This window comes from Kitasatospora sp. NPDC058184 (assembly GCF_042883725.1).
In the GTDB taxonomy this organism is placed as follows: Bacteria; Actinomycetota; Actinomycetes; order Streptomycetales; family Streptomycetaceae; genus Kitasatospora.
In genome coordinates this window covers 1-55870 of the sequence record NZ_JBHVVE010000036.1, presented here as the reverse complement: position 1 = coordinate 55870, position 55870 = coordinate 1, and the positions used below count along the sequence as shown (strand labels likewise).

Below are 55870 nucleotides of genomic sequence, written 5' to 3'. Positions count from 1 at the left end.
GGGCCCCGGGCCTCCCCCAGGCCCGGGGCACCGCCGTCTCCCGCGCTACTTCTTCGGCGTCCACTGCGGGCTGGTGGCGACCGCCCGCAGCTCCGCCTCGGTCAGCAGCGGATCGCCCTTCGACACCAGCGTGACCAGGACCTCCACGCCGTCCGGCCGCATCGCGTCCACGACCTGCACCCCCTTCGGGACCTTGGCCGCCGCGCCGCGTGCCAGGAGCCTCGTCCCGTCCGGCAGGGTCTCCGCGCCCTGGTACGCCTCCGGCCCCGGCCGGTCGTCGGGGGCCTTCGCCCAGTTCTCGACCGTCAGCGTCAGGGTCCCGGTCCGCCCGCCCCCGGCCAGCTCGAAGTCCGCCCGCAGGTCCCGGCTCCTGCGGTCGGTCACGGTCACCCCGGCGGGCAGCAGCCCGGTCAGGACGGACTCGCGGTCCTGCAGCGACAGGCCCGGGTCGATCGCCTCGGTGTCGACGCCGTCGAACCTGAGGGCCGCGACGACCCGGTTCCAGGACGGGTCCGTGACGACGGCCTTCAGCTGGTCCGGCGTGAGCGGCGGGTTGGGCCGGCTGTCCGGCGCGTCCTTCTCCTGGGGGGAGTTCCACTCGCTGAGGCCGATCAGCCCGCCGTCCGGACGGGCCACCGAGGCGCGCCACTCCTTGGTGGTGGCCCGGTGGTCCGGGTACTCGTAGCCCTGGGTGAGCATGAGCTTCGACCCGTCCGGCAGCACGGTGACGGCGCAGGAGTCCAGCGAGGCGAGCTTGAGGTCCGTCGGGCAGGTCTGCGGCTGGACGTCCTTGGGGCGGTGCTTCTGGATGCTGAGGCCCATCAGCGACCGGCCCTGGCCGTCGTCGAACACCAGGTTGGCGTCCGCGTACATCCCCTTGTTCTCGTCGGTTCCGTGCCCCTTCGCGTCGGACACCTGGCCCTTGGGCAGCAGGGCCTGGAAGGTGGCGACCACCTCGTCCCCGGTGATCACCACCGGGGCGGAGGACTTCACCGAGGTCGGGGTGGCCGAGGCGGTGGCGCCGTCGCCGCCGGCGGTGGCCGCCGGGGCGGAGGCCGCGCTCACCGTGCCCGCGTCCTTCGTGCCCGGGAAGCCCAGGTACACCGCGCCGGTGCCCACCAGGGCCAGCGCGGCCGCCCCGCCCACCACGGCGGCGGTCGAGCGGCGGCGCCAGCGGCCGCGGCCGCGCCGGTAGCCGCCCGCGACCAGGTCGGCCCGGCCGGGGCGGAAGCCTTCGCCCGTACGGGTGAGGGCATAGAGAAGATCGTCCTCGAACTTGTCCGGTTCGGACATGGGTGTTCACCGTCTCCTTGCGTCGCGGGTGGTGGTGAGAGGTACCGGGCGGTCGGCGGCCGGCCTCAGCGGGCGGCGAGCTCGGCCAGCGAGTCGCCGAGCAGGGCGCGCAGCCGGGCCAGGGCCCGGGTGGTGCGGGTACGGACGGCCCCGGAGGAGACCCGCATGGCCTCGGCGGTCTCCTCGACGCTGCGGTCCTCCCAGTAGCGCAGCACCAGGACCGCGCGGTCCTTGGGCGGCATCCGGCCGAGCGCGTCGAGGAGGGTCAGCCGCAGCGTGCGGTCGGCGTCCTGCCCCTCCGGCTCCGGCAGGGCGTCGCTGGGGCGCTCGCCGCTGGAGCGGCGGCGCTGCTGGGCGAGGAAGGTGCGCACCATCACGGTGTGGGTGTAGGCCGCCGGGTTGTCGATCCGGCCGCGGCCGGTGAAGGCGCTGCGCCGCCACAGCACGTACATCCGGCTGAGGGCCTCCTGCACGAGGTCCTCGGCGTAGTGGGTGTCGCCGCTGGTGAGCAGGCACGCCGAGCGGTACAGGTGGCCGGTCCGGCCGGAGACGAGTTCCAGGAACTCCGCGTCCTTGGCCTCCCGGCCCGCCCCGATCCACCCCATGCGCCCTGCCCCCCGCGGTCCGCCGTCCCTGACACTTCATCGATGCGGCGGGCGGGCTGCGGTGTTACAGGGGTTCCGGCGGTTCTTCGACGCGCCGGCCCGGTCGGACCCCGAGCGGGCGGGGGTCGGACGTGAGTCGGGCGTCAGTCGGCGGACTTGCGCCGGTGGTCGCGCAGCACCGTGCCGCCGCCGATCAGCAGGGCGACCAGCAGCGCGCCGACGCCGAGGACGTACGTCGCGGTACGGCCGTCCCGGTCGGCCTGGGTCTCGCCGAGACCCACCGGGCGCGGCACGATCGGCGCGGCGGCGAGCTGCACCGGGGCGTCCGGGGTGGGCGCGAAGGGCGCGTCGTCGGGAGCCTTGGTGACGGCCCTGACCGGGTCCACCACGCCCCAGCCGGTGAAGTTGTCCGGCTCGCGCTGGGTGCGCTGCGCGGTCTGCTCGATCCAGGCCCGCACCTGGGCCGCCTTCCAGTTCGGGTGGGCGCTCCACAGCAGCGCGGCGAGCCCGGAGACGTACGGGGCGGCGAAGCTGGTGCCGTTGTCCACGCACTGGCCGCTCCCGGGCACGGTGGACAGCATGTCGACACCGGGCGCGGCGACCTTCACGAAGCCGCCGTACTGGGAGAACGGCGCGCGCTCGTTGTTGCGGTCGGAGGCGCCGACGGCCAGCACGGTCGGGAAGGCGCCCGGGTAGGTGTCGCCCTCCTTGCCGTCGTTCCCGGTGGAGGCGACCACCACGATGTTCTTCGCCTCGGCGTAGTCGACGGCGGCCTTCAGCTCCTGGTACCCGCCGAAGCGGGCGTCGCCCGCGCCGCGCACGTCCTGGGAGATGTTGATGACCTTGACGCCGGGCTGGTCGGCCGCCTTCCTGATCGCCGTGACCAGGGTGGAGACGTCGCCGTTGCCGTCGCTGTCGTTCTGCCGGATCGAGAAGATCCTGGCGTCGGGGGCCAGTCCGACGAAACCGGTGGTCTTCCTGGGGCCGGCCGCGATGATCCCGGCCACCTTGGTGCCGTGGCCGACCGGGTCCTCGATGGACTTGCCCGGGATCGCCTCCTTGGTCTCCCGGTTGACCAGCAGGTTGGGGCCCTCGTCGACCTTTCCGCTCAGCTGCGGGTTGTTGACGTCCACCCCGGTGTCGATGACCGCGACCGTCACGCCCGCGCCGGTGGTCTTCCCGCCCTGCCACAACTCGTCCAGCAGCAGGCGCTGCAGCGACCACGGCACGGTCGGCACGTCGGGCGCCGGCTTGGGGCAGTCGCCGGCCGCGGCCAGTCCGGGCCCGCCCTCGGCGTACGCCGGGGCGGCGAGCGGGCCGCCCAGCACCGCGAGCGCGGCGAGCGCCGCGGCCGCCTTCCGGTACCCGTGTCGGGACACCCTGCCACCCCTCATGTCGTCCACCCGTGTCGCGCGTCGGGGGCGGGTGCCCGGAATCCGGGTACCCGCCCCCTGCTGTTCCCTACGGAACCCGAACGTCAGCCCCAGAGCTTGGCGTTGGCGTCCTCGGTCGTCCGGTAGCTCTGCGCGGCCTGGTCCAGCGAGGTCGCGATCTGCGTGCAGGTCTTCTGCAGGTCGGCGGCGCGGGCGTCCCACTGGGCCTGGTGGGCCTGGTAGCCCTCCTGGGCCGCACCCTGCCAGCTGGAGGCGATGCGGGTGACGTTGCCCTTGAGGTCGTTCAGCAGGTGGTCGATGCGGCTCGCCGAGGCCTTGACCTCCTCGGACGCGTGGTGAACGGTCTCGAAGTTGACGAGAATGTGGTCGGACACGTTGTCTCCCTAGACGAGGGTGCGGAGCGCCACGCGGTCAGTGGCGGGCGCTCCGCGGAGCGGTGGATCGGGACAGAACGGCGGTCGGCGCGGGTGCGACGATCAACGCGGAAGCGGTGATCAGCCCTGGGCCGAGGAGAACATCGCCTTCTGCTCCTCTTCGGTGCTCGCGTAGTGCTTGGTGGTCAGCTCGATCGCGTGCTTGATCGCGGTCAGCGACTCCTTCAGCTTCGCGATGTCCTCGTTGACCCGGTTCTGCAGGGTCGTGTAGGCGCTCGCGGCCTGGCCCTGCCAGCCGCCGGTGATGCCGGAGACCGTGCTGATCAGCTTGGTCCGCTCGGCCTCGATCTTGCCGATGGCCTCTTCGATCTGCTTGGCGAACGCCAGCATCTCCTGCGCCGTCATCGTGAACTGACCCTGAGCCATGCTCCACCGTCCCCCATGAGACAACATTTTGCGTGCACGGAGGGCCCGCGAGGGGCCCCACCGTGCCATCACCCGTGTGATGTCCAGCAGCACTGTAGTCGGCACACGCAGCTCGCCCAACACCGAGCACAGAGTAGTTACCAGACCATGACACTGCGGCCAATTCGGTTGCCGCGCTTGGCCGGTCAGGCGTTCTGCGGCTGGGCGGCGCTCTTCGCGGTCAGCGGCGGACCGGCCGGAACCAGGTTCGACCACTCCTTCGGCACCGGCAGCGGCTGGACCCCCTGGTAGCCCAACCGGGCCTGGTTGCCGCCCGGTTCCTCCTGCTGGCCGGGCTCCTGGGACGGCGCCCCGGGGGCCGGCGTGGCCGTCGGCTGCGGCGTCGGCTGCTTCGGCGGGGCGCTCTGGCCCGGCTGCGGCGAGGCCGTGGGACGCTGGCCGCCGTCACCGTTGGACGGGACGGAGTAGCGCAACCCGGTCTCGGTGATCAGGAAGTCGGTCCCGGAGCCGGCCGCCGCGTGGTCCAGCGAGCGGTAGAACAGCCCGTGACCGGGGGTCACGTACGCGGCCCCGGCGCCGTTGTTGTACGGCGCGGGGTACGTCGTCCCGGCCCAGACGCTGCGCTTGGCGGTGGCCCCGTCCGCGGCGACGCCGTCGTAGGTGCTGCACACGACCATCCGGGCGTCCTGGCGGTCCTGCCAGTTGTTCACCGGCGCACCGGTCTTCAGCGGCCAGTCCGGCGCGGTGCCCTTCAGCGCGACGTCGCCGCCCCACTGGGCGTTGTCGGCCGGGATCATCTCGTCGCTGCGCGGCTTCTTGTCCTGGTCGTACTTGTAGAGCATCTGGTACGCCGGGTTCTGCCGGATCAGCTCCGCCTGGAACGGGGTGACCAGGAACAGCTGCTCCTTGCCGACCACGTAGTGGCGGTCCTGGTAGTGCACCAGCCGGCCGACCCGGCGGTCGGCCTGGTTGCCCAGCTCCACCTTGGAGTTGGCGCCCTGGCTGTCGGCCACGCCCTCGACCTGCGGGAAGGTGATCGGGGTGGCGGTCACCAGGGTGTCCAGCCAGTCCCGCTTGACCCGCTGCGGCACCGCGTTGGGCCCGAACACCGCGGTGATCAGCGCCTTGCGCTCCTTGTCGTCCGACTGCGGGGTGCCGATCTCGTGCTTGCGGCCCTGCGCGTCGACCAGGAACACCGCCGCACCCGAGGCGGCCGGCTGACCCGCCGCCGGCGCGGCCGAGATCTGCTGCTCGTCGGCCTGCTGCACCAGCATCAGCTGGTCCGGGCCGAGCATCCGGTCCTTGGCCGCCAGCGCCGTCGCGTCCGCCCCGGCCGCCACGAACACCGCCTGGTTGACGGTCTCCTGCTTGTCGTCCGAACCCGGGCGGTCGCACACCGCCCACTTCATCGGCTTGTTCGCGTTGTCCGTGGTCGGCAGCTTGTCCGGCGCGTACGGGATGCCGATCGTCGGCCCGTGGTTGGGGTAGCGGTCGAGCACCCCGTCGTCCACCACCACGACCTTGGCGCCCGCGGGCAGCACCAGCCGCGCCGAGGACATGTTGAGGACCTGGTGCAGCCGCTTGGTCTTGTTGTCCTGGTCGGTGAGCACCACGTACCGGGTCGTCGACTGCTTGCCCTGGATGATGTTCTTGCCGTCGTCCCACTTCACCGGCGCACTCGGCTTGAAGACCCCCCAGAGCCCGAAGCCGGCCACCACCACCGCCCCGGCCAGCACACTCGGCAGCACCGCCTTCACCGGACGCGGCGCGTCCTCGTCGCTGCCGCCGCCGGCGGGCAGCAGGAAGGCGCCCACCGTGCGCTTGCGGGCGAAGGTGTACGCGTTCAGCTCGTCCCGGCGCGATGCCATACCTCGTCGTCCCCCTAGTCAGACGTTGTCGGGCGTTGTCAGACCGACCTGCCCCGTGGTCACCCGCCGGGCACGAACCGGCGCGAACCCTCTACGATGCGGCAGCAGACGGTGAGTACGGTACGGGTACGGTCCGCGACACAGCCAGCCGGGCCGCGAGAACGGATCAGAGAGGGCCACCGGGGGATGCCAAGCCAGACCGCTCCAGGACGCCGCCGCAGTGCGGGCGGCGGGAGGGCGCGCCGGGCCGGCCGGGCGCAGCACAGCACGCCGACGGCCGAGACCGGGACGGGGACAGGACCGGGGACGGGGCCCGACCGGCCGCAGCCGACCGGCACCGGGGGCGGCGGCGCCGTCCAGGTCCGGATCAACCCCCGACCGGGGCTGCTCGGCGGGCGGTTGAAGCTCCAGCAGCTCGTCCTGGTCGAGGTCGCGGCGGCCCTGGTCGCCGTCGGCTGGACGATCAGCCGGACGGTCGCGGCCGGCTTCGGCGCCGTCGCGCTGGTGCTGCTCGTACTCGCCCTCCTCCCGGTGCGCGGCCGCACCGTCCCGGACCTGCTGCGGGTCCGCGCCGCCCTCAAGTCCCGCCGCAGGCAGGCCCGGACGCTGCTGCCGCCGGCCGGCACCGACCCGGCGCTGGCGCCCGCGCTGGAGCTCGAACCGGGGCTGCGCACCTGCACCCACGCCACCGAGGCCGAGTTCGGCGGCCGCCCGGTCCGCCGGGAGACCGGCATGGTCGGCGACGGGACCTTCCTCACCTCGGTCCTGCTCGTCCAGGCCAAGGACCAGCCGCTGCGCCCGGTGCGCACCGCGCTGCCGCTGCCGCTGGACGTGGTCTGCTCGGCGCTCACGGTGGACGACATCACCCTGGAGTCGGTGCAGCTGGTCCAGCACACCCAGCCCGCCCCCGCCCAGCACCTGCCCGAGCAGTCGCTGGCCGCCCGCGCCTACCGCGAGCTGCCGGACGGCACCTCCACCCCCGGACTGCGGCTGACCTGGGTCGCGCTCAAGCTCGACCCGGAGCGCGCGGCGACCGCCGTCCGGGCCCGCGGCGGCGGCGAGGAGGGCGCCCGCAAGGCGCTGCAGCGGGTCACCGACCAGCTGGCCGGTCGGCTCAACAGCGCGGGCTTCAACGCGACCGTGCTGGACGAGCGCGAGCTGATCGCCGCGCTGGCCATCGCCACCTGCGCCAACCCGATCGCGGTGGCCGGCCGCCAGGGCACCGGCAGCGGCGGCGGCACCACCCGCCGCACCCAGGAGGGCAACCGGTTCTGGCGGATCGACGACCGCTGGCACACCACGTACTGGATCTCCCGCTGGCCGCAGCTCAGCCGCCCCGGCGGCGCCCCCGGCCGGATCGCCGCGCCGGACCTGGTCAACCTGATCACCGGCTCGCCGGCCCTCGCCAGCACCTTCAGCCTGACCGCCGGGCACGGCACCGGCGGCTCGGTGACGGTCAGCGGGCACCTGCGGGTGACCGGGCGCAACGAGAGCGAGGTCGGCCAGGTCGGCCGCCAGGTGGAGACCCGGGCCCAGAGCACCGGGCTCGGCCTCGTCCGGCTCGACCTGGAGCAGGCCCCCGGCATGCTCGCCACCCTGCCGCTCGGAGGGGCTTCCTGATGGCGTACCAGACCTACCCCACCGTCGGCCCGCAGCCCGGCGCCGAGCAGCGCCGGACCAGGCCGCGGCTCCTGCCCGGCTTCGGACTGCGCGGCCCGCGCCGGGAGAAGCACGTCCTGGAGGCGGCCGACCTCGCGGCGCTGGCCTTCCCGGTCGGCGACGACGGCGTGGTCATCGGCGTCGACCCGCAGGGACTGCCCGCCGTGCTCGGCCTGTTCCGCCCGACCTCGTACGACCTGGTGCTCGTCGGCGGCATGTGGACCGCGCAGGTCATCGCGCTGCGGGCGGCCGCGATCGGCGCCCGGGTCGCGGTGGAGACCGCCCGCGGGCAGCTGTGGGGCCCGCTGGCCCAGGCGGCCGGCGGCGGCCAGCCCTGCGTGACGGTCCACCAGGTCGGCCGGCTCGGCCCGCAGGGCGCCTCGGTGGCCTCGCCGGTCCTGGTGGTGCGCGACCTCGGCGCCCGCCCGCCGCGCAGCCGGCTCTCCGCCGCGCCCTGGCAGACCACCCTGACCCTGCTGCCCTACCTGGGCCCCAACGCCTCCCGGGTGCTGAACGCGGCCGACCTGGTCGGCGTGCAGCGGATCTCGCCGCAGGAGGCGGAACTGACCGGCCGGGTGCTCTCGCTGCCCCCGGAGGACGTGGCCGCCCTGCCCACCCTCGGCGACGACCTCACCCTGTGGGCGACCCGGATGCGGCGCCAGTACGTACGGGCCGTGGCCGGACAGGCCGAACAACAGGTGCTCGGCGGGCCGCGCCGGATGGACTGAGCAGCGGCTCGCCGCACCGGGCGGGCCGTCGGGGAACCGAAGCCGCCTTCAACGGGGGTTGCCGTACGGCCTAGTCTTTGATGCGGCAACGGCACCGCTGAACAAGCGGCGGCGAACACGAGGGAGCCAGAAAAGTGAGCAGCGATCGGGACGGCGTCTACGTCGGCGACAACGCGGCGGAGGACGACGACGACTGGTCGGACGCGCCTGACTACACTCCCCCGTCCTGGTACGTGCAGACGGAGCCCGCTTCGGCTCCGGCCGCTGGGGCTCCGGCCGCTGGGGCTCCGGCCGCTTCGGCTCCGGCCGCTGGGGCTCCGGCCGCTGGGGCTCCGGCCGCTTCGGCTCCGGCCGCTTCGGCTCCGGCTGCCGGGGCTCCGGCCTCGGCCGACGCCCCGGTGCCCGCCGCCGCCGCTCCGGCGCAGGCCCAGCAGGCCCCGGCGCAGCAGGCCGCTCCGGAGCAGCGGCAGGCCCAGGCTCCGGTGCCCGGCCAGGCCGCCGCCCCGGCGGCGGAGGCCGCGCCGGCCGCCGTCCCGGCCCCGACGCCCGCTGCCACGCCCACGCCCGCCGCGCCGGTCCCGCCGGTGCAGGCCGAGGCGCAGCACGTCCCGTTCCCGGCGGCCGCCCCGGCTCCGCCGGTCGCCGAGCAGCCGCAGGCCGGTGCCCCGGCCTGGCCGACGCCGGAGGCCGCGGCGCAGCAGCCCGCGCCGCAGCCGTACCCGGCGCCCGCCCCTGCTCCCGCGCCCGTCGCGCCCGCGCAGCCGCAGAACTTCGCGCAGCCGCCCGTCCAGCAGGTCCCGCCGCAGCACCCCCAGGACCCGTCGGCTTCCTGGGACCCGCAGGCCGCGTGGGCGGCCCAGCAGGCCCAGCAGGCCCAACAGCCGCAGCAGCCGCAGCACGCCGCCGCCCCGCAGCCCCCCGGCCCGGTGGACCCGCGCCAGGGCGGCTGGCCGCAGCCCGCCGCGTACCAGCAGCCGGTCCCGCCGCAGCCCGGCCCGCAGGCCCAGCCCGGCCCGCCGCTGCCGGGGCAGCCGCTGCCCGGCCAGCCGTGGCAGCAGCAGCCGCAGGCCCCGCAGCCCAGCGCGTTCCAGCAGGCCGCCGCCCCGCAGCAGACCGCGCACGGCGCGCCGCTGGGCTACACCGCCGCCGTCGAGCTGTCCTCGGACCGGCTGCTGCGCAGCCAGCCCAAGCAGCAGCGCCAGCAGCCGCGCTTCCAGTTCGGCGGCAAGGCCGCGGCGGCCGAGAAGGCCCGCAAGCTGGAGATCATCCGCACCCCGGTGCTGAGCTGCTACCGGATCGCCGTGATCAGCCTCAAGGGCGGCGTCGGCAAGACCACGACCACCACCGCGCTCGGCGCGACCCTGGCCAGCGAGCGCCAGGACAAGGTGATCGCGATCGACGCCAACCCGGACGCCGGCACCCTGGGCCGCCGGGTGAAGCGCCAGACCGGCGCGACCATCCGCGACCTGGTGACGGCCATCCCGCACCTGCGCAGCTACATGGACATCCGTCAGTTCACCTCGCAGGACCTGAACTCGGGCCTGGAGATCCTGGCGAACGACGTCGACCCGGCGGTCTCGACCACCTTCAACGACTCGGACTACCGCCAGGTGATCGACGTGCTGGGCCGCCAGTACCCGATCATCCTGACCGACTCCGGCACCGGCCTGCTGTACAGCGCGATGCGCGGAGTGCTGGACCTGGCCGACCAGCTGATCATCGTCTCCACCCCCAGCGTGGACGGCGCCTCCAGCGCCTCGACCACCCTGGACTGGCTCTCCGCGCACGGCTACGCGGACCTGGTCCAGCGCAGCATCACGGTGGTCTCCGGGGTGCGCGAGACCAGCAAGATGATCAAGGTCGAGGACATCGTCGCGCACTTCCAGACCCGCTGCCGCGGCGTGATCGTGGTGCCGTTCGACGAGAGCCTGGCGGCCGGCGCCGAGGTCAACCTCGACATGATGCGGCCCAAGGTCCGGGAGGCCTACTTCGAGCTGGCCACCCTGGTCGGCGAGGACATCATCCGGGCCCACCAGGCCGCCGCCGCCCAGCAGGCCGGCTGGCAGCAGCAGGCCCAGGCCGGCTACCCGCAGCCGGGCGGCCCCCAGCCGTACGCCGACCCGCAGCAGCAGGCCCAGCCGTACCCGCAGCAGGCCGGCCAGCCCGCCCCCGGGGCGCCGTGGGCCCCGCAGCCCGGCCAGGCCCCGCCGCCCCCGCCCGGGTACGGCTACCCGCAGCAGCCCGCCCCCGGGGCGCCCTGGCCGCAGCAGCCGGGGCCGGGCTACGGCTACCCGCCGCCCCCGCCCCAGCAGTGACAGCGACGGAAGGGGCCCACCGACCTGGTGTCGGTGGGCCCCTTCCGTCGTTCTGCGACGCCTCGGACGCTGTCGCTCGGATGCCGTCGCTCAGATGCCGTCGGTCAGCTCGCGGGCCCGCTTGACGTCGTCGGCCATCCGGTCCAGCAGCGCGTCGATGGAGTCGAACTTCTCCATCCCGCGCAGGTAGGCCAGGAAGTCCACGGCCACGTGCAGCCCGTACAGGTCCAGGCCGACCCGGTCGATGGCGTAGGCCTCCACGGTGCGGGTGGTGCCGTCGAAGGTCGGGTTGGTGCCGACCGAGATCGCCGCCGGCATCCGCTCGCCGTCGGCGGTCAGCCAGCCCGCGTACACGCCGTCCGCCGGGATCGCGCTGTGCGGCACGGTGTCGACGTTGGCGGTCGGGTAGCCCAGGTCGCGGCCGCGCTGCGCGCCGCGCACCACCACGCCCTCCACCCGGTGCGGACGGCCCAGCACCTCGTTGGCGCCGGCCATGTCCCCGGTCTCCACCAGCCGGCGGGTCAGGCTGGAGGAGAACGGCTCGCCGTCCCCGGCCGTGCCGCACACCTGGAGGTCGACCACCTCAACCTCGAAGTCGTCCGCCCGGCCCAGTTCGCCGAGCAGCTCGACGTTCCCGGCCGCCCGGTGCCCGAAGCGGAAGTTGGGGCCCTCGATGACGACCCGCGCGTGCAGCGCGTCCACCAGTACCTGCCGGACGAAGGTCTCCGGGGACTCCTGGGAGAACTCGGTGGTGAACGGCAGCACCAGCACCGCGTCCACGCCCAGCTCCGCGATCAGCTCGGCACGGCGCGGGTGCGGCGCGAGCAGCGGCGGGTGGCTGCCCGGGCGGATGACCTCGCGCGGGTGCGGGTCGAAGGTCACCACGACCGCCGGGACGCCCAGTTCGCGGGCCCGCTCGACCGCCCGCCCGATGATCAGCTGATGTCCTCGGTGCACCCCGTCGAACGAGCCGATGGTGACGACGCTGCGTCCCCAGTCCCCGGGGATCTCCTCCAGGCCACGCCAGCGCTGCACCTGACCGCTCCTTGTTCCGTACGGCGCGTACCCTCTGTACGCTCAAACGCTCAAAACCCGAACCCCTATAGCGTGCCATGCGCCTGCCCCGGCTCAGGCACCGGAATACGGGTTGAGCCCGCCGAGGGCCCCGCGGCCCGCCCGGAGACGGCCCGCTCGGCCTCCGCGGCGGCGTACTGCGGGTCCCGTCCGGCCGCCGCCAGGGCCCGCATCCGGGCCAGCCGGGGGCCGTCCGGGGCGGTCGGCGCGGCCCCGGACGGCCACCGGGCGAGCAGCCGGGCGAAGGCCGCCGACCGCCCGGCGCAGCGCACCAGCAGCTCGTCCGCGCCCGGCAGCCCGGTGCCGGCCCGGGCCAGCACCGCCCGGGCCCGGGCCGGGTTCTCGGCCGCGCAGTGCTCGGCGAGCCGCTCCACGGCGACGGTCAGCACCGCCGGGTCGGTCTCGGCGGTGAGCAGGGTGTCCAGCAGCTCGCAGCGCAGCGCGTCCGCCGCCGGGTCGGCCACCGGGACGGACAGCACCTCGGCGAACGGCCGCCGGACGGCCGCGCTGCGGGCCGCCAGCGCGGCGCCGATCAGCACCCGCAGCTCCAGCCGGTCGGCCGGGCCGGCGGCGGCTCGCGCCAGCCGGCGGCCGAGGTAGTCGACGGCGACCGGGCCGGCCAGCCGCGGGTTCCCGCGCAGCAGCCCGGCGGCCAGCTCGGCGCCCCGCCGCACGGCCGCCGGGGCGGTGGCGTCGGCGAGCACCCGCAGCGTCTCGGCGGGCGCCGCACCGGGGGCGGCCGAGCAGTCGGCGAAGGCCGCCAGGACGGGTTCCGGGTCGCTCTCCAGGGCCGGGGCGAGCGCCCGCGGGGTGAGGAAGGCGTCGCCGCCGGCCCGCAGCAGGGCGAGCGCGGCCGGCAGGTGCTCGGCCCGGGTCGCCGGATCGCCGACCAGCAGCGCCAGCGCGGCCCCGTGCAGACCGGGCTCGTCCTCGCGGGCGAGCAGGGTCAGCGCGGTGTACCGCAGCAGCTCGACGCCGGCCCCGGAGGCGTACGGGGCGGTCCGCAGCGCGTGCACGGCCGCCGCGACGTGCCGTTCGGGCCGCCGGTCGTGGCTCCAGCGGTCCACCGCGCGGCAGAGCGCGGACGGCTCCTCGGCGGCGAGCACGGTGAGCAGCGCGTCCGCCCGCGGGTGCGCGGCGGCGGCCAGCGCGTCGGCCAACTCGTCCAGGGCGAGCCGCCGGTGGGCGTACAGCAGGTCGTGGGCGAGGTCGGCGACGGTGCGCCCCGGGCGGCCCGGCAGGCCGCGCGGGTCCTCGAACCAGGCACAGAGCAGCGGGAACACCCCGACCGGGTCGGCGCGCAGCCGCTGGGCCACCACGGCGAGGAAGCGCTGCCCGGGGCCGTCGGCGGCCACCAGGCCGCGCAGCAGGGCGAGTTCGGCCTCGACGGGCAGGCCGAGGCCGGTCCAGAAGGCCGGCCCGAAGCGGCCGAGCCCGGCCGCCGGGAGCGCCACCGCGCCCGTCCCGCCCGCCCGTTCGGCGATCCGGGCCGCCATCTGGTCGAGCAGTGCCCGGTGTTCGGCCGGGTCCGGGCCTGCGGCCAGGCCCTCGGCGAGCAACCGGGCCGCCCACCAGGCGGGTTCGCTGCCCGGCGGGCGCAGGTCCAGGGCGCGCCAGATCCGGTGCAGCCACGGGTCCAGGGCGCCGGCGCCCCAGGTCTCGGCCACCCGGCGCAGTGCGGCGGCGACCGGGCCGATCCGGTGCCGGGGGACGGCGTCCGCCCCGGCGGCCGTCTCCGCCGTCTCCGCCGCCGGGTGGCCGCCGGGCTCCGCCGGCTCGTCGGCGGGCCACGGCGGGGTGTCCTCGGCCTCGCCGAGCAGCAGCCGCAGCGCCGCGTCCAGGTCCAGGTGCCGGCCCTGCAGCCAGTCCGCGAACTCCCCGTGCGCGAAGCGGAACCCGGGCCCGGCCGGGACGAACAGGCCCTCGGCGAGCACCGCCGTGGCCCAGCCGCCCTCGACCGGGAACAGCTCCTCGAAGGCGGCCCGGTCCAGCCCGCCGCCCGACCGGCCGCCGAGCATCCGCCGGGCCGCCTCGTGCACCCGCCCGGCCACCGCCGCCGCGAGCCGGCGCACCCGCCGGTGCCGCGGCCCGGCCGGCCGCACCGCGCCCCGGCGGTGGGCGCCCGGGCGGCGCGGCCGGCCGTCCTCGGCCAGCCGCTGGGCCACCCGCAGGCAGCGCAGGTCCAGGAAGGCGTCGAACAGCTCGCCGCGGCGCACCGGCCCGTCGCGCAGCCCCTGGGCCCACAGCTCCCCGGCCAGCCGGACGGCCAGCGGGTGCCCGCCGTCCCCGGCGGCGGCCGGGTGGCCCGGCGGCAGCCCGTACCGGCGGCGCACCCGCTCGGCCGCCTCGGGGGGCAGCGGGCCGAGCCGCTGCCCGGCCAGGCTCGGCCCGTCCGGGCCGCGGCCGTCCATCCGTACGGTGGGGGCGCTGCCCAGGTCGCCGTCCGGGTGCGGTTCGGCGGTACGGCGGGGGCCGGGCGTGCCGATCCCCCAGGTCTCGGCCGCGAGCCGCTCCCAGAGCTCCTCGCCGCAGGCGGTGACCAGCCGGGCGCCGCAGCCGGTCAGCCATTGGCCGGCGCCGCGCAGCCAGCGCGCGTCCACCGCCAGCGGGGCCTCCTCGGGGCCGTCCAGGACCACCAGCAGGGGCCGGCCCGCCGCCGCGCACAGCGCCGCCACCGGCTCCGGCGCGGGCGCCGGGGTGCCGAGTCCGGCCGCGGCGGCGGCCAGCGCCCGCTCCAGCGGCTCGGCGAGCGAGCGGTCCCCGGCCCGCAGGTCGGCGCCGCGCAGCCAGAGGGTGGGCAGCGGGTGGGCGCCGCCGTGCCGGCGGGCGGCCAGCGCGGCCAGTTCGGTGGTGCGTCCGCTGCCGGGGGCGCCGACCAGCGCGGTGACGGTCGCGGCCGGCTCGTCCCCGGCGAGGCCGTCCGGCCGGTCCACCCGGTCGGCGGCCAGGTCGGCCACCCGGGCCGGCCCGGCACCGGCGGCCGTCACCTGGGCGGCGGTCAGCCGCAGCACCCCGGCCAGGTTGAGCGCCGGGCCGTAGCCGGGCACCGCCGCCGCGTTGCTCGCCAGCAGCCCGGCCAGCACCCCGGCGGCCGCCGTCCCGTCCCCGGGGCCCGCTCCCACCGCCACGGCCGGCAGCGCCCCGCCGTGCCGGGGGTCGCGCAGGGCGGGCGCGGCCAGCGCGACCACCGCCCCGCTGCGGGCGTCCAGCACCGGCGAGCCGGCCGGCACCGCGACCCCGCCGACCACCGGCACGTCCAGCAGCAGCACCCCGCCCAGCCGGTGCCCGCCGTACGCCGCGCCGGTGACCCCGAGCAGCCCGCAGCGCAGCGCGACCACCCGGCCGTCCTCCCCCGCCAGCGCGGGCAGCAGCACCTCGTGCCCGGCCGCGACGGCGGCCAGCGGCAGCGGCGGCACCGGCAGCCCGCCGACCGCCTCGGTGCGCAGCAGGGCGAGCCCGTGCCCGGGCAGCGGCAGCACGGTGTCCGGGCCGAGCACCCTGGTCTGCCCGCCGGGGGTGTGCAGGACGACCCGGTCCAGTCCGGCCACGCTCTCGTGTGCCGTCAGCACGCCCCCCTGCGGGTCGGCGACGAACCCTAAGCCGTGCAGCCGCCCGTTGAGGTCGCGGATCCGCAGCAGGTACCGCCCCGGATCGCCCTCCAGAAACCCCGGCATCCCATGCCCCCTCGACCGTCGCTCGCCCGCCGCCCGGAGCCTGCCCGCGCGGGAGGCGGTCCGACCGCGCCCGCGCCGCTCACCACGGGCGTTCACTCCGCGCGCTCCCTCGTGCGGGTGAAAGGGGGTCCGGGAACGGGGAAGCCCCCGTCGGGACGATTCCCGACGGGGGCTCCGAACAGCGGGGGCGTCAGCCGACGAAGACCGCGACCGGCTTCGCCTGCCCGCCCTTCTCCTCGACCAGCGCGAGGAAGCGCCCGTCCGGCCCGAACACCGCGATCGGCCCGTCCACGCCCATCCCGGGCGCCTTCAGCCGGGCGCCGTGCGACAGCTTCTCCGCCGAGGCCTCGTCCAGGTCCCAGCGCGGGAAGGCGGCCGCCGCGGCCTCGCCGATCGGCAGCACCTCGAGACCCTTGGCGGACTCGCCGGTGACGTCGGCCTCCAGCTGCTCCAGGGTGCGCGCCGACTCCACCCCGTACGGCCCGACCCTGGTGCGCCGCAGCGCGGTCAGGTGCCCGCCGACGCCCAGCCCGGCGCCCAGGTCCCGGGCCAGCGCCCGGATGTAGGTGCCGGAGGAGCACTCGACGGTGACGTCCAGGTCGATCACCGGCGTGCCGTCCTCGGCGACCGCCGCGCGCTGCCCGTGCACGGTGAAGGAGTGGATCGTGGTCGGCCGGGCCGCGAGCTCGAACTCCTCGCCCTCGCGCACCCGCGCGTACGAGCGCTTGCCGTCGATCTTGATCGCGCTGACCTTGGACGGCACCTGCATGATCTCGCCGGTGAGCGCCGCGATCCCGGCGTCGATCGCCTCCCGGGTGACGGCGTCGGCCGGGGCCGAGGCGGTGACCTCGCCCTCGCGGTCGTCGGTGACGGTGGTCTGGCCGAGCCGGATGGTCGCCTCGTAGGTCTTGGCGGTGAGCATCAGGTGGCCGAGCAGCCGGGTGGCCCGCTCGACGCCGATCACCAGGACGCCGGTGGCCATCGGGTCCAGGGTGCCGGCGTGCCCGACCTTCCGGGTCCCGGCCAGCCACCGCAGCTTGGCGACGACCCCGTGCGACGTGATGCCCTCAGGCTTGTCGACGATCACCAGGCCGTCCGGGCCGGTGCCTTTGCGCTTCATCGGGTTCTTTCTCTCAACAACAACAGCAGAGATGATCAACGTACCGGTCGCAGGGCGCCCCGGAACCGCTCGACCACCGCGGCCACGTCCTGCCGGACGCTGAATCCGGCCGCGAAGACGTGCCCCCCGCCGCCCAGTTCGGCACAGGCCGCGGCGACGTCCACCGCGCCCTTGGAACGCGAGGAGCCGCGCAGCGTGCCGTCCGGGTCCTGCTTGAGCACCAGCGCCACCTCGGCCTCGGCCGGGCGGCGCAGGATGTCGATCAGCCCCTCGATCTCCTCGACCGTGACGCTGAACAGCGCGAGGTCCTGGTACGGCACCCAGGTCCACACCAGGCCCAGCCCGTCCGCCGCCTCCGGCTCGTAGACGGCCCGGTCGAGCGCGCCCGCGAGCACCTTGAGGTAGCCGAAGGAGGAGGTGTCCCACAGCTGCCGGGCGATCAGGTCGTGCCGGATGCCGGTGGCCAGCAGCCGGGCGGCCAGCTCGTGGGTGGCGGGCGTGGTGGCCCGGTACTTGAACGAACCGGTGTCGGTGGCGACACCGGTGTAGAGGCAGGTGGCCAGCTCCTGGTCCAGCTCCACGCCGAGCCGGCGCAGCAGTTCGTCGACCAGCACGGCGGTGGCCGGCGCGGTCGGGTCGATCAGCTGGTGGGTGCCGAAGCCCGGGTTGGAGGCGTGGTGGTCGAGCACCACCAGGACGGGCGCGGCGAAGGCCTTGGCGTGCAGCAGGCCGAGCCTGCTCTCCGCGGCCACGTCGAAGCAGAGCACCAGTTCCGGCACGTCCGGCACCTCGACGGCCGGCACGATCAGCTCCTGGCCGGGCAGGAAGGCCAGCGACTCGGGCACGACCTGCGGGTCGTCGCCGAAGGAGACCCGCACCTGCTTGCCGAGCGCCCGCAGCGCCAGCGCCGCCGCCAGCGAGGAGCCCAGCGCGTCGCCGTCCGGGCAGATGTGGCAGATCAGGTCGATCGAACGGGCCCGCCCGATCTCCGCCACCACCTGCTGCCAGAGCAGCTCGAACCCGCTCTCCTCGGCGCGCGGGCCCGGAAGCGCCACGGGGGCGTCCTCCACCGTGCTGGTGGAGGACGCCCCCGTGGTCGATCCGGCTCGCGAGGCGGCCTGCGCCGGCTCACCCGCCATGACTACTCGTCCTCGTCGTCACGCTCGGCCGCCGGAACCCGGTACGGGTCCGCCTCGCCGGCGTAGCTCGCCCCCGCGGCCCGGGTGCGCACGGCGGCGTCCGAGTTGCGGGCCCGGTCGAGCAGGTCGTCGATGTTCCGGGCGTTGTCCGGCAGCGCGTCCGCGACGAAGGTCAGCGTCGGGGTGAAGCGCACCCCGATCTTGCCGACCTCGGAGCGGATCACGCCCTTGGCGCTCTCCAGCGCGGCCGCGGTGGCCTCGCGCTCGGTCTCGTCACCGAAGACGGTGTAGAAGACGGTGGCCTCGCGCAGGTCCCCGGTCACCCGGGTGTCGGTGATGGTCACGAACCCCAGTCGGGGGTCCTTGATCCGCCGCTCCAGGGTCTGGGCGACGACCACCTGGATGCGGTCGGCGAGCTTGCGCGCCCTAGCGGTGTCGGTCACGTTGCCTCCTCGTGCAATGGGCCCGGTACCCGGGAGAACTGCGCACCCGTCGGGGCCCACGCCCCAAAGTACCGGCCCGCGCCCGGCCTTGCGGGCGCTCTCGGTCCTGATCCGTGTGAGAACGGCGACTTCCGTCGGCCGGCTCCACGGTCCTCATTCGTCGTCGTCGTTGTGGTACCGCCTCCTCGCGGAGAGGAGCTGTACCTCGGGGCGGCCGGCGACCAACCGCTCACAGCTGTCCAGGACCTCGGTGACGTACCCGGCTTCGCCGGAGACCACCGCGAGGCCGATCTCGGCCCGGCGGTGCAGGTCCTGGTTCCCGGTCTCGGCAGCGCACACGCTGTACTTGCGCTGCAGTTCGGCCACGATGGGCCGCACGATCGAACGCTTCTCCTTGAGCGAGTGGACGTCGCCCAGCAGCAGGTCGAAGGTGAGTGTTCCCACGAACATGTATGACAGGTCTCGCCGACCTGGAAGGCCTCGGGGAGCAGCCCGGAAACGGGCTGGCGCCACTGTGTGACTACCCCGGACCCTACACAGCGAGACCGGGGCCGGTCGACGGAAATACCACCCGTCGACCGGCCCCGGCTGACACCGACTAGGCGCGCGGCTTCTCGCGCATCTCGTAGGTCTCGATGATGTCCTCGACCTTGATGTCGTTGAACGACCCCAGGGTGACACCGGCCTCGAAGCCCTCGCGGACCTCGGTCGCGTCGTCCTTGAAGCGGCGCAGACCCTCGATGGTGAGGCTCTCCGCCACGACCTTGCCGTCGCGGATGAGGCGGGCCTTGGCGTTGCGGCGGATGATGCCGTCGCGGACCAGGACACCGGCGATGTTGCCGAACTTGGAGGAGCGGAAGACCTCGCGGATCTCCGCGGCGCCGAGGCGCACCTCCTCGTACTCCGGCTTGAGCATGCCCTTGAGGGCGTTCTCGATCTCCTCGATCGCCTGGTAGATGACCGAGTAGTACCGGACGTCCACGCCTTCCTTGTCGGCCGCGGCGCGCGCACGGCCTTCGGCCCGCACGTTGAAGCCGATGATGATGGCGTCCGAGCCCATCGCCAGGTCCACGTCGGACTCGGTGATGGCACCCACACCGCGGTGCAGGACCCGGAGCTCGACCTCCTCGCCCACGTCCAGCTTGACGAGGGCGTCCTCGAGGGCCTCGACCGAACCGGAGACGTCACCCTTGATGATGAGGTTGAGCTGCTCGATGGAGCCGGCGGCGATGGCCTTGTCCAGGTCCTCCAGGGACACCCGGACCCGACGCTGCGCGAAGGCGGCGTTGCGGTCGCGGGCCGAGCGCTTCTCGGCGATCTGACGGGCGGTGCGGTCCTCGTCGACGACGATGAAGCTGTCGCCGGCGCGGGGCACCGAGGTCAGACCGAGCAGCAGCACCGGACGGGACGGGCCCGCCTCGGCGAGGTTGTTGCCGTTCTCGTCCAGCATGGCGCGGACGCGGCCGTAGGCGTCGCCCACGACGATCGAGTCACCGACGCGGAGGGTACCGCGCTGGACCAGGACGGTCGCCATGGCGCCGCGGCCCTTGTCCAGGTGGGCTTCGATCGCAATACCCTGCGCGTCCTGCTCGGGGTTGGCCCGCAGGTCCAGCGAGGCGTCCGCGGTCAGGACCACGGCCTCCAGCAGCTGGTCGATGTTCAGGCCCTGGCGCGCGGAGATGTCGACGAACATGGTGTCGCCGCCGTACTCCTCGGCCACCAGACCGAACTCGGTCAGCTGACCGCGGACCTTGGTCGGGTCGGCGCCCTCGACGTCGATCTTGTTGACGGCGACCACGATCGGCACACCCGCGGCCTTGGCGTGGTTCAGCGCCTCGACCGTCTGCGGCATGACACCGTCGTTGGCCGCGACCACCAGGATCGCGATGTCGGTGGACTTGGCACCACGGGCACGCATGGCGGAGAACGCCTCGTGACCCGGGGTGTCGAGGAAGGTGATCGGGCGCTCTTCGCCGTTCACCATCGTCGCCACCTGGTAGGCACCGATGTGCTGGGTGATGCCACCGGCCTCGCCGGCCACCACGTTGGACTTGCGGATCGCGTCCAGCAGGCGGGTCTTACCGTGGTCGACGTGACCCATGACGGTGACGACCGGCGGGCGCGGGGCCAGCTGGTCCTCGTCGCCCTCGTTGGCACCGAAGTCGATGTCGAACGACTCCAGCAGCTCGCGGTCCTCGTCGTCCCGGCTGACGATCTCCAGCTGGAAGCCCATCTCGTCCGCCAGCAGCTGCAGCGTGGCGTCGGAGACCGACTGGGTCGCGGTGACCATCTCACCGAGGTTGAACATGACGGAGACGAGCGCGGCCGGGTTGGCGTTGATCTTCTCCGCGAAGTCCATCAGCGAGGCGCCGCTCGACAGGCGAACGGTCTGGCCGTTGCCGCGAGGCAGCATCACACCGCCGACGGACGGGGCCTGCATGGCCTCGTACTCCTGGCGCTTCGCCCGCTTCGACTTGCGACCGCGAGCCGGGCGACCGCCCGGGCCACGACCGAAGGCACCCTGCGTGCCACCACGGGCACCCGGGCCACCGGGACGACCGCCGAAGCCGCCGGGACGGGGGCCGAAGCCGCCGCCACCACCGGGGGCGCCGCCACCCGGACGCGGACCGCCGAAGCCGCCGCCACCGGCCGGACGCGAGCCCGGACCGGCCGGACGACCCTGGAAGCCGGGACGGGCACCGCCGGCGCCGCCCGGACCACCCGGACGGCCACCGGGGCCACCGGGACCACGGCCACCGGGGCCCGGACGCGGGCCGGCCGGACGCTGCGGCATCATGCCCGGGTTCGGGCGCGGCATGCCGGACGGGGACGGCGCGCCGGGGCGCGGACCGGCCGGACGCGGCATGCCGTCGGGACGCGGAGCGCCACCCGGACGGGGGGCACCGGCACCCGGGGCACCCGGACGCGGAGCGCCACCGGGACGCGGCGCACCGGCACCCGGAGCGCCGGCGGGACGCGGACGGTCGCCACCGGGACGCGGCGCACCGGCACCCGGGGCACCGGCGGGACGCGGACGGTCGCCGCCCGGACGCGGACGGTCGCCACCCTGGGCACCACCCGGACGCGGAGCACCGCCCTGACCACCCTGACGGCGGTCGCCGGGGCGGCCCATGCCGGTGGCGCTACCCGAGGTGAACGGGTTGTTGCCCGGACGCGGACCGGCCGGACGCGGGCCCGGACGGGCACCGCCGGAGGCCTGGCCACCACTCGGGCGCGGGGCCTGGGCGGCGGGACGCGGGGCCTCGGCCGGAGCCGGCGAGGAGAACTCGGCCGCGGGCGCGGCCGGAGCCGCCGGAGCGGCGGGACGCGCGGCCGGGCGCGGGCCCGGAGTCGGCGCGCCCGGCTTCGGGGCACCCGCTCCGGCCGCGGGGGCCGCAGGGGCGGCGGCCGGCGCGGAAGGCGCGGCGGCAGCCGGGGTCGGACGGGGACCAGGGGTCGCGCTGGGGCGCGGACCCGGGGTCGGAGCGCCCGGCTTCGGGGCACCCGAGCCGGCCGCGGGGGAGGGCGCCGCGGGCTTCCGCGGGCCCGGCTTGGCAGCGGAACCACCACCGGTGGGGGCCACACCAAGCGCGTCAGTCAACTTGCGTACGACCGGCGCCTCGATCGTCGAGGACGCCGAACGGACGAACTCGCCGAGCTCGGTGAGCTTGGCCATGACGGCCTTGCTCTCCAAGCCAAGCTCCTTGGCGAGTTCATAAACCCGGACCTTAGCCACTTCACTCCTGTCTATGAGTCCGGGGGTCTCGTCCGCCGGACTGTCGCTACTTCATGGGCGTACCCATCGCGTACTCATCGCGTACTCATCGAGAGCTCATCGCAATCTCGACCTACTTCCACATCGCGAGGTACCTGACTGGTGGCACGGCGCGCGGCTGCCCGAGCGCTGTGCTTGTTGCGGTGGTTCTCCGCCGCGCGAGCGGCGAGTGTCGCGGGAGGCCGCCCGGCTAGGGGGCTCCGCCCACCAGCTCCCCGATGAACCCGCGGAGCCGCTCGGTGTCGAGCGCGCCCTGGAGCCGGAAGGCCCGGGGGAACGCCCGACGGCGGACCGCGAGGTCGAGGCAGGCCGGATCGGGGTGCAGGTGAGCTCCCCGGCCCGGGAGTGCGCCGCGGGGATCAGGGACGCACTCGCCCTCGACCGCCGTGACACGCAACAGCTGGTGCTTGGCCGCTCGCTTGCGGCAGCCCACGCAGGTGCGTTCCGGGCGTGCTCGGACATGCGTCCGGCCAGACGAAGGCAAGTCTACCCCTCCGAAGCGACATGGCGCCGCCCCGCCGATCCCGGAGGACCGGCAGGGGCGCACACGACAACGATGATTACCGGGCCTGCGATTCCTCGGCGGGGACCTCGGTGTCCGGCCGGATGTCGATCCGCCACCCGGTCAGGCGCGCGGCCAGGCGGGCGTTCTGCCCCTCCTTGCCGATCGCCAGCGACAGCTGGTAGTCCGGCACGATCACCCGGGCGGAACGCTGGGCGGCGTCCACGATCTCCACGCTGGTCACCCGTGCGGGCGACAGGGCGGCGGCCACCATCTCCCGGGGGTCCTCGGACCAGTCGACGATGTCGATCTTCTCGCCGTGCAGCTCGCCCATCACGGCGCGCACCCGGGAGCCCATCGGGCCGATGCAGGCGCCCTTGGCGTTCAGGCCCTGGCGGCGCGACCAGACCGCGATCTTGGTCCGGTGGCCGGCCTCACGGGCGATCGCCGCGATCTCCACGCTGCCGTCCGCGATCTCCGGGACCTCCAGCGCGAACAGCTTCTTCACCAGGCTGGGGTGGGTGCGCGACAGCGTCACCGAGGCCCCGCGCACGCCGCGGCGCACGGCCACCACGTAGCACTTCAGGCGGGTGCCGTGCCGGTAGTCCTCGCCCGGGACCTGCTCCTGCGGCGGCAGGATGGCCTCCAGCTTGCCGATGTCGACCAGCACGTTCTTCGGGTCGTTGCCCTGCTGGACGACACCGGTGACGATGTCGCCCTCCTTGCCCGCGTACTCACCGAAGGTCTGGTCGTCCGCGGCGTCGCGCAGACGCTGCATCATCACCTGGATGCCGATGCTGGACGCGATCCGGCCGAAGCCGCTCGGGGTGTCGTCGAACTCCTTCGGCTCGACGCCCTCGTCCAGCTCCGCCGGGTCCTCCATCGCCCACACGGTGACGTGGCCGCTCTTGCGGTCCAGGTTCACCCGGGCCCGCCGGCGCGAGCCCTCGGTGCGGTGGTACGCGGTGAGGAGGGCGGACTCGATGGACTCGACCAGCAGGTCGAAGGGGATGTTCTTCTCGTTGACCAGCGTGCGCAGGGCACTCATGTCGATGTCCACGGCTACGCCTCCTCGTCTTTCGTCACGTTCGTCATGGTCGTACGGCACCGGGGGTTCACTCGGCGCCGTCCTCCCCCTCGTCGAAGTCCGCGGCCTCGTCCAGGAGCTCGTCGTCCTTGCGGTTGAACTCGACCTGGACGCGCGCCCGGGCCACCTCCGCGTACGCCAGACGGCGCTCCTTCGGACGGCCGCGTCCCTTCACCGGCTGCACCTCGACCAGTGCGCCGTCCTCGTCGGCCTCCAGCACCCGGGCGACGATCTCCCCGCCGTCCTCCAGGTGGATCTTGGCCAGCCGACCCTCGGCGCGCTGCCAGTGCCGGGGCAGGACCAGCGGACGCTCCGCACCCGGCGAGCCGACCTCCAGCAGGTACGCGTCGTCCCCCATCAGGTCCGACTCGTCCAGGGCCTCACCGACCACCCGGCTGAACTCGGCGATGGCGTCCATGTCCACGCCGCCGTCGGTGTCGACGTCGATCTGCACCTGCCGACGGCTGCCCGCCCGGGTGACCCTGACGTCCTCCAGATCCAGTCCGGCCTGCTCGGCCAGCGGCTCCAGCAACGCTCGCAGCCGGTCGGTGTGGGTGGTGCTCATCCGGGTGGACTCCTCGGCCGCGTCTGCTGTTGTCAGAAGGTCGCCCCGCGCCCCCGGTGTGCCACACCGGGTCACGGCAGCTCGGCCCAAAGCCTATCCGGTCAAGCCCCCAACCACCGATTCCGGACCTCCGCCGACCACGCCCACGCCACCCACTGCGAGCAAGCTCACACCCGGCACGGCATCCCCGAACCGCACCCGGGAACGTGGGGATTCTGTAATCATTCACGCCAACGAGGGCAGGCGGGGAGGCCGTCCTCCCGTACCCGCCCGGAGTGATCCCGATGCAGCCGCCCAGCCGACGGACCTTCCTGGCCCTCGGACTGCTCACCACCCTCACCGCCTGCACCGCCGACCCCCACGGCGCCCACCCGGCCGGCCCCACCCCACCCCGCGACCTCGACACCCCGGCCCGCCTGCGCGCGATCGCCGACACCGACCTCCTGCTCGGCGCCTACGACAGCCTGCTCACCGCCCCGGGCGCCCAGACCGCCCTGCTCCAACCGCTGCGCGACGACACCGCCCGGCACCGCGCCGCCCTCGCCCAGGGCCTGCCGAGCGCGAGCCCCTCCCCCACCGGCACCCCGTCCCGCGCCCTCCCCACCCTCCCCGAGCTGGCCCTCATCGAGCACCGGACCGCCGAGTCCCACCTCCAGGGCCTCGACGAGGTCAGCCCGCCCCTCGCCCGCCTGCTCGCCTCCGTCTCCGCCGGCAACGCCCTGCACGCCGCGGCCCTCGGCGACCAGACCCCCGTCAAAACCCCCGACGGCACCACCACCGCCAGCAGCACCACCACCGAACGCGCCGCCGACGCCAACGCCGCCGTCCCCGCCCTCCAAGCCGCCCTCAGCGCCGAACACGCCGCCGTCTACGGCTACGGCGTGGTCGGCGCCCACCTCCCCGACGACCCCCAGCGCACCGCCGCCCGCACCACCCACGCCGCCCACCAGGCCCAACGCGACGCCTGGCAACGCCTCCTCACCTCCGTCACCGCCGCCCCCACCCCCGCCGCCGCCGGCTACCAGCTCCCCTTCCCCGTCACCTCCCCCACCGACGCCGCCAAACTCGCCGTCCACCTGGAAACCCGCCTGACCACCACCTACGCCGACCTGCTCCTCACCCTCCCCACCCCCTACCGCCCCTTCGCCGCCACCGCCCTCCGCGAAGCCACCCTCCGCGCCCACACCTGGGGCGCCCCCGCCCCCACCCTCCCGGGCATCCCCACCTGACACCCCCTTCAGCGGGCGCGCCGGGCGAAAGCCCGCGCGCCCGCAACACCCCCACCCCCCTCAGCCCCCACCTCCCGCACCAGGGCCACCTCCCCCACCCCCACCCACCCGCCCCTCCCCTCTGGCGAGAGGGACGCGCCGCGGGCGGGGGTGGCGTAGGGGGTGGCCGCGGAGAGGGGCGTGACGGGTGATTTTCAGACTGCCAACGGTCTGAACGCCCCACCTCCAGGGTTGGCAGTCTGAAAATCATCCAGCCCCCGGAGCGGCCACCCCCGGAGCCACCCCCGCCACCCACCCTCCCGAGAGCCCAACCCCCACCCCAAACCCCCACAATGGACCCATGTCGGGAGCCGAACCCACCATCACCGTCCCCACCTGGCTGACGCACAGCGTCACCGCCACCCAAGGCGAAGCCGCCCACCCCTGGCTCGCCACCCTCCCCGCCAGGACCGCCGCCCACCTGGCCGCCTGGAACCTCACCCTGGAACGGGTCCTCGACCCCGGCGGCAGCCTCAGCCTCGTCGCGTACGTCCACCGCGACGACCTCTCCCCCGCCGTCCTCAAGGTCGGCTTCCCCACCCCCGAGACCGTCCACGAGCACACCGCCCTGGCCCACTGGGCCGGTCGCGGAGCCGTCCTCCTGCTCGACTCCGCCCCCGCCGAGGGCGTCCTGCTGCTCGAACGCCTCCACGGCGGGATCCCGCTGCGCTCCCTCGCCGAGCCCAAGGCCATGCTGGAGGCCACCAGCCTGCTGCACCGCCTCTGGACGGAGCTCCCCGAGGGCCACCCGTTCCCCGGGCTCTCCCAGCGGGTCGACGCCGCCGCCCGTCTCGCGGAACTCCCCCACCCCGTCGCCGCCGAGGCGCGGCCGCTGATCGCCGAGGCGCTGGACACCGCCCGGGACCTGGCCGGCTCCGCCGACGAGTCCTTCCTCCTGCACGGCGACTTCCACCACGGCAACGTCCTGGCCGCCGACCGCGCCCCCTGGCTGGCCGTCGACCCGCGCCCGCTGGCCGGCGAACGCGCCTACGACCTGGCCCGGCTGGCGCTGGACCGCGCCGACACCCTGTTCGGTTCCCCCGGCGCCCCCGCCGCCGTCCGCCGCCGCCTGGGCCGGCTCTCCGAAGCCCTCGAGGTCGACCAGGACCGCCTCCGCGGCTGGACCCTCTTCCGCGCCGTCGACCTCGCGCTCCGCGCCCTCACCGCGGACCGCCGCGAGGACGCCGAGCTCTACCTCGAGTTCGCCGACACCCTCTGACCCACCGGCCCCGCCAACTCCCCCCGCCCCGACGGCAGTTACCCCCCGGCCCCCCGCAGGGGCAACGGCGCCCCCATCACCGCGTACAGCCGGTCCGTCGCCGGGAACCGCACCGCCCGCGCCAGGTCCCGGTACCCCAGCGCCCGGTAGAGCCGCCGCGCCGGCGTCTCCGCGTCGATCGCCGAGAGGATGCTCCGCTCCAGCCCCGACCCCTCGCACAGCGTCCGGATGATCCGCGAGCCGACCCCCTGCCCCTGGAACTCCGGCAGCACGTGCAGTTCGGTGACGGCGAAGACCCCGTCCAGCCAGTCCCCGTACCCGCGGGCGGCCAGGTAGGGCTCGATCACCGTGCTCCACCAGTGCTCCCGCTGGTTGGGCATCCCGTACCCGAACCCGACCAGCCGCCCCCCGCTCATCGCCCCGAGCGCGATCACCCCCGGCTGCTGGGCGTGCCGCCCCACGATGTGCAGCCGTACCGCGACCTCCTCGGGCGTCAGCCCGAACGCCACCGCCTGGACCTCCAGCGCCTGTGGCGCCCAGTCCGCGAGGTCGATGGCCCCGATCGTCACCCCGGTCAGCTGATCCATGCTCCGGACGTTACTACCAGCGGCCCCGCGGCGCGGCCGAAGATCCCAACAGCGCCCCGCGCGGCCCGAACGGGCCGCTCAGAACAGCACGCTCATGAACGCCCCGACCTCCTGGAACCCCACCCGCCGGTACGCGGCCCGGGCCCGCAGGTTGAAGTCGTTGACGTACAGCGACACCACCGGCGCCACCTCCCGCAACGCGACCTCCAGGACCGCCGCCATCCCCGTCTCGGAGAGCCCCCGCCCCCGGTGCTCCGGAGCGACCCAGACCCCCTGGATCTGGCAGGCCCCCTCCGTCACCGCCCCGATCTCCGCCTTGAAGACGACCTGCCCGTCCTCGCCGAACCGCGCGAACGACCGTCCGGTGGACACGAGTTCGGCCACCCGGGCCTGGTAGAGGAGCCCTCCGTCCCCCGCCAGCGGCGACACCCCCACCTCCTCGGTGAACATCGCCACGCAGGCCGGCATCAGGGTCTCGACCTCGTTGCGCCGCACCCTCCGCACCAGCGGATCCGGCGCGATCTCCGCCGACGGCACCGAGGTCGCCATCAGCGGCTGGTGCGCCCGTACGTCCCGGGGCGGGCCCCAACTGCGCTCCAGCAGTGCCCAGAAGGCCGCCGTGGCCGCCGCCGGCCCGACGATCGAGGAGCAGCGCCGCCCCTGGCGGCGGGCCCGTTCCGCGAACGCCGCGACCGCTTCCGGCCCGGCGTCGACCAGGACCAGGTTCGCCCCGGCGTAGCAGAGCGCGCCCAGCACGCCGTCCCCGTCGTACCAGCCCCACATCTCCCCGCCGAGCCGCCACGGGTCCAGCCCGACGGCCTCGACCCTGGTCGCGACGAAGGCGTTGGCCACCGGGTCGCGGTGGAGGATCTCCAGGGCCTCCGGCAGGTCCGGCGGCTCCAGCACGCGGGTGGTGGCCAGGGCCCGGGCGGCCTGGAAGGAGCTCGGGAGCATCACACCGCGATCGAGCATCGGGACAGCACCTCACTGAGACGACTCTGGCCGCACCCTACTCCGTGGCCCCACCCGGCTACGGCCGCGGGGCCGTCCGCGAACGGACGGCCCCGCTTCCGGAAAACACCGCGCGGACGCTCCCGCACGGTCAGGACAACCTACGGCTGTCGGAAACACGCTGCGCGGGGGCCGCTCCCCCCGCGGCCCCTCACTCCCCGGCGACCACGGTCGGCGCCCCCGCCTCGACACCCGCCGCCTGCATCTGCTCGGCGAGCTTGAGGGCCTCCTCGATCAGGGTCTCGACGATCTTCGACTCCGGAACGGTCTTGATGACCTCGCCCTTGACGAAGATCTGGCCCTTGCCGTTGCCGGAGGCGACCCCGAGGTCGGCCTCGCGGGCCTCGCCCGGGCCGTTCACGACGCAGCCCATGACGGCCACCCGCAGCGGCACCTCCATGCCCTCCAGCCCGGCGGTGACCTCCTCCGCGAGCTTGTAGACGTCCACCTGGGCGCGCCCGCAGGACGGGCAGGAGACGATCTCCAGGCCGCGCTCGCGCAGCCCGAGCGACTCCAGGATCTGGTTGCCGACCTTGATCTCCTCGGCCGGCGGGGCGGAGAGCGAGACCCGGATGGTGTCGCCGATGCCCTCGGCCAGCAGCGCGCCGAAGGCGACCGCCGACTTGATGGTGCCCTGGAAGGCCGGCCCGGCCTCGGTCACGCCGAGGTGCAGCGGGTAGTCGCACGCGGCGGCGAGCTGGCGGTAGGCGTTGATCATCACGACCGGGTCGTTGTGCTTGACCGAGATCTTGATGTCGCGGAAGTCGTGCTCCTCGAACAGCGAGCACTCCCACAGCGCCGACTCGACCAGCGCCTCCGGGGTGGCCCGGCCGTACTTCTCCAGCAGGCGCTTGTCCAGCGAACCGGCGTTGACGCCGATCCGGATCGGCACGCCCGCGTCCTTGGCGGCCTTGGCGATCTCGCCGACCTTGTCGTCGAACTGCTTGATGTTGCCCGGGTTCACGCGCACCGCGGCGCAGCCGGCGTCGATCGCGGCGAAGACGTACTTGGGCTGGAAGTGGATGTCCGCGATGACCGGGATCTGCGACTTCTTGGCGATGATCGGCAGCGCGTCGGCGTCGTCCTGCGTGGGGACGGCGACCCGGACGATCTGGCAGCCGGACGCGGTGAGCTGGGCGATCTGCTGCAGCGTGGCGTTGATGTCGGAGGTGACCGTGGTGGTCATCGACTGCACCGAGACCGGGGCGTCGCCGCCGACCGGCACGTTGCCGACCATGATCTGCCGGGAGTAGCGGCGCTTGGCCAGCGGCTTGAGCGGCAGGGACGGAATACCGAGCGAGATCGCGGTCATGTGCGCAGGGTTCCCCGGGGTTGAGGTGTGGTCGACCGCCCGGCCGTGACACGGCCGAGGCCGGGCGCGCTGACGATCGCGCACCCGGCCTCCACGGTACGGCACCGCAACGGCGCCCAGCACACCCGTGGTACCCGAACGCCCTAACTGATCTTCACCGGGTTCACCAGGTCGGCGACCATCACCAGGAGCGTGAAGCCGATGAAGATGCTGGCCACCACGTACGCCACCGGCATCAGCCTGGCGACGTCGAACGGGCCCGGGTCGGGCCGCCTGAACAGCTGTGCGAAGCGGCGCCGGACCGCCTCCCAGGCCGCGCCGGCGATGTGCCCGCCGTCCAGCGGGAGCAGCGGCAGCATGTTGAAGAGGAAGAGCGACAGGTTGATGCCGGCCAGCAGGTTCACGAAGAACGCGATCCGCTGGGTGGCGGGCAGGTCGAGCGAGAAGACCTCGCCGCTGACCCGGGCCGCGCCGACCATGCCGACCGGGGAGTCCGGGTCGCGCGGGGCGTCGCCGACGACGGCGTTCCACAGCCCGGGGATCTTGCCCGGCAGGGCGGCCAGCGACTTCACCCCGTTCTCGGCCATGTCGTACATCCGGTCCACCGACTGCCCGAAGCCGAGCTGGACGGTTTCGCTCTTCGGGGTGAACCCGAGGAACCCGGCCTGCACGGTCTGGCCCTTCAGCGGCACGCCCTTGCCGTCGTACTTCTGCACGTCGTTGACAGCGATGGTGGGCGTGAAGGTGAGCCGCTCGCCACCGCGCTCCACGACGATCGCCACCTGCTTGCCGGCCGACTTCCGGATGTCCGCCTGGAGCTGGTCGTAGTCGCGGATCCGGTCGCCGTCGAAGGAGAGCACCTTGTCGCCCTGGCGCAGCCCCACCTCGTTGGCCGGGGTCTTGGGCGCGTCGGCGGGGCAGGTGTCGGTGGGCTGGCCGGCCTTGACCACGCACTGGGCGACCGAGCCGATGGTCGGCACCGTCATCGAGACGCCGAAGCCCATCATGACGGTCAGGAAGAGCCCGAACGCCAGGACCAGGTTCATGAACGGCCCGGCGAACATCACGATCATGCGCTTCCACGGCTTGCGGGTGTAGAAGAGCCGGCTCTCGTCACCCTCCTGGAGCTCCTCGTAGGAGGCCTCGCGGGCGTCCTCGATCATGGTGCGCCAGGGCGAACTGCTGCGCTTGGTGATCCGGCCGTCCTCGCCCGGCGGGAACATCCCGATCATCCGGATGTACCCGCCGAACGGGATCGCCTTGATGCCGTACTCGGTCTCGCCCTTCCGGCGCGACCAGAGGGTCGGGCCGAAGCCGACCATGTACTGGGGCACCCGGATGCCGAACAGCTTGGCCGTGGAGAGGTGGCCGAGTTCGTGCCAGGCGATCGAGACGAGCAGCCCGATGACGAAGACCAGGATGCCGACCACCGTCAAAACCGTTGCCACCGCTGGTCCTCCGTCATGCCGCTCCGCTCATCGTCTCGTCCTACCGCAATCGGGGTCGTCGGTCGACCGTCAGCCGGCCGCCAGCTCGCGGGCCCGGGCGCGCGCCCAGTCCTCCGCGTGCAGGACGTCCTCGACCGTCAGGGAAGTTCCCGCCGCCGGAGCGCCGTCCCGCTGACCGTGCTCGGCCACGACCTTGGCAACAGTGTCCACGATTCCGGTGAAAGCGAGGCGGCCCTTCAGGAACGCCTCCACACACTCCTCGTTGGCCGCGTTGAACACCGCCGGGTTGGTACCGCCCAGGGTGCCCACCTCACGGGCCAGCTCGACCGCCGGGAAGGCCTCGTCGTCCAGCGGGAAGAACTCCCAGGTGGCGGCCCTGGTCCAGTCGCAGGCGGGGGCCGCGTCCGGCACCCGGTCCGGCCAGCCCAGGCCCAGCGCGATCGGCATCCGCATGTCCGGCGGGCTGGCCTGCGCCAGGGTCGAACCGTCGGTGAACTCCACCATCGAATGCACCACCGACTGCGGGTGGACCACGACCTCGATCCGGTCGAACGGCACGTCGTACAGCAGGTGCGCCTCGATCACCTCCAGGCCCTTGTTCACCAGGGTGGCCGAGTTGATCGTGACGACCGGGCCCATCGCCCAGGTCGGGTGCGCCAGCGCGTCCTGCGGGGTCACCCCGGCCAGCTGCTCACGGGTGCGGTTGCGGAACGGGCCGCCGCTCGCGGTGACCACCAGCTTGCGCACCTCGGCCCGGGTACCGCCGGCCAGCGCCTGGAACAGCGCCGCGTGCTCGGAGTCCACCGGCACGATCTGGCCCGGCTTCGCCACCGCCTTCACCAGCGGACCGCCGACGATCAGCGACTCCTTGTTGGCCAGCACCAGCACCCGGCCCGCCTTCAGCGCGGCCAGCGTCGGCCGCAGGCCGATCGACCCCGTGATGCCGTTCAGCACCGAGTGGCACTCCAGGGCGGCCAGCTCGGTCGCCGCGTCCGGGCCCGCCAGCACGGTCGGCAGCGCACCGCCCGCCGCCTTCGCGGCCAGCGCCTCGCGCAGCGCCGGAACGGCCGCCGGATCGGCCACCGCCACGGTGTGCACGCCCAGCCGCACCGCCTGCTCGGCCAGCAGCTCCACCCGACCGCCCGCCGCCGACAGGGCGACCACCCGGAAACGGTCCGGGTTGCGGAGCACCACGTCGATGGCCTGGGTACCGATCGACCCGGTGGAACCCAGGATCACCAGCTCCCGGGGGCCGGAGGGGTCCGCCACGGTGGGCGTGAAACGCAGCTGCGGGTGGGCGAGCGAAGTCATGCGCCCATTGTGTCCTGTTCGCGGCACTCCCCAGGACGACTTCCGACCCTTCGGACTACCGTCGGACCATGCGTACCGTCATCGCCGGGGGCCACGGACAGATCGCGCTCCACCTGGAACGGCTGCTCGCCGCCCGCGGCGAACGCCCCGCCGGGATCATCCGCCGCCCCGAACAGGCCCAGGACCTCGTCGACGCCGGCGCCGAGCCGCTGCTGCTCGACCTGGAGGCCGCCACCGCCACCCGGCTCGCCGCACTGCTCACCGGCGCCGACGCGGTGGTCTTCGCCGCCGGCGCCGGACCGGGCAGCGGCGCCGCCCGCAAGAACACCGTCGACCGGGACGCCGCCGTGCTGCTCGCCGACGCCGCCGAACTCGCCGGGGTCCGCCGGTACCTGATGGTCTCGGCGATGGCCGCCGACGCCGAGGCCCATTTCCCCGCCGACGAGGTCTTCGAGACCTACCTGCGGGCCAAGGGCGCCGCCGACGACGCCGTCCGGGCCCGCACCGCGCTGGACTGGACGGTGCTGCGCCCCGGACGGCTCACCGACGGCCCCGGCACCGGCCTGGTCCGGCTCGCCCCCTCCGTCGACCGCGGCGCGGTGGACCGGGCCGACGTCGCCGCCGTCCTGGCCGCCCTGCTGCGCGAACCGGGCACCGCCGGGCTGACCCTGGAGCTGGTCGCCGGGAACGCCACCGTCGAGGAGGCGGTCGCGGCGGCCGCTGGACACGACGGCTGAGCCCGCGCCGGGGCGCGAACGCGAAGAGGGCCCGGTTCGGGCGAACCGGGCCCTCCCGCCTACGACGACACCGCGTCGGTCAGGGGCCTCACAGCCCCGGCGATCTCAGAGGTCTCTGAGGTCTGAGAGGCCTCAGAGGTCGAGACCGGTCAGGACCATGACCTTCTCGACGGTGTAGTCGTCCATCGCGTACTTGACGCCCTCACGGCCGACACCGGAGTCCTTGACGCCGCCGTACGGCATCTGGTCGGCACGGTAGGACGGCGCGTCGCCGATGATCACACCGCCGACCTCCAGCTCCCGGTGGGCGCGGAAGGCGGTCTGCAGGTCGTGGGTGAACACGCCCGCCTGGAGACCGAACGCCGAGTCGTTGACGGCCGCGAAGGCCTCGTCCACGCCGTCCACCCTGTGCAGCGACAGCACCGGGCCGAACACCTCGGCCTTGGCCAGGATCGCGTCACCGGGCAGGTCGGCCAGCACGGTCGGGGCGTAGGTCGCACCCTCACGGGTACCGCCGGTGAGCACCTTGGCGCCCTTGGCGACCGCGTCCTCGACCCAGGACTCGACGCGCTTCGCGGCGTTCTCATCGATCAGCGGGCCGACGTCGGTCGCGTCGTCGGCCGGGTCACCGGTGACCTGCGCCCTGACCTTGGCGACGACCTTCTCCGCCAGCGCGTCGTACACCGAGGCGTCGGCGATCACCCGCTGCACCGAGATGCAGGACTGGCCGCCCTGGTAGTTCGCGAACATCGCGATCCGGGTGGCCGCCCAGTCCAGGTCGGCCTCCGAGGACCAGTCGGCGAGCACCACGGCCGCGGCGTTGCCGCCGAGCTCCAGGGTGCAGTGCTTGCGCGGCACCGAGTCCATGATCTGGTAGCCGACCTTGTCCGAACCGGTGAACGAGATCACCGGCAGGCGCTCGTCCTGCACCAGGGCCGGCATCCGGTCGTTCGGCACGGTCAGGATCGACCAGGAGCCGACCGGCAGGTCGGTCTCGGCCAGGATCTCGCCCAGCACCATCGCCGACAGCGGGGTCGACGGAGCCGGCTTCAGGATGATCGGGGCGCCGACCGCGATCGCCGGGGCGACCTTGTGGGCGACCAGGTTCAGCGGGAAGTTGAACGGGGCGATCCCCAGCACCACACCGCGCGGGAAACGGCGCACCACCGCAAAACGGCCCACGCCGCCCGGGTCGGTGTCCAGCCGCATGGTCTCGCCGTTGGTGCGGCGCGCCTCCTCGGCGGCCCAGCGGAAGACCGACACCGCGCGGCCGATCTCACCGCGGGCCCACTTGATCGGCTTGCCGTTCTCGGCACTGACCAGCTGGGCGAGCTCCTCGGTGCGCTCGGTCAGCCGCTTGGCCACGTGGTCCAGGGCGGCGGCACGCTGGTGCGCCGGGGTGGCGGCGAACACCGGCAGCGCGGCCACGGCGGCGTCCAGCGCCTCCTCGACCTGCGCCTCGGTCGGGATGCTCACCTTGCCGACCAGACGGCCGTCCCAGCTGTTGTGCACCTCGAAGTCGGCGTCACCGCTCGCCCGGCGGCCGGCGAGCCAGAAATCGTACGTGGTGGTCACCGTGGTACCGGCCCTCTCCTCGTCTGTCCTACGGCCCACGGACGTGGGACCCGGTTTTGAGGGTAGGCGCGGCGGCGCGCCGACCGGATTGGCCGACTAGGAGCGTTCGCCCCCGGGGCCACTCCACCGCGTCCTACCGGCGCCCCGCGGGCCGCCGGAACCCCACGCCCCGCCGGCGCCTCACTCCTCGCCGGAGCGCAGCGCCAGCCACAGCTCCATCCGCACGTCCGTGTCGTCCAGCGACCGGCCCAACAGCTCCTCGACCCGGCGCATCCGGTAGCGCAGCGTGTGCCGGTGCACACCCAGATCCGCCGCCGCCGCGTCCCACTGGCCGTGCCGCGACAGCCACGCCCGCAACGAGGCCACCAGATCCCCGCGGGCCGTCCGGTCGTGCTCCCGCAACGGCCGCAGCAGCCCCTCCGCGAAGGCCGTCACCGCGTCCTCGCCGAGCAGCGGCAGCAGCGACCCCGCGCCGACCTCCTCGTGGTCCACCGACCGGCGGCCACCGCGCAGCGCCACCGCCAGCGCCCGCTCCGCCTGCGCGTTCGCCGTCCCCGCCTCCTCCAGCGCGGCCGGCGCCGAGACGCCCAGCGACAGGCCCTCGTGCTCCTCCACCGCGCCCAGACAGGCCCGGTGCACCGCGCCGTTGTCCAGCGCCAGCACCATCAGCCGCGGCCCGTGCGCACCGTCCTCCCGCGCCACCAGCAGCTTCTCGCCCACCCGGGCACCCGCCTGCTCGGCCCGGTCGCCCAGCTCCCCGAGCGCCTCCGCGGCATCCGCGTTGGCCGGACCGGCCCCGGCCACCAGCACCCGTATCGTCCCCTCCGGCAGCCCCCCGAACAGCCCCACCGCCACCTGGCGGGCCGTCGCCACCTCACCGGCCAGCACCATCCGCAGCAGCGCCGCGCCCATCCGCTCCTCGGCCTGCCGCAGCTCCCGCGAGCGCTCCAGGGTGAGGGTCAGCAGCGCCACCGCCGCGTTCAGCACGTACCGCTCGGTCGGCGTGATCCGGTCCTCGGTCCCGACCGCCAGGAAACCCCGGGCCCGCCGGTCCGCCCCCAGCGACTGGACCACCACGTAGTCCTCGTCCGCCGTGTCTATCCCCGGCGCGCGCCCCTGCAACGCCGCACTCGACGGCGCCGGACGCCGACGCAGCCGGTCCACCTCCGCCGCCAGCCGCCCCGCCCGGCGCGCCGCCCAGTCCGGCGCCACCACCGACAGCGCGCCCGACCCGTCGTACAGCGCCGCCCAGCCACCCAGCCGGGCCGCCAACCGGCGCACCACCGCCGTCGTGCCGTCCTTGCCCAGCGCCGCCCGGGTCAGCTCCTCCTGCGCCTCGAAGCTGGTCGTCACCGCCTCGTACTGCTCCGCGGCCAGCGCCGCCGACACCACCTTGCTGATCGCGATGAACGGCGTCGGCTCCGGCACCCGCAGCAACGGCAGCCCGCGCTGCGCCGCCGCGTCCACCAGCGGCTGCGGCACCTCCGTGTGCGACAACCCCACCCCGAGCCCCAGCCCGACCACCCCCGCGTCGGCCAGCCGGTGCACGTACGCCTGCAACTGCGCCGCCGTACGGCCCAGCTTGATACCGGTGGTGAGCAGCAGCTCACCACCCTCCAGGAACGGCGTCGGGTCGTCCAGCTCACTGGTGTGCACCCAGCGGACCGGCCGCTCCAGGTGATCCGCACCGGCGAGGACCGTCAGATGGAGCGACGTGTTGCGGACGACGGAGGCGAGTGTGGGGGGCATGGCACCTTCGAAGGATCGACCTGACCGCGCCGTTGCGGCCGGGCGAGGAGAGGGACGTGGGACTGGTGAGGGTCTCTCCCCTTCATTATGGACGCCCCGGACAACCCGCACTGCCGAATCCACCTCGAAGGCGACTTCCCCCGCCGCCCGCCCTCAGCCCCTGAGGTCCACCAGCAGCGGCGGAACCTGCTCCCCCGACACCGCCGTCAACGACACCACCGCATGCCCCGCCGGCAACGCGTGCGCCAGATCCGACGGCGACCACCGCAACCGCTCCACATCCCGCGTCGTCACCGACTCCGTCTGCGCCGTCGTCCCCGACAACGCCTTCCGCCCGACCCGGCCCGCCCGCCGTATCACCCCACCGGAGGTGTCGGGGGTGTGGGTGACCTCCGTCTCGTGGACGACGTGCGTACCCCACGCCTCCGAGAAGAACTTCCCGTCCCAGGGAGCGATACCGGGGAAGACCATCCGACAGCCCACCGCCCCGAACAAGGGGGTCCTCAGCGATTCCGGCAGATCCATCAGGGTGCGGAGCAGCAGCACCGCGCCCGCATTGGCTCCCCGCATCCGCTGGAGGCCGCGAACGGTGTTCGCATCCAGTGCGGCGGACGCATCGTCCACCACAAGTCCGGCGAACAGAGAGCGGTCCTCGCGGCCGGCTGCCGCCACGACGAACTGTCCCACCACGAGACGGGAGAGGATCCGGGACGCCTCCGGGTGGCTCCGCTCGGGCAGCTTCACCCGAACCCGGAGAGGGTGGTCGAGCGCACGCATGGCGAAGGGAAGACGGCCTGTGCCGTCCGTGGCGAAGGCTCCTTCGAACGCCGGCCGGTCGAGCAGTGCCAAGCGGTCCGCAAGAAGGACCCCCGGGTCATCGGCGCGCTCCTGATGCCGCTGCCGGTACTCGAGGTCCCGCTCATAGACCGACAACCGACCCGTTGTCCGAAGAGCCTTGACGAGCGGTTCCATAACGCCCGGCTCCCCGGAGAGAAGCGCCCGCAGTTCCCGGACCCCCGGGTAGCGCCCGTAGGCGGTGCTGAACGGTCCAACCACCTGTTGAAGGGTCGTCCGGGCGCTCTCCGCGCGCGCGATCAGTTCGTCCGGCAGCAACGCGTCCGCGAGTCTGGCGGCTGCCTCGTCGGGATCCTGCGTCGCTCCGTAGAGGTCCAACCCGTAGACCGAACCCGGCTCGCCCGGGGCGATCACCACGTCGTACCAGTTGTCCGGGCCGAGGTCCGCGTCCGCTGCGCCGACCACTACGACGCATGCTGTCCCAGCCAATGTCTGGAGGCACAGGGCCTCCGTGACGGGACGGGCGAGTCGAGCCGTCTTGCCGGTTCCGGCGGGGCCGACAGCCAGCAGCGACGTCCCCAGGACGGTCGGGTCCAAGGCGAATCCGGTCGACCGGTGGCCGTGCGGGTTCTTCACCACGTCCTGCGTCGTGCCGAGCCGCACCTGTTGCAGCAGCAGGTCGTGCCAGGCCTTCCTGGTCGCCAGGTCCCGGGCCTCCGAGGGATGCGCAAAAGCCGCAGCACCGCGTGCGAGCACCTGGTCGACGAATGCGGGGAGGAAGACGGCATCGGCCTGGGCGGACTCCCACGCCCGCTGGATCCGGACGTAGTCGACGTCCCCGGCCTTCGAGTGGTCCAGTTTCTCGGCCGCTGCCGACGCTCCGCCAGATCGCTGGGCGAACCACGGGTCGGCGGCGGGCAACGGCTCAGCGCCGCCAGCAGGCCTGGTCGGGGCGGGCCCCTCGTGGGTGATCGCCCGAGCAAGGACCGGAGCGACGTTCCTCCGCCACCCGGAACGTGTGAGGAACCGGCGGCCGACCTCGCGCCACCGGCCGGTACGCCAGAACACCGCGGCCGCGCAACCGATGGTGACCAGGTTGATGAGGACCTGGACGGTGTTGAACTGCTCCGGCGACGTCCCGGCGAACCCTCCGAGGAGTCCCACCACCCACACGAGCACGAACGTACCGATGTAGTAGGTCGCGACAGTGGCGACAAGGTTCAGGACGGCACGCCACAGCAGCTGCCCGGTCGGAACCTTCGCCTCCTCCGCCTCGGTGGGATCGGTCCACTTGTAGCCCTGCCGGAAAATCCCGGGAGCTGCCTCCGGCCGAGGAATCGCCACCCACACCGGAAGGTCGAAGGCCCCGTCCGAGCCCGCCGCGGGCCGTTGGTGGGGCAGGGGGGTCGGGGGTCTGGTGGTGGTGCGCTCGCCGTGGTGGTGTGCCCCGTCCTGTGCCATGTACGGTCCCGCTCCCTCGCCCGCCCGCCCGGCCCGACCGCCGTCGGTGCCGCCATACCCATGCCGCCGTACCGGCGACACGCCCGCGCTCAGGGTAGTGGAGCGCGGCCTGCGGGTAGTCGCGCCACCCGCGCTGGCCGTGCCGGACAAGTCGGACGGCGCACTGCTACCGAGTGGCGCGTGCCGGGGTGGGGAGGGCGGCCGTAGCCTGCGAAGCACCGAGCCGAGAAGTCTGGAGATACCCCATGAGCGCCGCAACGCCGCTCCCGCAGGAGCGCCGCCTGGTCACCGCGATCCCCGGTCCGAAGTCGCAGGAGCTGCACGCCCGCAAGCTGGGTGCGGTGGCGGCCGGTGTCGGCACCACCCTGCCGGTGTACGTGTCCCGTGCCAACGGCGGCGTGCTGGAGGACGTGGACGGCAACTCGCTGATCGACTTCGGTTCCGGCATCGCCGTGACCAATGTCGGCAACAGCGCCGAGGCCGTGGTGGCCCGGACGACCGAGCAGCTGGCCAGCTTCACGCACACCTGTTTCATGGTGACCCCGTACGAGGGTTACGTGGCCGTCGCCGAGCAGCTGAACGAGCTGACCCCGGGTGACCACGAGAAGCGCACCGCGCTGTTCAACTCGGGCTCCGAGGCCGTCGAGAACGCGGTGAAGATCGCCCGCGCCTACACCAAGCGCCAGGCCATCGTGGTGTTCGACCACGGCTACCACGGCCGCACCAACCTGACGCTGGCGCTGACGGCGAAGAACATGCCGTACAAGCAGGGCTTCGGTCCGTTCGCCCCCGAGGTCTACCGGGTTCCGGTCGCCTACCCGTACCGCTGGCTGACGGGTGCGGAGAACGCCGCCGCCGAGGCCGCCGCCCAGGCGATCGACACCATCAACAAGCAGATCGGCGCCGAGAACGTCGCCGCGATCATCATCGAGCCGATCCAGGGCGAGGGCGGCTTCATCGAGCCGGCCAAGGGCTTCCTGCCGGCGATCGTGGAGTTCGCGAAGGCGAACGGCATCGTGTTCGTCGCGGACGAGATCCAGACCGGCTTCTGCCGTACCGGCCAGTGGTTCGCGTGCGAGGACGAGGGCATCGTCCCGGACCTGATCACCACCGCCAAGGGCATCGCCGGCGGTCTGCCGCTGTCCGCGCTGACCGGCCGCGCCGAGATCATGGACGCCGCGCAGACCGGTGGTCTGGGTGGCACCTACGGCGGCAACCCGGTGGCGTGTGCCGCCGCGCTGGGTGCCATCGAGACCATGAAGGAGCAGGACCTCAACGGCAAGGCGCAGCGGATCGGCGAGATCATGCTGGGCCGTCTGCGGGCCATGCAGGAGAAGTACGAGATCATCGGCGAGGTCCGCGGCCGCGGCGCGATGATCGCCGTCGAGCTGGTGAAGCCGGGTGGCAAGGAGCCGAACGCGGAGGTCACCGCGGCCATCGCCAAGGCGTGCCACGCGGAGGGCCTGGTCGTGCTGACCGCCGGCACCTACGGCAACGTGCTGCGCTTCCTGCCGCCGCTGGTCATGCCGGAGCACCTGCTGAACGAGGGCCTGGACATCCTGGAGGGTGCGTTCGCCGCTCTCTGAGCGGTGTCGCCCGTCAGGTCGTGAACCCCCCTCCGGAGGGTTGTCCGGACAGCGCTGAACGGCCCGTGGGGACCTCTGGTCCGCACGGGCCGTTCGGTTGTCCGGGCGCTTCGCACGGGCGGCCGGGGCATGATCGACGGGGCGCCTCCGAGGTTGCCCCGCGCAGGGTGAAGATGGTGTGCGGAATCGCTGAAGGCGCTCGGCGCGGAAGGGCTGTTGACGTAGTGTCATCGCAGATGGACAGCGAGCCTCAGCCATGGGCGCGGCCGTCCGCGGGGCCCCCTCCGGGGCCGATTCCGCGGGTGCCGGACGAGGACGACCAGCCCGGCCCGGGAGGGCCGGCGCACACCGAAGGCCGATCGACCGACCGTCCGACCCACACCCCCCGGGGCGCACGGAACGGCGATCATCAGGGCCGCCCCGGAGCTCTCCCCCCTGCTCCGGGGCGGCTGTCCGTCGTCCTGGGCCGGGTGGCCCGGTCGGTGGCCGTCCCGGTGACGGCGGCGGTGCTGGTGGTGGTGGTGTCCTGGCAGGTCGCGATGGAGGGGCCGCTGCTCGGCGTGGACCGTTCGGTCCGCCGGGCCGTCCGTACGGCTCACAGGGACGTCCCGGACGCGCTGCTCGACCGGCTCGGCCACTTCTTGTCGGACCTGGGCGGCGGCGTCCCGGCGGTCCCGGTGCTGCTGCTGGCCGGCGCGTTGGCGGCCTGGCGGGGGCGCCGGGCCGGGGCCGGGCGCTGGTGGCTGCCGCTGCCGGTGGCGGCGCTGACCTCGGTGCTGATCCCGCTGCTGGTGGTCCCGGCGAAGTCGGCCTTCGCCCGGCCCGGTCCGCTCGGGGAGCCGCTGGTGGCGGGCCAGTGGGGCTGGTACCCGTCCGGGCACACCGCGACCGCGGCGATCTCGTACGGGGTGGCGGCGCTGCTGCTGGCCCGGGTGGCGGGGCCGCGCACCGCCCGGGGGCTGGCGGCGGGTGCGGTGCTGCTGTCGCTCGGGGTGGGCGCGGGGCTGGTGTGGAGCGACTTCCACTGGCTGTTGGACGTGGTGGCGAGTTGGTGCCTGGCCGTCCTGGTGCTGTGGCCGCTGGCCCGGTGGCTGCTTGGGCCGGGTGCCGGGGGCGGTCAGGCCTCGGGGTCCTCGTTGCGGTGAACCAGGCCGGGCTCGCCGTTGTCCCGGTGCCACTCGATGACGAGTTCGTCGCGGGCGCCGAAGCGGACCAGGTGGCGGCCGACGACGTCCTCCAGGCCGGGCAGCTTGTCGCGCTCGCCCTCGACGGTGAGCAGCAGCGCGTCCGGCTGGGCCTCCAGGGTGGCGGTGCCGGCGCCGAAGACCATCGTGCCGCGGCCGGTCTCCTCGGAGTAGACGGCCTCGATCTTGCGCCCCATGTGGGCGGTGAGCTGCTTGGCGTAACGGCCCGGGCGGTCGGTGGCGACGCGGGCTTCGGAGCGGGGCATGGGCCCTCCATTGGTCGGGGACGGGAACTTAGGGTTCCCTCACTTGGGAGCAACGCTAACCCAGATACTGAGCCAAGCTCAACATATTTCCGCGATCGTCTTCCGTCGCCCGCCACCGGCCCCGGACCGACGGCTACCCTTGGGCGGACGCCAGCCGAGGAGACCGCCGATGACCACCACGCCGACCGACGAACCGGCGGACCCCTCCCCCGGCCCCCGGCCCGGCACCCCGGGCACCGCCGCCGAGCTGGCCGACGCGATGACCAGGGCGATCAAGCGGATCCGCCGTCAGACCGGCTGGCGGCTGGAGCCGTACGGCATCACCCCCGGCCAGGCCCGGGCCCTGCGCACGCTCGCCCACGTGCCCGGCTGCGAGACGCCGGACCACGCGATGCGGCTGAGCGACCTCGCCGACAAGCTGCACATCGCCCCGCGCTCGGCGACCACCGTGGTCGACGCGTTGGAGGAGGCCGGCCTGGTCGAGCGCAGCCCCGACCCGGCCGACCGGCGGGCGGTGCGGATCCTGCTGACCGAGGCCGGACGGGCGGCGGTGGAGCGGATCGGGCAGGTCCGGGACGAGGTGGCCCAGGAGTACTTCGGCGAGGTCAGCCCCGCCGACGAGGAGGTGCTGCTGCGGGTGCTGCGCTCCGCCGAGGCCCGCTTCCTCGCAGCCGGGCCACCACGCCGCTAGCGGCACCGGGACGCAGCGCGGTGATCCCGATCCCGGTGATCACCAGCAGCGCGGCCGCGGCGGCCGTCGGGCTGATCCGCTCGCCGAGCAGCAGCCAGGCCGAGGACATCCCGAACACCGGCACCAGCAGCGAGTAGGGCGCGACGGCGGTCGCGTCGTAGCTGCGCAGCAGGAAGCTCCAGGCGACGAAGCCGAGCAGGGTGGAGACCAGCCCGACGTAGCCGATCGCGCCCAGTCCGGCCGGGGTGATGTCGCGCAGGGCGCGCAGGTCCGCCTCGGGGCCCTCGACCAGCAGGGACAGGCCCAGCAGCGGCAGCGGCGGGACGGCGCTGACCCAGACCATCCAGCGCAGCGCGTCCGGCGGCGCGGCCCTGCGGGTCAGCACGTTGGCCAGCCCCCAGGCGACGGCGGCCAGGACGACCAGGGCGAAGGCCCCGAGCGGGCCGCCGGCGCCCTGGTCCCAGGCGCTCAGCGCGATGCCGGCGAAGGCGACCGCCAGGCCCGCCAGCCGCTGCCCGCCGGGGCGTTCGCGCAGCAGCACGGCGGCGAACAGCGCGGTGAAGCCGGCCTGCCCCTGGAGCACCAGCGAGGAGAGCCCGGCCGTCATCCCGGCGTGCATGCCGAGGAAGAGCAGTCCGAACTTGACCACCCCGAGGACCACGCCGACCGCCAGCACCCAGCGCCAGGCCACCTTGGGCGGGCCGACGAAGAAGACCGCCGGCACCGCGACGACGGCGAACCGCAGGGCGCAGAAGAGCAGCGGCGGGAAGTTGTCCAGGCCGACGTGGATCAGGACGAAGTTGAGGCCCCAGACGGCGGCCACCAGGACGGCCAGGGCGATGTGGCGGGGGCTCATGCCGCCCCGGCCGCCGGTGCCGCCCGTGCCGGTCGTGCTGCCTGTGCTGCCCGTACTGCTCATGCTGTTCCGGCCGCTCGGAGCGGCGGCGGTTGTCGCGGTCATGGGTCGAGCATGGTGGCGCCGGACCGTTCAGCACCAGCGATGAATTCTGAAGGGGACGCTTTAGTATCACTGCATGATGGACCTGGGGCGCCTGCGGGCGCTGCACGCGGTGGCGGTCCACGGCTCGGTCGGCGGGGCGGCCGCGGCACTCGGCTTCACGCCCTCGGCGGTCTCGCAGCAGATCGCCAAGCTGGAGCGGGAGACCCGGACGGTGCTGCTGGAGCGGCAGGGCCGCGGCGTGGTGCTGACCGACGCGGCGCGCGAGCTGGCCGTCACCGCGCAGACCGTGCTGGGGCTGGTGGAGCAGGCCGAGGTGCGGCTGGAGGAACAGCGCGGCCAGGCCGTCGGGCGGCTGCTGGTGGCCGCGTTCCCGTCCGGTGCCCGCGGACTGATGCCCGGGGCGCTGGCCGACCTGCGGCGGCGCTGCCCGGAGCTGGACGTCCGGCTGCTGGAGCGCGACCCGTACCCGGCGGCCGAGCTGGTGGCCCGGGGCGAGGTGGACCTGGCGCTGGTGCAGGACTGGCCGACCGTGCCGCTGCCGGTGCAGGAGGGGGTCTCCCGGATGGACCTCGGCACGGACCCGGTGGACCTGCTGCTGCCCGCCGACGACGACCTGGCCGCGCTCGACCCGGTGCCGGTGGAGCGGCTGTGCGGGCAGCGCTGGATCAGCGTGCCACCGGGCAACATCTGCCACGACTGGCTGGTCCGCACCCTGCGCGAGGCCGGCGAGGAGCCGGACGTGCGCTACCAGGTCGGGGAGTTCGAGACGCAGATCGCGCTGGTCGCGGCCGGTCTGGGGATGGGCCTGGTGCCGAGGCTCGGGCGGGGCCCGCTGCCGCCCGGGGTGGCGGCCCGCCGGGTGGCGCCGGAGCCGGGCCGCCGGGTGTTCGCGCTCTGGCGCTCCCAGGCCTCCCGGCGGCCGGCCATCACCGAGGCGCTGGCCTCGATGCGGGAGTGCTGGGGGCGGCTTCCGGGCTGAGGGCCGCGGCGGCCGGTCGCCCGACCGCCGGGCTGATCGGTCCCGGTCCCGGTCGCGGTCTCGGGGCTGGGACCAGGGCGAGGACCGGTGCGGGCCTCAGCCGGCGAAGCCGATCACCAGCCACATGAAGCCGACCCCGGCCACGGTGCAGAGCAGGGTGCTGCGCGAGGGGTGCGGGCTGTGCGCCTCGGGGAGGATGTCGGAGGTCGCCAGGTAGAGCAGGAAGCCGGAGAAGAAGCCCAGGTAGAGGCCGAGCAGGTGCCCCGGGATGGTGAACGCCAGGGTGATCGCCGCGCCGGACACCGGGGCCACCGCGTCCGCGGCGAGCAGGGTCAGCGCCCGCCGCCGGTTGTTCCCGTACAGGCGGGTGATCGTGTACGTGTTGAAGCCGTCGGCGAAGTCGTGCGCGACCACGGCGATGGCCACCACCGTGCCGACCGTGGTGCCCGCCTGGAAGGCGGCGCCGATCGCGAAGCCGTCCATCACGCTGTGCCCCACCAGGGCCAGTGCGGCGGTCAGCCCGACGCCCTGGTGCCCGGCGGACCGGGTGTCCCCGTGGTGGTGGCCGTGGGAGTGCGCGGCGTACTCGCCCTCGTGGCCGCGGTGGATCGCGACGGCGCGCTCGATCACGTGGATGGTGAGGAAGCCGGCCGCGAACAGCAGCAGCGCCTGCGGCACGCCGTGCACCTCGCCCGGCGCCTGGTGGAGCGCCTCGGGCAGCAGGTCGAAGGCGACCACGCCGAGCATCAGTCCGGCGGCGAAGCCGAGCACCAGGTGGCGGCGGTCGCGGGTGCGCTGGGCGACGAAACCGCCGATCAGGGTCATCAGGAACGCCGCGGCGGCGACCAGTACCGCGGTCATCGGTCCGGCTCCTTCACAGGTCCGGCCGAGTCGCCGGGGCCTTCGCCGGGTGGTGCGCCGAGCGCTCTGCCCATTCCTCTCCCCCTGGGATCCGCCCGTGGCCGGGCCGACCGCCGACCGTACCGGACGCCCGTTCGACGGTGATCACCCGGGGGTGCCGGGGCCGGGGTGCCGTTCCCCCAGCCTCGGCCCGGACCTGCCAGGGCGCCCGACGGATGGGCCGTTCGGGTGAGGCCGACGACGGGCCGACCCGCCGGGACGGGGCGGTGGGCAAAGGCTGCCGAGCAGGGCCGATGTGGTGAGCGGGCGGCGGGTCAGCCGCCGGTGGCGAGCGGCAGGCCGAGGTGGGTGTGGGCGAGTTCGCGGACGCCGTCGCCGTCGATCAGGTGGATGTGCCGGCGGCCCTCCTCGGCGGTGAGGTCCAGCACCTCCTCGGTGAACCGGCCGGTGGTCAGCCGCAGGCCGCGCTCGGCGGACTCCTCCCCGACCGCCTCGGCCAGGGTCTCGATCTGCTCGGCGCCGATCGACCCGGTGTCCCGGGAGGCCCACACCACCCAGCGGCCGGGCAGCGAGGTGCCGGGCGCGCCCTCGCCGGTGGCGACCAGCCCGGCCGGGCCGCGCAGCCGGACGCTCCACTGCGCGATCCCGCCGCGGGTCAGCAGGTCCCGCACCAGCTGGGCGAACTCGTTGGCGGACAGGTCGGCGGCGGCCGGCACGGTGGCCCCGGCCTGGGCGGCGGGCCGGACACCGGCCCGGTCGTACGGGTCCGGGGTGACGGCGGCGCCGAGCTGGCGCAGCCGTACCAGGGCCTCGTCCTGCTCGGCGTCGGCGTAGACGCCCTCGTCGTCGCGCTCCTCGTACGGGGTGCCCGGCGGCAGCAGCCGGGTACGGGCCAGTGCGTCGCGGTCGGCGTCCACGCTGACCAGGCAGAGCGGCTCGGCCGTGGCGGGACCGCGCAGCCAGCCGTTGAGGACGACGCCGGCGAGTATCTCGTCGGTGTCCACGGCGTCGGCGGCCTGCAGGGCCCGCAGGGCGAGCCGGGCGACCAGCCGCAGGTAGTCGGTGGCCCGGTCCGCGGGCGGGCGCGGCACCGGGAGGATGTCGCCGTCCGGGGCGAGCCGGTAGCCGGCGAGCGAGGGCACCAGGTCGAGCGGCGGCAGGTCGAGGTCCAGCACGGCGGTGCGGGTGAGCGGGCGGAAGACCGCCCGGCAGGGGGCGGGCAGGTCCTGGGTGGCGGTCTCGGCGGCGGCCAGCGCCCGTTCCAGCAGCGACTCCACGGCGGCCGGCTCGGCCAGCCGGTAGGCCCGACGGCACTCCTCCAGGGTCTCGTTGTACTCGCGCACGGCGCGGGCCCGGGCCTCCTCGGCCGCCTCGTGGGCGCGCCGGGACTCGTCGGCGGCCGGGCTGCCGGCCTCGGCCCGGCGGGTGCGCCACTCGCGCAGGGCGCGCTGGTGGGTGAGCCGGGCCTGGGCCAGCTCTCGCTGGTAGCCGGAGTCGAGCAGCCGGCGGGACGGGCCGCCCTCCGGGTCGGCCACGGGCGGTTCGGCGGGCGCGAAGTCCTGCCAGCGAGGCTCGGACTCCTCCTCGGCGCCGCCGCCGGGGCCGTCGGCCGGGTAGGGGCGGGGCTGGTAGTGGCGCAGCTGGCTCTCGAAGTCCATGGCGGAGACGGGCAGCGCGGCGCGACGCAGCAGGTCGGCCAGCCGGTCGTGCTCGGCCTGGACGGCGCGGGTGCGGTGGTGGGTCAGGGTCGCGGCCCGGGCGTGCGCCGCCACGGCCTCGTCCGGGTCGGCCTCGCCGGGGCCGGGCTCGGACGGTCCTTCACCGGTCGGTCCGTTGCCAGTGGGGCCGTTGTCGGTGCGCCCGTTGCCAGTGGGTCCGCTGTCGGTCGGTCTGTCACCGGTCGGCCCGTCGCCGGACGGGCCGTCACCGGTCGCACCGCCACGGGGGCGGTCGGCGGCGGCGCCGTCCGGCTCCTGGCCGTTCTCGGCTCCGAGGTCGCGGAAGACCGAGGCGAGGAAGCCCGGCCGGGGGAACTGGACGGTGGCGGTTCCGTCGGACTGGCCGTCTGCTGAGTACTGCATCGGTCGTCGTTCCCCCATGCTCGTCCGGCGCCTGCCCGGGGCGATCGGCGAACCTGTGGGCCCGCCCCTGCCGGACATTGTCCCCCGAACGGGCGCGGCGGTCAGCCAAGCCGCTCAGTTGGTCCGGGTGTTGGTGAGGTGCAGGCCGATGTAGCCGACGTAGATCCGGCCGCTGCCGGAGCAGTCGTCCAGGTAGTGCAGCCGGGGCGCGGTGCGGCCGCCGCCGATCCGCAGGTGCGCGCCCATGAACGCGCGCCGGGAGGAGTCGACGCATTCCGGGACCGGCAGCATCCGCTCGCGCTTCCACTTGGTGTGGCTGAACACCGTCCGGGACTCCCCGCGGACCGCCTTGCGGGGCGGGAAGCGGTGACAGCCCTCGGGGGTGCGCTCGCACCACTGCTTGAAGTCCCCGCCGGCCGCACCGCGTACGGCCGCCTCGGCGTACTCCTGGAGTGCCGTCAGCCCGTCCCAGGCGAGCCGGGCCCAGCCGGCGCCGGCGCACTGCAGCTCGTCCAGGGCGAGCGCGACCTTCTGGTCACCGGTGAAGGTCACCAGCGGGAACTCGCCCAGTCTGGCCATGAGTTCGGTGAAGGTGTCGGGCGTGCCGCAGCCGTCGGGGGGCTGGACCACGGAGTGCGGCCCGCCGACCGGTCCACCGCCCGGCGCCACGCAGTGGCGCCCGGTCAGGGCGCGGGCTCCGGAGCGGAGGCGCCCCTCGCGGACGTCCCGGCCGTCGCGCCCCTCCCGGCCCTGGCCCCGTTCCCGGTGTTCGCGGCGCTCCACGCGCAGGGTGTGCCGGACCCGCTCCAGCTCGTCGGCCCTGGCCTGCTGCTCGGCGCGGTCCTGTTGCTCCTCCCGGGCGAGCGCGGCCAGCTCCACGCCCTGGTACGGGGCGGCCGGGCCGGAGGTCCGTTCGACGACCTGCTCGGCGGTGCCTGCGGGCATCCGCTCGACGGTCTCCTCGGCCACCTGACCGACGGCCTGCTCCGCGGCGTGTGCCACGGCCTGCTCCCCGGTCTGCTCCGCGTCCCGGCGGAGCTGCGGCGGCGGGACGCGCAGCACCGGGACGGCCGCCAGCGGCGGTGGCAGCGGCTGCTCCGCGGCCAGGCGGCGCGGCTCGCGGGCGAGCAGCCCGGCGGCGCGGCGCAGGTCCTCTTCTATTCGGCCCCGGGCGAGTACCGGATGTCGGGCGCTGTCCTGCCGGGAGGCCGGGTCGACCTCGGGCAGGTAGGTGCGCACCGCCCCGCCGTAGACGGTGTGGTACTCCAGCGCGACGTTGAACCCGGTGCGGGCGCCGGGGTCCAGCACGTAGGCGGTGGCGAGGCCGGGCAGCTGCTGGCAGAGCGGGGCCACCACGTCCCGCACCCAGCTGTCGAGCGGCAGGTTCACCGGGACGCTGGCCACCACGGTGGGCAGCCTGCGCTCGGGGTCGCACAGCTCGTCGATCAGGGCGTCGACCTCGTCGGCCGTGATCACCCGGGGGCCGGAGTGCACGGCGGTCGGGCCGTCGGTGGCGTCGAGCAGCGGGAGGAGCGTGCGGGCGAGTTCGGGCACCGGCACCCGGCACGGGGTGCGCACACCGCTGCCGGTGCTGTGGGTCTCGGCCTCCAGCCGGACCCAGGTGGGGCCGTCGGAACCGGTGGCCACGGTGAGGGTGAGCTGCTGGGTGCCGTGCGGGGCCGGGGTGCGCAGGCGGCGGCGGTCGTACCGCCCGGCGCCCGGGCCGCCGCGCAGCGGACCCTGGTCGCGGTCGAGCAGGACGCGCTCGCCCAGGCGGAGGCGCTCGGCGGTGGGAGCCGGCTCGGTGCCCTGCTCGGCGGGCACGCGATGGGCCGGCGGGGGCTCCTCGAAGCCCTCCTGCTTCAGCCAGCAGGCCAGTTGTTCGTCGGCCAGGGCGACGGCCTCGGCGTGTGAGAGGGCCGTGGTGACCGTCATCCGGTAGGGCGTCGCGGGGCCGCGGGGACCGGGCAGGTCTGCGGCGGCGTGCGAGCGGACGCGGTTCGGGGCGGGGCGGTTCGCGATCGGATGGTTCGAGGTCGGACGGCTCGTCGGGTGGTTCGTCGAGTGGCTCGTGGGGCGGTTCGAGGTCGGGTTCGTCGCGGACTGGGAATTCGAGGTCGATCGATCCGAGGTCATGCGCATACCTCCGTGGTGCGGGGTGGGGTCCTGTGTCCTCCATCGATGGTTTCGTCCGGTTCTGCCGGAGCCTTGCCCAGGAAACGCCACGGCCCGGAGCGGAAGTTCCAACTCCGGGCTACGACACTACGTTCGGGTGAATCTGCTCAAGCGGTCTTCCGCGTGGCGCGGGGCCTGGGCTACGGGAAACGGCCGGTCACGGGCCGTCCGACGGATCGTCCGACCCCCGGGGCCCAGGAGCTACCCCCCGCCCCCGCGGCCAGAGCGGCACCTCGGGTCAGACCGGCACCTCGACGTACGTGCGGCCGGCCGGGACCGCCACCGCGGTACCGCCGGTCGCCTCGGCCAGCCAGGTGTGGAAGTCCGCCACGTCCGGCTCCGGCACCCCCACCTCGATCCGCACCCCGGCGGCCTCGTAGGCCAGGTCGCTCACCGTGTACCCGGCCGCCCGCAGGTCGTTCTCCACCCGCCCGGCCCTGACGTGGTCCACCGTCACCGCGAGCAGCGCGACCGGCCGGCGCTCCAGCAGGCCGACCTCGTCCACCGCCTCCGACACCGCGTTCCCGTACGCCCGCACCAGGCCGCCCGCACCGAGCTTGATCCCGCCGAAGTACCGGGTGACCACGGCGACCGTGTCGGTCAGCCCGCGTCGGCGCAGCACCTCCAGCATCGGCACCCCGGCCGTGCCGCCGGGTTCGCCGTCGTCGCTGGAGCGCTCGCGGCGCTGCTCGTCGCCGACCACGAAGGCGGTGCAGTTGTGCCGGGCGTCCCAGTACTGCTTGCGGATGCCCGCGATGAAGGCCTGCGCCCCCTCCTCGTCGGTGACCCGGGCGAGGTGGCAGATGAACCGGGACTTCTTGATCTCGGTCTCGTGGCTGCCGGCCCGCCGGATGGTGAGGTACGGCCTGGCGGTGGGCTCCGGCGTGACGGACATGGCGCGGGGGTCCTCCCGAGGACGGTGAAGGCTGACGGCGCGCGCCCCGGGACACCGGGGCGGCACCGCCAGCCTAGTTGGCGCACAACGGGAGGGATCAACGGCCGGGGGCCGGGAGCCGGCCGAGCCGGAGGATCGACGGCCGGGACCCGGCGGTCGGACGCGGGCGGGTCAGCGGCCGGCCAGGGCGTTCAGCCGCCCGCGGTCCAGGCCGGTCAGCGCGGTGACCTCGGTGAGGTCGACGGCGCCGCAGTCCAGTCCGCGCAGCAGGTAGCCGCTCAGCGCCCGGGCGGTGGCCGGTTCGTCCATCACGTCGCCGCCCGCCTTGGCGACGTACGCGGCCAGCCGCGCGGCGGCGGCCGCCAGGCCCTCGCGGTAGAAGGAGTAGACGGCGACGTAGCGGGTGGGCAGGTGCGCCGGGTGCATGTCCCAGCCCTGGTGGTAGGCGCGGGCCAGCGAGCGGCGGACCAGGCCGTGGTGGAGCTTCCAGGCGGCGTGCACCTGTTCGGTGGAGCCGGTCGGGACGACGTTGGTCGAACCGTCGGAGAGCCGCACCCCGGTGCCCGCGGCCGCCACCTGCATGACCGCCTTGGCGTGGTCGGCGACCGGGTGGTCCATGCTCTGGTGGGCCGCGCTGACGCCGCAGGCGGCGCTGTAGTCGAAGGTGCCGTAGTGCAGGCCGGTGGCGCGCCCCTCGGCGGCCTCGATCATCCGGGCGACGGTGGCCCGGCCGTCCGGGCCGAGGATCGCCTGGGTGGTCTCGATCTGGATCTCGAAGCCGATCCGGCCGGCGGGCAGCCCGGCCCGGCCCTCGAAGTCCTCCAGCAGCCGGACCAGCGCGGTGACCTGCTCGGCGTAGGTCACCTTGGGCAGGGTCAGGACCAGGCCCTCCGGGAGCCCGCCGTTGGCCAGCAGGGTGGCCAGGAACAGCTCCAGGGTGCGGATGCCGCGGGCCCGGACGGCGGCCTCCATGCACTTGGTCCGGATGCCGAGGTACGGCGGGGCGCCGCCCTCGGCCACCGCCGCGGCGACCAGTTCGGCGGCGCGGACGGCGGCCGCGTCCTCCTCGGCGTCGGGGCGGGGTCCGTACCCGTCCTCGAAGTCGATCCGCAGGTCCTCGACCGGCTCGCGCTGCAGCTTGGCGCGGACCCGGGCGTGCACGTCGGCGAGCAGCTCGTCGTCCGAGACGCCGAGGGCCCGGGCCAGTTCGGCGGGGGTGGCGGCGTGGCGGTCGAAGGCCTCCAGGGCCCGGCGGCCCCACTCCCGCACGGTGTCGGCACCGAAGGCGTCGGCCGGGACGTAGACGGTGTGCACCGGCTGCCTGGTCCCGGGCTCACCCGGGTAACGGCGCGCCAGATCGGCGTCGACCGGGGCGAGCAGTGCCTCCACGGCGGCGCGGGCCCCGGTGGAGAAGGAGGCCCCGTCCGCCGGCCCGTTTCCGTCGACCCCGACCCGTGTCATCCGCACTCCCCATGCCGAACCAGCGCTTCAACAGTTTGTTGAGGCGAAGGTAGCTCCGGCGGGATCGGGCGTCAATGGCCGCCCGAGCCCTGGACGGTGGCGGCGGCGGTCAGTCCCGCCCGGCGGCGGCGTAGCGCTCGTTCAGCTCCGGGTAGAGGTCGGCGACCTCCTTGGGGTGGACCGAGCCGTCCGGTCCCTTGCCGGTGACGCCGTACTCCCTGGTCAGCCAGTCGGCGAGGCGCTGGGGGTCGGGCTGGTGGCTGTGGGCGTCCATGTACGAGACGAGCGCGGCGTAGGCGACGTCCGGGTCGAGGCGCGCGGGCGCCGGGGAGAACGCGGACTGCTCGGCGCGGGCCGACTCGGCGGCCGGGACCGGCTGCGCGAGCCCGGTGGGCTGCTCGGGCTGCTCGAACTGCTCGGACCGCTGCTGCGGGCCGACCGGGTGCTGGGCCTGCGGACCGGGCGCGGGCTCGGCGGCCGGGCCCGGGGCGACGGCTGCGGCAGGGGCGGGGGCGGAGGCGGGCTCCTCGGCGACCGGGCGCGGGGGCTTGAACCAGGGCGAGGCCTGCCCGGGCACCCGACCGCCCGGGGCGGCGTCGGTCGGGTGGCCGGTGGTGCGGACCGGGCGCTCGGTCCAGACGTTCAGCTCCTCCCCGCGCGGCTGCGGGGCGGCCTCCGCCGCCGCGTCCGGCTCCTGGGCGGCCCGCAGCCGGACGGCGGCCAGCTTCGCGAGCATCGGCGCGGCGACCTCGGCGGACAGCGGGGCGACGGCAGCGGGCGCCTGCGGCTGCGGCTGCTCGGGCTGGGCCTGCGGCTGCCCCTGGACCTGGTCGGGCTGGGCCTGCTGGGCGTGCTGGACCTGCGGGGCGGCCGGCTGGACGGCCTGCGGTGCCTGCTGCGGGTGCGGGGGCTGCTGGGCGTGGGCCTCGGCGGCCGGGGCGATGGCCGCGGCGACGCGGTTCTCCTGCGGGGCCACCCCCGGCGTCTCCTGCTCCGCCGGCACCTCCTTGACGTCGCGCGCCCGGCCGTCGTCGTCGAGCCGGTCGAGCAGCGCCGGGTCCAGCGGCACGCCGAACTTGGCGAGCTTGAGCGGCAGCAGCGCCTGGATCGGTGCCGAGCGGCGCCAGCCGCGGCCGTACCGGAAGCGCAGCTGCGCCCGGTAGACCAAGCGGTTCTGCTCCAGGCGGATGACCTCGTCGTAGGAGCGGAGCTCCCAGAGCTTCATCCGCCGCCAGAGCCGGAAGGTCGGCACCGGGGAGAGGAGCCAGCGCATCACCCGGACCGACTCCATGTGGCGGTCCGCGGTGATCGCCGCGATCCGGCCGACCGCGTGCCGCGAGGCCTCGACCACGACGACGAAGAGCACCGGGATGACGGCGTGCATCCCCATGCCCAGCGGGTCGCCCCAGGAGGCGGCCGCGTTGAAGGCGATGGTGGCGACGGTCAGCAGCCACGCGGTCTGCCGCAGCATCGGGAAGGGTATCCGCAGCCAGGTCAGCACCAGGTCGAGCGCGAGGAGCACGACGATGCCGGCGTCCACACCGATCGGGAAGGCGTAGGAGAAGGCGCCAAAACCCTTCTGCTCGGCCAGGTCGCGCACCGCGTTGTACGAACCCGCGAAGCCGATGCCCGAGATGATGAAGGCACCGGCCGCGACCAGGCCGAGCAGGCCCCGATGGGCCTTGGTGAGCGTTGGGCGTGCCATTACGTCTATCAACCCCTGGATGTCGGCTGCTGCCGTACGCTGCCTCGGCTGCCGGGTCCCGTTTGGTCGGGCCGCCGGACCCCGTTGGTCGGGCCGCCGGACGGCTGGGCAACCTCCGGGCTCGGCTCACCGGAGTTTACTCGTACAGGTGTTTAGCGTGCCCACAGCCTGGGGTGTCACAGTGCGGCGGCCCGGCACCCGGCCCCCGGCACCCCGCGGGGTCGGAGCGGAGGCGCCGCCGGATCGTCAGCCGGTCTGCCCCGCCGTGCCGTTGAGGTAGGTCAGTACCGCCAGCACCCGGCGGTTGGCGTCCTCGTCGGGGGCGAGTTCGAGCTTGCCGAAGATGTTGGCGATGTGCTTGGCCACCGCGCCGTCGCTCACCGAGAGGCGGCCGGCGATCGCCGAGTTGGAACAGCCCTCGGCCATCAGCTCCAGCACCTCGCGCTCGCGCGGGGAGAGCCGCAGCAGCGGACCGGGCCGGCGCGAGGTGGTCTGCATCAGCTTGGCGATCACGTCCGGGTCCATAGCCGTACCGCCCGCCGCCACCCGGCGGACCGCGTCGATGAACTGCCCGGCGTTGAACACCCGGTCCTTCAGGAGGTAGCCGATCCCCCCGGTGCCGTCGGCCAGCAACTCCCGCGCGTAGAGCTGCTGGACGTGCTGCGACAGCACCAGCACCGGCAGGCCCGCGATCTCCCGACGGGCCTTGAGCGCCGCCTGCAGGCCCTCGTCGGTGAGCGTCGGGGGCAGCCGGACGTCGACCACGGCCACGTCCGGCCGGTGGGTCAGCAGCGCGTCCAACAGCTCGGGCCCGGTCTCCACCGCCGCGGCGATGGTGAAGCCGTGCGCTTCCAGCAGCCGGATCAGGCCTTCGCGAAGGAGGTAGAGGTCCTCGGCGAGGACAACTCGCACGGCAACTCCAAGGTGATGGTGGTGGGTCCGCCCGACGTGCTGTCGATGGAGAGGACACCGTCGAAGGTACCCAATCGCTTCTCGATCCCGCGCAGTCCGGTCCCCCGCGAAGGGTCCGCCACCCCCACCCCGTCGTCCGTCACCGTGACCCGCAGGAAGCCGGCCCGGTAGAGGATGTCCACCCACACCTGCTCCGCCTCCGAGTGCTTGGCCGCGTTGGCCAGCAGCTCGCAGATGCTGAAGTACACGGCGGCCTCCACCGGCGCCGGCGGCCGGTCCGGCAGGCTCACGCACACCTCGGTCGGCAGGGCGCTGTCCAGCGCCAGCGCCCGGACGGCGTCGCCCAGCCCGCGCTCGGCGAGCACCGGCGGGTGGATGCCGCGCACCAGGTCCCGCAGCTCCTGGAGGGCCCGGGCCGAGGACTGGCGGGCCTCGGCGAGGAGCTCCCGCGCGGCCTCCTGGTCGGTGTTCATCAGGTGCTCGATGGTGCCCAGCGTCATCCCGATCGCGACCAGTCGCGCCTGGGCGCCGTCGTGCAGGTCCCGCTCGATCCTCCGCAGCTCGGCGGCCTGGTTGCCGACCGCGTCCGCCCGGGTCTCGGTCAACTCGGCCACCCGCCTGGTCAGCTGGGCGTTCGTCGCCCGGCCGTCCTGGTCCAGCACCCGGCGGGCGGCCTCCACGTACCCCCGCACCGCGTACGGTGCCGCGAGTATGCCCGCGACGATCATGGCGGCCCCGAGCACGGCGCTCAGCAGGACGGCCACCATCCGGCTGCTCAACGGGCCGAACCCGTCCGCCGGCACCGGCCCGGCCAGGATGTAGGCGACGCCCAGCCCGAGCAGGACGGCCACCGGGCCGGCGAGGGCCACCACGAGGAACGGGTTCGCCAGCAGCCAGAGCAGCTCGGCGCGGGTGGTCCGGTCCCGCAGGCCCCAGTGGACCACCTGGACGTACTTCGCCACCGTCCGCGACCGGTGGTAGGTGTAGCCCGTCCACCAGTGCCCCCGGCCGTCCAGCTCCAGCTCCGGCCGGGGCTCGTAGACCACCGGCAGCCGGATGCCGAACCAGCGCTCCAGCTGGCCGCGGGTGCGGTTCGCGGTACGGCGGATGCTGGCCGCGGCCACCACGGCGCCGACGGTCGCTGCCACCAGGAGCGAGAGGAAGACGCCCAGGTCATACGACTGCAGGAGCCGGGCCGTGACCGCCCCCGAGCAGATCGCCGCGCCCACCGGCAGCACCACTCCCGGCACCGCGGCCAACACCACCACGCCGAGCCGCGCCAGCCCCTCACCGCCGGCCTTGAAGGCCGCCTGGGCCTGAGCACGTACGGACGCGCCGCTCGTACGACTCACTGTTGTCACGGGAAGCTCCTGATGCCGGTACCGATCGTCCTCCATCAGTCTTCACGAACCGTCCATCACCCACACTGGCCATGGCACCCCAAAACCGAGGTAGACCTAGGACCACCTGTGAGTGGAGGAAGTGACACCGACCGATGAGACAGTCTGAAAACGCGAAGAACCCCCATCCGGGACCCGGATGGGGGTTCTTCTGAAGAATTGTTCGGCGGCGTCCTACTCTCCCACAGGGTCCCCCCTG

Annotated in this window: 44 protein-coding genes; 10 read left to right on the top strand and 34 right to left on the bottom strand. The window is 74.4% G+C overall.

What is annotated here, in order from left to right:
* Window positions 1–45: 45 nt before the first annotated feature.
* The 6 genes from ACFVXH_RS39085 to ACFVXH_RS39060 form a co-directional block, all read right to left on the bottom strand.
* A complete protein-coding gene (locus ACFVXH_RS39085) occupies window positions 46–1293 on the bottom strand; it encodes a hypothetical protein (RefSeq protein WP_387830938.1) in 1248 nt (415 codons plus the stop codon).
* A 65-nt stretch (window positions 1294–1358) separates the two neighbouring features.
* A complete protein-coding gene (locus tag ACFVXH_RS39080; RefSeq protein WP_117487808.1) occupies window positions 1359–1898 on the bottom strand; it encodes a SigE family RNA polymerase sigma factor in 540 nt (179 codons plus the stop codon).
* 143 nt (window positions 1899–2041) lie between these two features.
* Entirely contained in the window at window positions 2042–3292 is a 1251-nt protein-coding gene (mycP, locus tag ACFVXH_RS39075) for a type VII secretion-associated serine protease mycosin (RefSeq protein ID WP_387830935.1), read from the bottom strand.
* Window positions 3293–3375: 83 nt separating this feature from the next.
* Window positions 3376–3666 carry a WXG100 family type VII secretion target gene (locus ACFVXH_RS39070; RefSeq protein ID WP_049657362.1) on the bottom strand — a complete coding sequence of 97 codons (291 nt, stop codon included), beginning with the start codon at window positions 3664–3666 and terminating at the stop codon, window positions 3376–3378.
* A gap of 120 nt (window positions 3667–3786) precedes the next feature.
* Window positions 3787–4092 (bottom strand): WXG100 family type VII secretion target, encoded by a 306-nt coding sequence (locus ACFVXH_RS39065; RefSeq protein ID WP_063780319.1) that lies wholly within the window; start codon window positions 4090–4092, stop codon window positions 3787–3789.
* A 185-nt stretch (window positions 4093–4277) separates the two neighbouring features.
* Window positions 4278–5960, bottom strand: a complete 1683-nt coding sequence (locus tag ACFVXH_RS39060) for a type VII secretion protein EccB (protein ID WP_049657366.1) — start codon at window positions 5958–5960, stop codon at window positions 4278–4280.
* 186 nt (window positions 5961–6146) lie between these two features.
* On the opposite strand from ACFVXH_RS39060, the gene eccE reads away from it, so the two are divergent.
* The 3 genes from eccE to ACFVXH_RS39045 all read left to right on the top strand — a co-directional run bounded on the left by eccE (window position 6147) and on the right by ACFVXH_RS39045 (window position 10662).
* Window positions 6147–7580 carry a type VII secretion protein EccE gene (eccE, locus tag ACFVXH_RS39055; RefSeq protein WP_079272941.1) on the top strand — a complete coding sequence of 478 codons (1434 nt, stop codon included), beginning with the start codon at window positions 6147–6149 and terminating at the stop codon, window positions 7578–7580.
* Entirely contained in the window at window positions 7580–8347 is a 768-nt protein-coding gene (locus tag ACFVXH_RS39050; RefSeq protein ID WP_380780982.1) for a hypothetical protein, read from the top strand. The genes eccE and ACFVXH_RS39050 overlap by 1 nt, the downstream gene beginning before the upstream one ends.
* 134 nt (window positions 8348–8481) lie before the next feature.
* Window positions 8482–10662 carry a MinD/ParA family protein gene (locus ACFVXH_RS39045; RefSeq protein ID WP_387830932.1) on the top strand — a complete coding sequence of 727 codons (2181 nt, stop codon included), beginning with the start codon at window positions 8482–8484 and terminating at the stop codon, window positions 10660–10662.
* A 90-nt stretch (window positions 10663–10752) separates the two neighbouring features.
* Here the strand turns inward: ACFVXH_RS39045 and ACFVXH_RS39040 are convergent, their stop codons facing one another.
* The 10 genes from ACFVXH_RS39040 to rimP all read right to left on the bottom strand — a co-directional run bounded on the left by ACFVXH_RS39040 (window position 10753) and on the right by rimP (window position 24041).
* On the bottom strand, window positions 10753–11697 hold the full coding sequence (locus tag ACFVXH_RS39040) for a bifunctional riboflavin kinase/FAD synthetase (protein WP_074006407.1): 945 nt from the start codon (window positions 11695–11697) through the stop codon (window positions 10753–10755).
* 65 nt (window positions 11698–11762) lie between these two features.
* Complete coding sequence (locus ACFVXH_RS39035) at window positions 11763–15410, bottom strand: serine protease (RefSeq protein ID WP_387830930.1); 3648 nt, start codon at window positions 15408–15410, stop codon at window positions 11763–11765.
* Window positions 15411–15600: 190 nt separating this feature from the next.
* Window positions 15601–16530: a tRNA pseudouridine(55) synthase TruB gene (gene truB, locus ACFVXH_RS39030; protein WP_074006405.1), complete on the bottom strand. Its 930-nt coding sequence runs from the start codon at window positions 16528–16530 to the stop codon at window positions 15601–15603.
* Between the two features lie 35 nt (window positions 16531–16565).
* Complete coding sequence (locus ACFVXH_RS39025; protein WP_387830928.1) at window positions 16566–17669, bottom strand: bifunctional oligoribonuclease/PAP phosphatase NrnA; 1104 nt, start codon at window positions 17667–17669, stop codon at window positions 16566–16568.
* Between the two features lie 2 nt (window positions 17670–17671).
* Window positions 17672–18112, bottom strand: coding sequence for a 30S ribosome-binding factor RbfA (gene rbfA / locus ACFVXH_RS39020; protein ID WP_049658664.1), 441 nt, complete (start codon window positions 18110–18112; stop codon window positions 17672–17674).
* A 153-nt stretch (window positions 18113–18265) separates the two neighbouring features.
* A complete protein-coding gene (locus ACFVXH_RS39015; protein WP_030289887.1) occupies window positions 18266–18562 on the bottom strand; it encodes a DUF503 domain-containing protein in 297 nt (98 codons plus the stop codon).
* Window positions 18563–18710: 148 nt separating this feature from the next.
* The gene (gene infB / locus ACFVXH_RS39010) at window positions 18711–21848 is read right to left on the bottom strand and encodes a translation initiation factor IF-2 (protein ID WP_387830925.1); all 3138 of its coding nucleotides are present in this window, start codon (window positions 21846–21848) and stop codon (window positions 18711–18713) included.
* Window positions 21849–22077: 229 nt separating this feature from the next.
* On the bottom strand, window positions 22078–22371 hold the full coding sequence (locus ACFVXH_RS39005) for a YlxR family protein (protein WP_074006403.1): 294 nt from the start codon (window positions 22369–22371) through the stop codon (window positions 22078–22080).
* Between the two features lie 76 nt (window positions 22372–22447).
* Complete coding sequence (nusA, locus tag ACFVXH_RS39000; RefSeq protein ID WP_049659751.1) at window positions 22448–23449, bottom strand: transcription termination factor NusA; 1002 nt, start codon at window positions 23447–23449, stop codon at window positions 22448–22450.
* 55 nt (window positions 23450–23504) lie between these two features.
* Window positions 23505–24041, bottom strand: coding sequence for a ribosome maturation factor RimP (rimP, locus tag ACFVXH_RS38995; protein ID WP_074006402.1), 537 nt, complete (start codon window positions 24039–24041; stop codon window positions 23505–23507).
* Window positions 24042–24325: 284 nt separating this feature from the next.
* Here rimP and ACFVXH_RS38990 point away from each other — a divergent pair, with 284 nt between their 5' ends.
* Window positions 24326–25270 carry a ferritin-like domain-containing protein gene (locus ACFVXH_RS38990; protein WP_387830922.1) on the top strand — a complete coding sequence of 315 codons (945 nt, stop codon included), beginning with the start codon at window positions 24326–24328 and terminating at the stop codon, window positions 25268–25270.
* Between the two features lie 340 nt (window positions 25271–25610).
* Complete coding sequence (locus tag ACFVXH_RS38985; RefSeq protein ID WP_387830920.1) at window positions 25611–26528, top strand: aminoglycoside phosphotransferase family protein; 918 nt, start codon at window positions 25611–25613, stop codon at window positions 26526–26528.
* A gap of 38 nt (window positions 26529–26566) precedes the next feature.
* Here ACFVXH_RS38985 and ACFVXH_RS38980 read toward each other — a convergent pair whose 3' ends face one another.
* From ACFVXH_RS38980 to dxr, 5 genes are all read right to left on the bottom strand, one after another.
* Window positions 26567–27115 carry a GNAT family N-acetyltransferase gene (locus ACFVXH_RS38980; protein ID WP_049651295.1) on the bottom strand — a complete coding sequence of 183 codons (549 nt, stop codon included), beginning with the start codon at window positions 27113–27115 and terminating at the stop codon, window positions 26567–26569.
* Between the two features lie 78 nt (window positions 27116–27193).
* A complete protein-coding gene (locus ACFVXH_RS38975) occupies window positions 27194–28069 on the bottom strand; it encodes a GNAT family N-acetyltransferase (RefSeq protein WP_049651309.1) in 876 nt (291 codons plus the stop codon).
* Between the two features lie 208 nt (window positions 28070–28277).
* On the bottom strand, window positions 28278–29438 hold the full coding sequence (ispG, locus tag ACFVXH_RS38970; RefSeq protein WP_049651296.1) for a flavodoxin-dependent (E)-4-hydroxy-3-methylbut-2-enyl-diphosphate synthase: 1161 nt from the start codon (window positions 29436–29438) through the stop codon (window positions 28278–28280).
* A gap of 143 nt (window positions 29439–29581) precedes the next feature.
* Window positions 29582–30886: an RIP metalloprotease gene (locus ACFVXH_RS38965; RefSeq protein WP_049651297.1), complete on the bottom strand. Its 1305-nt coding sequence runs from the start codon at window positions 30884–30886 to the stop codon at window positions 29582–29584.
* 69 nt (window positions 30887–30955) lie between these two features.
* Complete coding sequence (gene dxr, locus ACFVXH_RS38960) at window positions 30956–32197, bottom strand: 1-deoxy-D-xylulose-5-phosphate reductoisomerase (protein WP_049651298.1); 1242 nt, start codon at window positions 32195–32197, stop codon at window positions 30956–30958.
* Window positions 32198–32265: 68 nt separating this feature from the next.
* Between dxr and ACFVXH_RS38955 the strand changes: the two genes are divergently transcribed.
* On the top strand, window positions 32266–32934 hold the full coding sequence (locus ACFVXH_RS38955) for an NAD(P)H-binding protein (protein ID WP_380782327.1): 669 nt from the start codon (window positions 32266–32268) through the stop codon (window positions 32932–32934).
* Between the two features lie 132 nt (window positions 32935–33066).
* Here the strand turns inward: ACFVXH_RS38955 and ACFVXH_RS38950 are convergent, their stop codons facing one another.
* From ACFVXH_RS38950 to ACFVXH_RS38940, 3 genes are all read right to left on the bottom strand, one after another.
* On the bottom strand, window positions 33067–34509 hold the full coding sequence (locus ACFVXH_RS38950; RefSeq protein ID WP_049651300.1) for an aldehyde dehydrogenase family protein: 1443 nt from the start codon (window positions 34507–34509) through the stop codon (window positions 33067–33069).
* 180 nt (window positions 34510–34689) lie between these two features.
* A complete protein-coding gene (locus ACFVXH_RS38945) occupies window positions 34690–36258 on the bottom strand; it encodes a PucR family transcriptional regulator (protein WP_049651301.1) in 1569 nt (522 codons plus the stop codon).
* A gap of 153 nt (window positions 36259–36411) precedes the next feature.
* Window positions 36412–38514: an ATP-binding protein gene (locus ACFVXH_RS38940; protein WP_387830916.1), complete on the bottom strand. Its 2103-nt coding sequence runs from the start codon at window positions 38512–38514 to the stop codon at window positions 36412–36414.
* A gap of 245 nt (window positions 38515–38759) precedes the next feature.
* Between ACFVXH_RS38940 and gabT the strand changes: the two genes are divergently transcribed.
* Together gabT and ACFVXH_RS38930 are read left to right on the top strand one after the other, a co-directional pair.
* Window positions 38760–40100 (top strand): 4-aminobutyrate--2-oxoglutarate transaminase, encoded by a 1341-nt coding sequence (gabT, locus tag ACFVXH_RS38935; RefSeq protein ID WP_049651302.1) that lies wholly within the window; start codon window positions 38760–38762, stop codon window positions 40098–40100.
* Between the two features lie 482 nt (window positions 40101–40582).
* Entirely contained in the window at window positions 40583–41245 is a 663-nt protein-coding gene (locus ACFVXH_RS38930) for a phosphatase PAP2 family protein (protein ID WP_387830914.1), read from the top strand.
* Here ACFVXH_RS38930 and ACFVXH_RS38925 read toward each other — a convergent pair.
* Entirely contained in the window at window positions 41218–41550 is a 333-nt protein-coding gene (locus ACFVXH_RS38925; protein ID WP_049651304.1) for a DUF2218 domain-containing protein, read from the bottom strand. The two genes, ACFVXH_RS38930 and ACFVXH_RS38925, sit on opposite strands and share 28 nt — an antisense overlap.
* 169 nt (window positions 41551–41719) lie before the next feature.
* Here ACFVXH_RS38925 and ACFVXH_RS38920 point away from each other — a divergent pair, with 169 nt between their 5' ends.
* Window positions 41720–42241 (top strand): MarR family winged helix-turn-helix transcriptional regulator, encoded by a 522-nt coding sequence (locus ACFVXH_RS38920; RefSeq protein WP_049651305.1) that lies wholly within the window; start codon window positions 41720–41722, stop codon window positions 42239–42241.
* On the opposite strand, the gene ACFVXH_RS38915 is transcribed toward ACFVXH_RS38920, so the two are convergent.
* Entirely contained in the window at window positions 42156–43097 is a 942-nt protein-coding gene (locus tag ACFVXH_RS38915; protein ID WP_387830943.1) for an EamA family transporter, read from the bottom strand. The two genes, ACFVXH_RS38920 and ACFVXH_RS38915, sit on opposite strands and share 86 nt — an antisense overlap.
* 178 nt (window positions 43098–43275) lie before the next feature.
* On the opposite strand from ACFVXH_RS38915, the gene ACFVXH_RS38910 reads away from it, so the two are divergent.
* Window positions 43276–44181: a LysR family transcriptional regulator gene (locus tag ACFVXH_RS38910; protein ID WP_049651306.1), complete on the top strand. Its 906-nt coding sequence runs from the start codon at window positions 43276–43278 to the stop codon at window positions 44179–44181.
* Between the two features lie 96 nt (window positions 44182–44277).
* Here the strand turns inward: ACFVXH_RS38910 and ACFVXH_RS38905 are convergent, their stop codons facing one another.
* The 8 genes from ACFVXH_RS38905 to ACFVXH_RS38870 form a co-directional block, all read right to left on the bottom strand.
* A complete protein-coding gene (locus ACFVXH_RS38905; RefSeq protein WP_387830911.1) occupies window positions 44278–45042 on the bottom strand; it encodes a ZIP family metal transporter in 765 nt (254 codons plus the stop codon).
* A 314-nt stretch (window positions 45043–45356) separates the two neighbouring features.
* Window positions 45357–47123 carry a restriction endonuclease gene (locus ACFVXH_RS38900; RefSeq protein WP_387830909.1) on the bottom strand — a complete coding sequence of 589 codons (1767 nt, stop codon included), beginning with the start codon at window positions 47121–47123 and terminating at the stop codon, window positions 45357–45359.
* 114 nt (window positions 47124–47237) lie between these two features.
* Window positions 47238–49058, bottom strand: coding sequence for a hypothetical protein (locus ACFVXH_RS38895; RefSeq protein ID WP_387830907.1), 1821 nt, complete (start codon window positions 49056–49058; stop codon window positions 47238–47240).
* Window positions 49059–49536: 478 nt separating this feature from the next.
* Entirely contained in the window at window positions 49537–50193 is a 657-nt protein-coding gene (locus tag ACFVXH_RS38890; protein WP_387830905.1) for a YigZ family protein, read from the bottom strand.
* Between the two features lie 171 nt (window positions 50194–50364).
* The gene (locus ACFVXH_RS38885) at window positions 50365–51654 is read right to left on the bottom strand and encodes a DUF6986 family protein (RefSeq protein WP_387830903.1); all 1290 of its coding nucleotides are present in this window, start codon (window positions 51652–51654) and stop codon (window positions 50365–50367) included.
* 109 nt (window positions 51655–51763) lie between these two features.
* Window positions 51764–53359, bottom strand: a complete 1596-nt coding sequence (locus tag ACFVXH_RS38880) for a DUF2637 domain-containing protein (RefSeq protein ID WP_387830901.1) — start codon at window positions 53357–53359, stop codon at window positions 51764–51766.
* Window positions 53360–53605: 246 nt separating this feature from the next.
* Window positions 53606–54271 (bottom strand): LuxR C-terminal-related transcriptional regulator, encoded by a 666-nt coding sequence (locus ACFVXH_RS38875; RefSeq protein WP_387830899.1) that lies wholly within the window; start codon window positions 54269–54271, stop codon window positions 53606–53608.
* Entirely contained in the window at window positions 54223–55632 is a 1410-nt protein-coding gene (locus ACFVXH_RS38870; protein ID WP_387830897.1) for a sensor histidine kinase, read from the bottom strand. The genes ACFVXH_RS38875 and ACFVXH_RS38870 overlap by 49 nt, the downstream gene beginning before the upstream one ends.
* Window positions 55633–55870 lie beyond the last annotated feature (238 nt).

What these genes read in the sequence shown, in the direction of transcription:
- ACFVXH_RS39085 (WP_387830938.1), bottom strand. Translation starts at nt 1,293, where the DNA reads ATGTCCGAACCGGACAAGTTCGAGGACGATCTTCTCTATGCCCTCACC.
- ACFVXH_RS39080 (WP_117487808.1), bottom strand. Translation starts at nt 1,898, where the DNA reads ATGGGGTGGATCGGGGCGGGCCGGGAGGCCAAGGACGCGGAGTTCCTG.
- mycP (WP_387830935.1), bottom strand. Translation starts at nt 3,292, where the DNA reads ATGAGGGGTGGCAGGGTGTCCCGACACGGGTACCGGAAGGCGGCCGCG.
- ACFVXH_RS39065 (WP_063780319.1), bottom strand. Translation starts at nt 4,092, where the DNA reads ATGGCTCAGGGTCAGTTCACGATGACGGCGCAGGAGATGCTGGCGTTC.
- ACFVXH_RS39060 (WP_049657366.1), bottom strand. Translation starts at nt 5,960, where the DNA reads ATGGCATCGCGCCGGGACGAGCTGAACGCGTACACCTTCGCCCGCAAG.
- eccE (WP_079272941.1), top strand. Translation starts at nt 6,147, where the DNA reads ATGCCAAGCCAGACCGCTCCAGGACGCCGCCGCAGTGCGGGCGGCGGG.
- ACFVXH_RS39050 (WP_380780982.1), top strand. Translation starts at nt 7,580, where the DNA reads ATGGCGTACCAGACCTACCCCACCGTCGGCCCGCAGCCCGGCGCCGAG.
- ACFVXH_RS39035 (WP_387830930.1), bottom strand. Translation starts at nt 15,410, where the DNA reads ATGCCGGGGTTTCTGGAGGGCGATCCGGGGCGGTACCTGCTGCGGATC.
- truB (WP_074006405.1), bottom strand. Translation starts at nt 16,530, where the DNA reads ATGAAGCGCAAAGGCACCGGCCCGGACGGCCTGGTGATCGTCGACAAG.
- ACFVXH_RS39025 (WP_387830928.1), bottom strand. Translation starts at nt 17,669, where the DNA reads ATGGCGGGTGAGCCGGCGCAGGCCGCCTCGCGAGCCGGATCGACCACG.
- ACFVXH_RS39015 (WP_030289887.1), bottom strand. Translation starts at nt 18,562, where the DNA reads ATGTTCGTGGGAACACTCACCTTCGACCTGCTGCTGGGCGACGTCCAC.
- rimP (WP_074006402.1), bottom strand. Translation starts at nt 24,041, where the DNA reads ATGAGCACCACCCACACCGACCGGCTGCGAGCGTTGCTGGAGCCGCTG.
- ACFVXH_RS38990 (WP_387830922.1), top strand. Translation starts at nt 24,326, where the DNA reads ATGCAGCCGCCCAGCCGACGGACCTTCCTGGCCCTCGGACTGCTCACC.
- ACFVXH_RS38985 (WP_387830920.1), top strand. Translation starts at nt 25,611, where the DNA reads ATGTCGGGAGCCGAACCCACCATCACCGTCCCCACCTGGCTGACGCAC.
- ACFVXH_RS38980 (WP_049651295.1), bottom strand. Translation starts at nt 27,115, where the DNA reads ATGGATCAGCTGACCGGGGTGACGATCGGGGCCATCGACCTCGCGGAC.
- ACFVXH_RS38975 (WP_049651309.1), bottom strand. Translation starts at nt 28,069, where the DNA reads ATGCTCCCGAGCTCCTTCCAGGCCGCCCGGGCCCTGGCCACCACCCGC.
- ispG (WP_049651296.1), bottom strand. Translation starts at nt 29,438, where the DNA reads ATGACCGCGATCTCGCTCGGTATTCCGTCCCTGCCGCTCAAGCCGCTG.
- dxr (WP_049651298.1), bottom strand. Translation starts at nt 32,197, where the DNA reads ATGACTTCGCTCGCCCACCCGCAGCTGCGTTTCACGCCCACCGTGGCG.
- ACFVXH_RS38955 (WP_380782327.1), top strand. Translation starts at nt 32,266, where the DNA reads ATGCGTACCGTCATCGCCGGGGGCCACGGACAGATCGCGCTCCACCTG.
- ACFVXH_RS38945 (WP_049651301.1), bottom strand. Translation starts at nt 36,258, where the DNA reads ATGCCCCCCACACTCGCCTCCGTCGTCCGCAACACGTCGCTCCATCTG.
- ACFVXH_RS38940 (WP_387830916.1), bottom strand. Translation starts at nt 38,514, where the DNA reads ATGGCACAGGACGGGGCACACCACCACGGCGAGCGCACCACCACCAGA.
- gabT (WP_049651302.1), top strand. Translation starts at nt 38,760, where the DNA reads ATGAGCGCCGCAACGCCGCTCCCGCAGGAGCGCCGCCTGGTCACCGCG.
- ACFVXH_RS38925 (WP_049651304.1), bottom strand. Translation starts at nt 41,550, where the DNA reads ATGCCCCGCTCCGAAGCCCGCGTCGCCACCGACCGCCCGGGCCGTTAC.
- ACFVXH_RS38920 (WP_049651305.1), top strand. Translation starts at nt 41,720, where the DNA reads ATGACCACCACGCCGACCGACGAACCGGCGGACCCCTCCCCCGGCCCC.
- ACFVXH_RS38915 (WP_387830943.1), bottom strand. Translation starts at nt 43,097, where the DNA reads ATGAGCCCCCGCCACATCGCCCTGGCCGTCCTGGTGGCCGCCGTCTGG.
- ACFVXH_RS38910 (WP_049651306.1), top strand. Translation starts at nt 43,276, where the DNA reads ATGATGGACCTGGGGCGCCTGCGGGCGCTGCACGCGGTGGCGGTCCAC.
- ACFVXH_RS38905 (WP_387830911.1), bottom strand. Translation starts at nt 45,042, where the DNA reads ATGACCGCGGTACTGGTCGCCGCCGCGGCGTTCCTGATGACCCTGATC.
- ACFVXH_RS38900 (WP_387830909.1), bottom strand. Translation starts at nt 47,123, where the DNA reads ATGCAGTACTCAGCAGACGGCCAGTCCGACGGAACCGCCACCGTCCAG.
- ACFVXH_RS38895 (WP_387830907.1), bottom strand. Translation starts at nt 49,058, where the DNA reads ATGACGGTCACCACGGCCCTCTCACACGCCGAGGCCGTCGCCCTGGCC.
- ACFVXH_RS38890 (WP_387830905.1), bottom strand. Translation starts at nt 50,193, where the DNA reads ATGTCCGTCACGCCGGAGCCCACCGCCAGGCCGTACCTCACCATCCGG.
- ACFVXH_RS38885 (WP_387830903.1), bottom strand. Translation starts at nt 51,654, where the DNA reads ATGACACGGGTCGGGGTCGACGGAAACGGGCCGGCGGACGGGGCCTCC.
- ACFVXH_RS38880 (WP_387830901.1), bottom strand. Translation starts at nt 53,359, where the DNA reads ATGGCACGCCCAACGCTCACCAAGGCCCATCGGGGCCTGCTCGGCCTG.